56 protein-coding genes (1 of these 56 running past the window's edge) are annotated in these 56135 nt (G+C 60.9%); 40 read left to right on the forward strand and 16 right to left on the reverse strand.

Translation table 11 applies throughout. The features are described from left to right. The 7 genes from ubiB to FHT92_RS07020 form a co-directional block, all read left to right on the forward strand. Window positions 1-93, forward strand: the end of a protein-coding gene (ubiB, locus tag FHT92_RS06990; protein ID WP_183746079.1) for a 2-polyprenylphenol 6-hydroxylase. 1482 nt of this gene lie to the left of the window's left edge; 93 of the gene's 1575 nt are visible here — the last part of the coding sequence; its start codon lies off the left edge, out of view; its stop codon occupies window positions 91-93. A 92-nt stretch (window positions 94-185) separates the two neighbouring features. Next, window positions 186-1769 carry an aromatic amino acid lyase gene (locus FHT92_RS06995; protein ID WP_183823410.1) on the forward strand — a complete coding sequence of 528 codons (1584 nt, stop codon included), beginning with the start codon at window positions 186-188 and terminating at the stop codon, window positions 1767-1769. Between the two features lie 28 nt (window positions 1770-1797). Further along, window positions 1798-3165 (forward strand): dihydroorotase family protein, encoded by a 1368-nt coding sequence (locus tag FHT92_RS07000; RefSeq protein WP_183823412.1) that lies wholly within the window; start codon window positions 1798-1800, stop codon window positions 3163-3165. Beyond that, window positions 3162-4442, forward strand: a complete 1281-nt coding sequence (locus FHT92_RS07005) for a Zn-dependent hydrolase (RefSeq protein ID WP_183823414.1) — start codon at window positions 3162-3164, stop codon at window positions 4440-4442. Before FHT92_RS07000 ends, FHT92_RS07005 begins: the two co-directional genes overlap by 4 nt. Continuing rightward, a complete protein-coding gene (locus FHT92_RS07010) occupies window positions 4423-5520 on the forward strand; it encodes a DUF917 domain-containing protein (RefSeq protein ID WP_183823416.1) in 1098 nt (365 codons plus the stop codon). Before FHT92_RS07005 ends, FHT92_RS07010 begins: the two co-directional genes overlap by 20 nt. 3 nt (window positions 5521-5523) lie before the next feature. Then, a complete protein-coding gene (locus tag FHT92_RS07015; protein ID WP_183823418.1) occupies window positions 5524-5853 on the forward strand; it encodes a TfoX/Sxy family protein in 330 nt (109 codons plus the stop codon). A gap of 47 nt (window positions 5854-5900) precedes the next feature. Then, entirely contained in the window at window positions 5901-7562 is a 1662-nt protein-coding gene (locus FHT92_RS07020; protein ID WP_183823420.1) for a urocanate hydratase, read from the forward strand. Window positions 7563-7571: 9 nt separating this feature from the next. Here FHT92_RS07020 and FHT92_RS07025 read toward each other — a convergent pair whose 3' ends face one another. Both FHT92_RS07025 and FHT92_RS07030 read right to left on the reverse strand, forming a co-directional pair. Beyond that, complete coding sequence (locus FHT92_RS07025; RefSeq protein WP_183746065.1) at window positions 7572-7973, reverse strand: GFA family protein; 402 nt, start codon at window positions 7971-7973, stop codon at window positions 7572-7574. 57 nt (window positions 7974-8030) lie between these two features. After that, entirely contained in the window at window positions 8031-9284 is a 1254-nt protein-coding gene (locus tag FHT92_RS07030) for an MFS transporter (RefSeq protein WP_183823422.1), read from the reverse strand. Window positions 9285-9374: 90 nt separating this feature from the next. Here FHT92_RS07030 and FHT92_RS07035 point away from each other — a divergent pair, with 90 nt between their 5' ends. Continuing rightward, window positions 9375-10250, forward strand: a complete 876-nt coding sequence (locus tag FHT92_RS07035; RefSeq protein ID WP_183823424.1) for a LysR family transcriptional regulator — start codon at window positions 9375-9377, stop codon at window positions 10248-10250. Here FHT92_RS07035 and FHT92_RS07040 read toward each other — a convergent pair. Continuing rightward, window positions 10247-11152: a LysR family transcriptional regulator gene (locus FHT92_RS07040; protein ID WP_183823426.1), complete on the reverse strand. Its 906-nt coding sequence runs from the start codon at window positions 11150-11152 to the stop codon at window positions 10247-10249. The genes FHT92_RS07035 and FHT92_RS07040 overlap by 4 nt on opposite strands. A 126-nt stretch (window positions 11153-11278) precedes the next feature. Here FHT92_RS07040 and FHT92_RS07045 point away from each other — a divergent pair, with 126 nt between their 5' ends. Beyond that, window positions 11279-12043 (forward strand): SDR family oxidoreductase, encoded by a 765-nt coding sequence (locus FHT92_RS07045; protein WP_183746053.1) that lies wholly within the window; start codon window positions 11279-11281, stop codon window positions 12041-12043. Between the two features lie 52 nt (window positions 12044-12095). Here FHT92_RS07045 and FHT92_RS07050 read toward each other — a convergent pair whose 3' ends face one another. After that, entirely contained in the window at window positions 12096-12959 is an 864-nt protein-coding gene (locus FHT92_RS07050) for an NmrA family NAD(P)-binding protein (protein WP_183823427.1), read from the reverse strand. A gap of 370 nt (window positions 12960-13329) precedes the next feature. Here FHT92_RS07050 and coaBC point away from each other — a divergent pair, with 370 nt between their 5' ends. Then, window positions 13330-14541: a bifunctional phosphopantothenoylcysteine decarboxylase/phosphopantothenate--cysteine ligase CoaBC gene (gene coaBC, locus FHT92_RS07055; RefSeq protein ID WP_183823429.1), complete on the forward strand. Its 1212-nt coding sequence runs from the start codon at window positions 13330-13332 to the stop codon at window positions 14539-14541. Here coaBC and FHT92_RS07060 read toward each other — a convergent pair. Further along, window positions 14528-15340, reverse strand: a complete 813-nt coding sequence (locus FHT92_RS07060; protein ID WP_183746044.1) for a class II glutamine amidotransferase — start codon at window positions 15338-15340, stop codon at window positions 14528-14530. The two genes, coaBC and FHT92_RS07060, sit on opposite strands and share 14 nt — an antisense overlap. 546 nt (window positions 15341-15886) lie before the next feature. On the opposite strand from FHT92_RS07060, the gene FHT92_RS07065 reads away from it, so the two are divergent. From FHT92_RS07065 to otsA, 5 genes are all read left to right on the forward strand, one after another. Further along, the gene (locus FHT92_RS07065) at window positions 15887-16564 is read left to right on the forward strand and encodes a FadR/GntR family transcriptional regulator (RefSeq protein WP_183823431.1); all 678 of its coding nucleotides are present in this window, start codon (window positions 15887-15889) and stop codon (window positions 16562-16564) included. Next, complete coding sequence (locus FHT92_RS07070; protein WP_183823433.1) at window positions 16561-17853, forward strand: CynX/NimT family MFS transporter; 1293 nt, start codon at window positions 16561-16563, stop codon at window positions 17851-17853. Before FHT92_RS07065 ends, FHT92_RS07070 begins: the two co-directional genes overlap by 4 nt. Window positions 17854-17951: 98 nt before the next feature. After that, window positions 17952-19484, forward strand: coding sequence for a S10 family peptidase (locus FHT92_RS07075; RefSeq protein WP_183823435.1), 1533 nt, complete (start codon window positions 17952-17954; stop codon window positions 19482-19484). 48 nt (window positions 19485-19532) lie between these two features. After that, window positions 19533-20330 (forward strand): trehalose-phosphatase, encoded by a 798-nt coding sequence (gene otsB, locus FHT92_RS07080; protein ID WP_183746036.1) that lies wholly within the window; start codon window positions 19533-19535, stop codon window positions 20328-20330. A 39-nt stretch (window positions 20331-20369) separates the two neighbouring features. Beyond that, on the forward strand, window positions 20370-21743 hold the full coding sequence (gene otsA, locus FHT92_RS07085) for an alpha,alpha-trehalose-phosphate synthase (UDP-forming) (protein ID WP_183746023.1): 1374 nt from the start codon (window positions 20370-20372) through the stop codon (window positions 21741-21743). 78 nt (window positions 21744-21821) lie between these two features. On the opposite strand, the gene FHT92_RS07090 is transcribed toward otsA, so the two are convergent. Continuing rightward, a complete protein-coding gene (locus tag FHT92_RS07090; protein ID WP_183823437.1) occupies window positions 21822-22349 on the reverse strand; it encodes an Lrp/AsnC family transcriptional regulator in 528 nt (175 codons plus the stop codon). Window positions 22350-22430: 81 nt separating this feature from the next. Between FHT92_RS07090 and FHT92_RS07095 the strand changes: the two genes are divergently transcribed. Further along, a complete protein-coding gene (locus tag FHT92_RS07095) occupies window positions 22431-22817 on the forward strand; it encodes a RidA family protein (protein ID WP_183746016.1) in 387 nt (128 codons plus the stop codon). A 141-nt stretch (window positions 22818-22958) separates the two neighbouring features. Here FHT92_RS07095 and FHT92_RS07100 read toward each other — a convergent pair whose 3' ends face one another. Beyond that, a complete protein-coding gene (locus FHT92_RS07100; RefSeq protein WP_183746014.1) occupies window positions 22959-24542 on the reverse strand; it encodes a peptide chain release factor 3 in 1584 nt (527 codons plus the stop codon). Window positions 24543-24632: 90 nt separating this feature from the next. Here FHT92_RS07100 and dut point away from each other — a divergent pair, with 90 nt between their 5' ends. Beyond that, window positions 24633-25103: a dUTP diphosphatase gene (gene dut, locus FHT92_RS07105; RefSeq protein WP_183823438.1), complete on the forward strand. Its 471-nt coding sequence runs from the start codon at window positions 24633-24635 to the stop codon at window positions 25101-25103. Next, window positions 25100-25993 (forward strand): GNAT family N-acetyltransferase, encoded by an 894-nt coding sequence (locus FHT92_RS07110; protein WP_183823440.1) that lies wholly within the window; start codon window positions 25100-25102, stop codon window positions 25991-25993. The genes dut and FHT92_RS07110 overlap by 4 nt, the downstream gene beginning before the upstream one ends. A 2-nt stretch (window positions 25994-25995) precedes the next feature. Here FHT92_RS07110 and FHT92_RS07115 read toward each other — a convergent pair whose 3' ends face one another. Beyond that, window positions 25996-26463 (reverse strand): Lrp/AsnC family transcriptional regulator, encoded by a 468-nt coding sequence (locus FHT92_RS07115; protein ID WP_376776545.1) that lies wholly within the window; start codon window positions 26461-26463, stop codon window positions 25996-25998. 96 nt (window positions 26464-26559) lie between these two features. On the opposite strand from FHT92_RS07115, the gene FHT92_RS07120 reads away from it, so the two are divergent. Further along, window positions 26560-27468, forward strand: coding sequence for a DMT family transporter (locus FHT92_RS07120; RefSeq protein WP_409527135.1), 909 nt, complete (start codon window positions 26560-26562; stop codon window positions 27466-27468). A 21-nt stretch (window positions 27469-27489) separates the two neighbouring features. On the opposite strand, the gene FHT92_RS07125 is transcribed toward FHT92_RS07120, so the two are convergent. Beyond that, window positions 27490-28008, reverse strand: a complete 519-nt coding sequence (locus FHT92_RS07125; protein WP_183746002.1) for a Dps family protein — start codon at window positions 28006-28008, stop codon at window positions 27490-27492. A gap of 231 nt (window positions 28009-28239) precedes the next feature. Here FHT92_RS07125 and FHT92_RS07130 point away from each other — a divergent pair, with 231 nt between their 5' ends. Then, a complete protein-coding gene (locus FHT92_RS07130; protein ID WP_183823444.1) occupies window positions 28240-28857 on the forward strand; it encodes a LysE family translocator in 618 nt (205 codons plus the stop codon). A 142-nt stretch (window positions 28858-28999) separates the two neighbouring features. Further along, window positions 29000-29962: a cysteine synthase A gene (gene cysK, locus FHT92_RS07135; protein WP_183823446.1), complete on the forward strand. Its 963-nt coding sequence runs from the start codon at window positions 29000-29002 to the stop codon at window positions 29960-29962. 128 nt (window positions 29963-30090) lie between these two features. Here cysK and FHT92_RS07140 read toward each other — a convergent pair whose 3' ends face one another. From FHT92_RS07140 to rsmI, 5 genes are all read right to left on the reverse strand, one after another. Next, entirely contained in the window at window positions 30091-31623 is a 1533-nt protein-coding gene (locus FHT92_RS07140; RefSeq protein WP_183745992.1) for a YifB family Mg chelatase-like AAA ATPase, read from the reverse strand. Between the two features lie 198 nt (window positions 31624-31821). Continuing rightward, complete coding sequence (gene gshB, locus FHT92_RS07145) at window positions 31822-32769, reverse strand: glutathione synthase (protein WP_183823448.1); 948 nt, start codon at window positions 32767-32769, stop codon at window positions 31822-31824. A gap of 96 nt (window positions 32770-32865) precedes the next feature. Next, entirely contained in the window at window positions 32866-33369 is a 504-nt protein-coding gene (locus FHT92_RS07150) for a cupin domain-containing protein (RefSeq protein ID WP_183823449.1), read from the reverse strand. A 156-nt stretch (window positions 33370-33525) separates the two neighbouring features. Beyond that, entirely contained in the window at window positions 33526-33894 is a 369-nt protein-coding gene (locus FHT92_RS07155; RefSeq protein WP_183823451.1) for a YraN family protein, read from the reverse strand. Further along, window positions 33887-34801, reverse strand: coding sequence for a 16S rRNA (cytidine(1402)-2'-O)-methyltransferase (gene rsmI, locus FHT92_RS07160; RefSeq protein ID WP_183745980.1), 915 nt, complete (start codon window positions 34799-34801; stop codon window positions 33887-33889). The genes FHT92_RS07155 and rsmI overlap by 8 nt, the downstream gene beginning before the upstream one ends. Window positions 34802-35048: 247 nt before the next feature. Here rsmI and dnaN point away from each other — a divergent pair, with 247 nt between their 5' ends. The 7 genes from dnaN (at window position 35049) to FHT92_RS07195 (ending at window position 40005) form a co-directional block, all read left to right on the forward strand. Then, window positions 35049-36167 carry a DNA polymerase III subunit beta gene (dnaN, locus tag FHT92_RS07165; RefSeq protein ID WP_183823453.1) on the forward strand — a complete coding sequence of 373 codons (1119 nt, stop codon included), beginning with the start codon at window positions 35049-35051 and terminating at the stop codon, window positions 36165-36167. A 111-nt stretch (window positions 36168-36278) separates the two neighbouring features. Then, a complete protein-coding gene (pmtA, locus tag FHT92_RS07170; protein ID WP_183745975.1) occupies window positions 36279-36872 on the forward strand; it encodes a phospholipid N-methyltransferase PmtA in 594 nt (197 codons plus the stop codon). Next, window positions 36873-37454 (forward strand): histidine phosphatase family protein, encoded by a 582-nt coding sequence (locus FHT92_RS07175; RefSeq protein WP_183745973.1) that lies wholly within the window; start codon window positions 36873-36875, stop codon window positions 37452-37454. Window positions 37455-37460: 6 nt separating this feature from the next. Then, on the forward strand, window positions 37461-38168 hold the full coding sequence (pyrF, locus tag FHT92_RS07180) for an orotidine-5'-phosphate decarboxylase (RefSeq protein WP_183745970.1): 708 nt from the start codon (window positions 37461-37463) through the stop codon (window positions 38166-38168). A 26-nt stretch (window positions 38169-38194) separates the two neighbouring features. Then, window positions 38195-38482 carry a DUF1330 domain-containing protein gene (locus FHT92_RS07185; protein WP_183745967.1) on the forward strand — a complete coding sequence of 96 codons (288 nt, stop codon included), beginning with the start codon at window positions 38195-38197 and terminating at the stop codon, window positions 38480-38482. A 110-nt stretch (window positions 38483-38592) separates the two neighbouring features. Beyond that, the gene (locus tag FHT92_RS07190) at window positions 38593-39573 is read left to right on the forward strand and encodes a complex I NDUFA9 subunit family protein (protein WP_183745964.1); all 981 of its coding nucleotides are present in this window, start codon (window positions 38593-38595) and stop codon (window positions 39571-39573) included. 279 nt (window positions 39574-39852) lie between these two features. Next, on the forward strand, window positions 39853-40005 hold the full coding sequence (locus FHT92_RS07195) for a hypothetical protein (protein ID WP_165911864.1): 153 nt from the start codon (window positions 39853-39855) through the stop codon (window positions 40003-40005). Between the two features lie 79 nt (window positions 40006-40084). Here FHT92_RS07195 and FHT92_RS07200 read toward each other — a convergent pair whose 3' ends face one another. Next, window positions 40085-40882, reverse strand: coding sequence for an undecaprenyl-diphosphate phosphatase (locus tag FHT92_RS07200; RefSeq protein WP_183823455.1), 798 nt, complete (start codon window positions 40880-40882; stop codon window positions 40085-40087). Between the two features lie 276 nt (window positions 40883-41158). Here FHT92_RS07200 and FHT92_RS07205 point away from each other — a divergent pair, with 276 nt between their 5' ends. From FHT92_RS07205 to FHT92_RS07245, 9 genes are all read left to right on the forward strand, one after another. Continuing rightward, entirely contained in the window at window positions 41159-41851 is a 693-nt protein-coding gene (locus tag FHT92_RS07205; RefSeq protein WP_183823457.1) for a glutathione S-transferase family protein, read from the forward strand. A gap of 12 nt (window positions 41852-41863) precedes the next feature. Beyond that, complete coding sequence (gene queG, locus FHT92_RS07210; RefSeq protein ID WP_183823459.1) at window positions 41864-43024, forward strand: tRNA epoxyqueuosine(34) reductase QueG; 1161 nt, start codon at window positions 41864-41866, stop codon at window positions 43022-43024. Next, window positions 43024-43893 carry an SDR family oxidoreductase gene (locus FHT92_RS07215; protein ID WP_183745952.1) on the forward strand — a complete coding sequence of 290 codons (870 nt, stop codon included), beginning with the start codon at window positions 43024-43026 and terminating at the stop codon, window positions 43891-43893. Before queG ends, FHT92_RS07215 begins: the two co-directional genes overlap by 1 nt. Before the next feature lie 410 nt (window positions 43894-44303). Next, the gene (locus tag FHT92_RS07220) at window positions 44304-44666 is read left to right on the forward strand and encodes a septal ring lytic transglycosylase RlpA family protein (protein WP_183745948.1); all 363 of its coding nucleotides are present in this window, start codon (window positions 44304-44306) and stop codon (window positions 44664-44666) included. A gap of 168 nt (window positions 44667-44834) precedes the next feature. Further along, entirely contained in the window at window positions 44835-46124 is a 1290-nt protein-coding gene (locus FHT92_RS07225; RefSeq protein WP_183745945.1) for an RsmB/NOP family class I SAM-dependent RNA methyltransferase, read from the forward strand. Between the two features lie 220 nt (window positions 46125-46344). Then, window positions 46345-47622 carry an imelysin family protein gene (locus tag FHT92_RS07230; RefSeq protein ID WP_183823461.1) on the forward strand — a complete coding sequence of 426 codons (1278 nt, stop codon included), beginning with the start codon at window positions 46345-46347 and terminating at the stop codon, window positions 47620-47622. A 47-nt stretch (window positions 47623-47669) separates the two neighbouring features. Next, window positions 47670-49208, forward strand: coding sequence for a di-heme oxidoredictase family protein (locus FHT92_RS07235; protein ID WP_183823463.1), 1539 nt, complete (start codon window positions 47670-47672; stop codon window positions 49206-49208). Further along, a complete protein-coding gene (locus FHT92_RS07240; protein WP_183823465.1) occupies window positions 49208-50311 on the forward strand; it encodes an imelysin family protein in 1104 nt (367 codons plus the stop codon). The genes FHT92_RS07235 and FHT92_RS07240 overlap by 1 nt, the downstream gene beginning before the upstream one ends. A gap of 4 nt (window positions 50312-50315) precedes the next feature. Then, complete coding sequence (locus FHT92_RS07245) at window positions 50316-51416, forward strand: DUF1513 domain-containing protein (RefSeq protein WP_183823467.1); 1101 nt, start codon at window positions 50316-50318, stop codon at window positions 51414-51416. On the opposite strand, the gene FHT92_RS07250 is transcribed toward FHT92_RS07245, so the two are convergent. Continuing rightward, window positions 51395-52474, reverse strand: a complete 1080-nt coding sequence (locus FHT92_RS07250; protein WP_183823848.1) for a DUF2252 family protein — start codon at window positions 52472-52474, stop codon at window positions 51395-51397. The genes FHT92_RS07245 and FHT92_RS07250 overlap by 22 nt on opposite strands. Window positions 52475-52885: 411 nt before the next feature. Between FHT92_RS07250 and FHT92_RS07255 the strand changes: the two genes are divergently transcribed. From FHT92_RS07255 to guaA, 3 genes are all read left to right on the forward strand, one after another. After that, on the forward strand, window positions 52886-53335 hold the full coding sequence (locus FHT92_RS07255; protein WP_183746505.1) for a PaaI family thioesterase: 450 nt from the start codon (window positions 52886-52888) through the stop codon (window positions 53333-53335). Then, the gene (locus tag FHT92_RS07260) at window positions 53332-53970 is read left to right on the forward strand and encodes a 5'-methylthioadenosine/S-adenosylhomocysteine nucleosidase (RefSeq protein ID WP_183823469.1); all 639 of its coding nucleotides are present in this window, start codon (window positions 53332-53334) and stop codon (window positions 53968-53970) included. The genes FHT92_RS07255 and FHT92_RS07260 overlap by 4 nt, the downstream gene beginning before the upstream one ends. A 193-nt stretch (window positions 53971-54163) precedes the next feature. Next, window positions 54164-55726: a glutamine-hydrolyzing GMP synthase gene (gene guaA / locus FHT92_RS07265; RefSeq protein ID WP_183745928.1), complete on the forward strand. Its 1563-nt coding sequence runs from the start codon at window positions 54164-54166 to the stop codon at window positions 55724-55726. The last annotated feature ends 409 nt before the right edge of the window (window positions 55727-56135 follow it).

Genomic DNA, 56135 nt, shown 5'->3' on the forward strand with positions numbered 1-56135 from the left:
GGCAAGGCGGAAGCACGCCATAACCGCTCTGCGAAAGTGGCACTCTGGATCATTGCGCTCACGCTTCTCTATATTGCCTGGATACTGAGTTGATGGGACGCCAACAAAAGCATGATGTGTTCGGCATTTGGGATATCCCGTCAGGCATGAGGCTCGCTTAGTCTCGCCTCTATGGAGATGAGCACATGAAGCACGAACGGCCGGGAATAGAACTGAGCGGCCAGCCATTCAGCTTTGCCGAGATGGTGCGGATCGGGTCCGGCAAGGTTGCGCTTTCAGCCTCTGATATCGGCATGCAGCGCGTGAAGATCGCGCGCACGATTGTCGAGGATGCCATCGAATCCGGTATGCCGGTCTACGGGGCGACGACAGGCGTCGGCGCCATGAAGGATGTCGAATGGTCACCGGAAGATCTTGACGCTTTCAACCTCGGTCTCGTGCGCGCCCACCACTTCGGAACCGGCACACCTTTTTCCTGCAATGTCGTGCGCAATGCGATGGCGATGCGCGTCAACACGGCGCTGACGGGCCAGGTCGGCTGCACCCCTGACCTCATCGACGCGTATATGCGGATGCTGAAGGCGGACATCATTCCAGTCGTGCGCCGCACTGGCTCGATTGGCTGCGCCGATATCGGACTGATGGGCCAGATCGGCGCGGTGCTGACGGGCGTCGGCGAGGCGATCTATCGCGGCAACCGTATGCAGGCGGCCGAAGCCTTCCAGGCCGCCGGCATGGAGCCAGTGAAGATGGCGCCACGCGACAGCCTCGCCTCGCTCAGTGTCAATGCCGTCAGTTTTGCCGCTGCCGCCGAGACGACGCGCAATGCCGCGGCCTCCATCCGCATTCTGCTTGCCACAGGCATGATGGCGTCTGGCGCGCTTGGCGCTTCGCGCGATCCCTGGCGGGCCGTGCGTCATGTCGGCACGGCACGGGAAGCGCTGATCGGCGCCTGGCTGTGCAATGCCTCGGACGAATGGGAATGGCCGGTCGCAACGCATGTGCAGGATGCGCTCAGCCTGCGCATGATCGCCCAGGTATTCGGTGCCGTTATCGAAAACCTGCTTTCGACGGGCCACAAGATCCTCGCCGCGACGGGTCGTTCCGACGACAATCCCGTCGTCGTCGAGGGACGGGTGATGACATCGGGAGGCTCCCTGCCGCTCGACGTGACCATTCTGCTGGAATCGGCGGCACTCTGCATGGCACATGCGGCGCGAAACGCCTTCAACCGTTGTGTCCTGCTCGGCAACGGACAGCGGCGCGGCCTGCCGGTCAATCTTGTGCCTCCCGGCCGCATCGCGACCGGCTTCGGACCGATCATCAAGCTTGCAGGCGAAATCTTCTCGCGCGTACTCTCCATGTCGAACCCGGTTTCGGCGCAATCGCTCGTCGTTGCGGCCGGTCTCGAGGACGAGGCAGCCTTTCTGCCGCTGGTCATCGAACGTTTCGACCGGCAGATGCGGGCGCTGAAGCGTCTCGCCGCATTGGAAGCCCTGCTTTCGGCACAGGCGATCGATATTATCGGCGACACACCGAAGGGCGTTGCCGGCATGCTCTATGAGATCGTGCGTAAACATGCGGACTTCTATACGGTCGATCGGCCGCTTTCGGCCGAGGTCGAGGCGATCGAAGAGGAACTCGGCTCGGACGCGTTCCTCTCCAAGCTGATCGAGCAGGTGCCGATCGCCTCCTTTGACGATTTCTTCGCGCTCGGGTCGCTCGAGCGCATCGAGGAGCGACTGACGCAGGAAACCGTCACCATCTGAATTTCGAACCCACCGAGGGAGACGCGGCATGGATTTCGATCTCGTTCTGCAGGGCACATTGGTGCTGCCGGAGCGTATTGTCGAGGGCGGCTATGTCGCCGTTTACGACGGAAAGATCGCTGAAGTCGGTATCGGCGTGCCGCCGACGGCCAAAGAACGGCACCTGCTCGGCAAGGCACTGATCCTGCCGGGCGCTATCGATGCGCAGGTCCACTCGCTTTCCCAGAAGGACCAGGAGGATTTCATCTGGTCGACGCGCTCGGCCGCTGCCGGCGGCGTCACCACCATCGTCGACATGCCTTATGACGAAGGCAATCTCGTCTGCTCAGCTGAAGCGGTGAAGAAGAAGCTCGATCATGCTGGTCCGCAGGCGCGCGTCGATTTTGCCCTCTACGGCACGGTCGATCCCGCGGAAGGCGCTGCCCGCATCGCCGAGATGGTGGCAGCAGGCGTTGCCGCCTTCAAGTTTTCTACCTTCGGCACCGATCCCAAACGTTTTCCGCGCATTCCTCCCGCCCTTCTCGAAGCCTGCTTTGCGGCCATCGCCCCAACTGGGCTGACGGCCGGTGTGCACAACGAGGATGACGAGGCGGTCCGCACCTATATGGAGCAGGTGAAGGCAAGCGGCATTACCGACTGGCGCGCCCATGGCCTGTCGCGCCCGCCGATCACCGAGCTGCTTGCCATGCACACGATCTTCGAGACCGGCGCCAATACCGGCTGCCCGTCCCATGTCGTGCATTGCTCGCTCGGACGCGGTTACGACATCGCGCGGGCCTATCGCCGCGACGCGTTCGAAGCGACGGTGGAATGTTGCATTCATTACCTGACGCTCGATGAAGAAAACGACGTGAAGCGGCTTGGCGGCAAGGCGAAGATCAATCCGCCGGTGCGACCGCGCGTCGAAGTCGAGACGCTCTGGCGCAAGGTCGCCGAGGGCAATGTCTGGCTGGTTTCCACCGATCACGTGAGCTGGTCGGAAAATCGCAAGACCAATCCCGACATGCTTGCGAATGCGTCTGGCGTCCCTGGACTCGAGGTTATGGTACCGCTCTTCGTCAAGGGCGCCTTGGAGCGAGGCATTCCCCTGAGCTGGGCGGCAAAGCTGATGGCCGAAAATCCGGCTAAACATTTTCGTCTCGACCATATCAAGGGCGCGCTCACACCTGGCAAGGATGCCGATATCGTCGTGCTGGAGCCGAAGGAAGCCGTCTACGACGCCTCGTCCAGCGGCAACAATGTCGTCGGCTGGAGCCCTTATAACGGTATCCGCCTGCCGTGGACGGTTTCGGCAGCCTGGCTGCGCGGTGAAAAGATCACCGAAGGATCGAAGGTTCTGGCGAAACCCGGCTCCGGTCGTTTCGTGCGCCCGCTTCCACGACAGGTGCTGGCATGAGCCGCAACCTGCCCGTCAATCCCGGCCGGATTTCCGCCGATATCGAAGCTCTTTCCGCCATCACCGAGCCGGGGCATCCGTGGACGCGACGGGCATTTTCACCGCTTTTCCTCGAAGGCCGCGCCTATCTTGAGGGGCGCATGCGGGCGATCGGCCTCGATACCCGCATCGACGCATCAGGCAATCTCATCGGCCGGCGCGAAGGCGCAAAGCCTGGCTCCGGCATTATCATGCTCGGCTCCCATTCCGACACTGTGCCCGATGGTGGGCGCTTCGACGGCATTGCCGGCATTGCTGCGGCGCTCGAAGTTGCGCGGGCGCTGCGTGAACAGGAGATCCATCTCGACCATGATCTGGAGATTGTCGATTTTCTGGCCGAGGAAGTCAGCATCTTCGGCGTTTCCTGCATCGGCAGCCGCGGGATGACCGGGCAATTGCCACAGGCATGGCTGTCTCGCAGCGTCGATGGCCGGGAGCTTGGAGAGGCGATAGCCGAGGTCGGGGGATCGCCAGGCGTCCTGACCCATGAGAACAAGCCGGATATTGCCGGTTTCCTCGAACTGCATATCGAGCAGGGTCCTGTTCTCGAAAACGAGCGCAAGGATATCGGTATCGTCACCGCGATCTCGGGCATCACCCGCATTGAAATCACCGTCGAGGGTCGCGCCGATCACGCCGGCACGACGCCGATGGATTCGCGTGCCGATGCGCTGGTTGCCGCTGCGCAGATCGTGCTCGACATCCGCAATGCCGCAAGCGAGCTTGCCAAGACGCCCGGCCATTTTGCAGCGACCGTCGGCGAGTTTCGCATCGAGCCGAATGCCGCCAATGTCGTGCCGTCGCGTGTTGTATTGCTGATCGACGGGCGCGCCGAAATCCGCGCGGACATGGAGGCCTTCTGCCGCTGGCTGGACGGCCATACGGAAAAACTCGCTTTGGCCTTTGGTGTGACGATCGCACCGCCCAACCGCATCTCCGACAATTTCCCCACACCGAGCGATGGGGGCCTGCTCTCGATTTTGGAACGGGCCTGCGAGACCGTCGGTGCCAAACACCGCTTCATGGCCTCGGGTGCGGGCCACGACACCGCCTGGATCGCCCGCGTTGCGCCAGCTGCGATGATCTTCGTACCTTGCAGGGAAGGCCGCAGCCATTCGCCGGATGAATGGGCTGAAAATGACGATATAGCGCTCGGCGCCGCCGTGCTTTTCGAGGCGGTGCGCGAGATGGACAGGACACTTACGACGGAGAAGGATAATGGGACGCATACTGGTTGAGAAGGACGTGGAGGCCGCCGTCAAGGGCGGTTCCGTCTATGCGGCCGGCGGCGGCGGCTGGGCCGATCACGGCCGCATGCTCGGTTATGCTGCCGTCAATGTCGGCAAGCCGGAACTCGTCTCCATCGAGGAACTCGGCGACGACGAGTGGATCGCCACAGCGGCGGCGATCGGCGCACCGGCGTCCACCACGCCCTGGGAAATGCAAGGCATAGACTATGTGAAGGCCGTGCAGCTTCTCCAGGAGGCGCTCGGCGAAAAGCTGTCAGGCCTCATCATCGGCCAGAACGGCAAGTCCTCGACGCTGAACGGCTGGCTGCCTTCGGCGATCCTCGGCACCAAGGTCATTGATGCGGTCGGCGACATCCGCGCCCATCCGACAGGCGATATGGGATCGATCGGCATGGCGGGTTCGCCGGAACAGATGATCCAGACGGCAGTCGGCGGCAATCGTTCGGAAAACCGTTACATCGAACTCGTCGTCAAAGGCGCGACGGCGAAGATTTCGCCGGTGCTGCGGGCGGCGGCGGACCAGTCCGGCGGCTTCATCGCCAGCTGCCGCAATCCGCTGCGCGCCTCATATGTTCGCAGGAATGCCGCACTCGGCGGCATCTCCATGGCGCTGAAGCTCGGCGAGGCGATCATCGAAGCGGAAAAGCGCGGCGGTTCGGCGATAATCGATGCGATCTGCAAGACGACAGGCGGCCATATCCTCGCCGAGGGTACGATCACCAGGAAGGATGTCGTCTACACCAAGGAAGCCTTCGACATCGGCACGATCACGGTCGGCGCCGGCGACAAGGCCGTGACGCTGCATGTGATGAACGAATATATGGCTGTCGACGATGCCGACGGCAGGCGCGTCGCAACCTTCCCGGCCGTCATAACCACGCTCTCCGAGGAGGGCGAACCGCTCTCCGTGGGGCAGCTCAAGGGCGGCATGCATGTCTTTATCCTGCACGTGCCGAAGGACATCATTCCGCTGTCGGCCAGCGTGCTCGATCCGACCGTCTATCCGCCTGTCGAAAAGGCGATGGGTATCGAGATAGCACGCTATGCACTGGAGACGAGGGCTTGAGCCATGGCACGCGATCTCGGCCTGGAAGAACTGATGCGCGAGGAACTCGGCGATCGGCCGGGGCTGACCGAAAAATCCATGTTCGGCGGCTGGGCCTTCATGCTCAACGGCAACCTGCTCTGCTGCGCGCGCCAGGATGGCATGTTGCTGCGTCTCGGCAAGGGTAATGATGGCTGGGCACTGGCTCTGCCTGGCGTGATTCAGATGCTGTCAGGCGAGCGGATCATGCATGGCTGGGTGCGGGCCAATGCCGATGTCTATGGCGACGATGCCATGCGGCGACGTCTCATCGACGCGGCGCTTGCCTATGTGGAACCGATGCCTGCCAAATGAACCAGTGCCCGTCAAGGCGCCGCTGACGAAACGACGAGGAACCCAAGATGCCGAAGGCCAATCCACGCCATCCGAAATTTCCGATCCCCGGCGGACCGGAGCTGCGCGCCAAGGGCTGGCGGCAGGAAGCGCTGCTGCGGCTTCTGGAAAATGTGCTCTCGGTCGGCGAAGACCCCGACAACCTGGTAGTCTATGCCGCTCTCGGAAAGGCGGCGCGCAACTGGGCGGCGCATCGGGGCATCGTCAAGGCGCTGATCGAGATGGAGGAGGACCAGACGCTGCTCATTCAGTCCGGCAAGCCGATCGGGCTGGTGAAGACGCATGCCAAGGCGCCGCTCGTCATCATGGCAAATTGCAACATCGTCGGCCAGTGGGCGAAGGCCGAGGTCTTTTACGAGCTGCAGCGCAAGGGGCTGATCTGCTGGGGTGGGCTGACGGCCGGCGCCTGGCAATATATCGGCAGCCAGGGGGTCATTCAGGGCACCTACGAGATTTTCATGCGCATCGCCGAACGCCGATTCGGCGGCGATCTCCATGGGCGCTTCGTGCTGACGGCAGGGCTTGGCGGCATGGGTGGGGCGCAGCCCCTGGCGGGCCGCATGGCCGGCGCTGCCATCCTCTGCGTCGACATCGATCCGGAACGCGCCCGCAAGCGCCAGCAGATCGGTTATCTGCAGGAGATCGCGCCCGATCTCGACAGCGCGCTCGCGATGATCGATGCCGCGGTCAAGGATAAGCGGGCGCTTTCCGTCGGGCTCGTTGGCAACGCCGCTGAGATCTATCCGGAAATTGCCCGGCGCGGCATCGTGCCCGATGTCGTCACCGACCAGACCTCGGCGCATGACCTTGTCTATGGCTATGTACCGAAGGGCATGAGCATCGATCAGGTGAAGGGACTGCGCGACGATGGCCAGGGCCAGCTGATGGCTGCGAGCCGCGCCTCAATCGTCGAGCACGTCACCGCAATGCTGGAATTCCAGAAGCGGGGTGCGGAAGTCTTCGACAATGGCAATCTCATCCGCACGCAGGCCCGCGAGGGTGGCGTTGCCAATGCTTTCGACATCCCGATCTTTACCGAAGCCTATCTCCGCCCCCTCTTTGCCCGCGCCATCGGCCCGTTCCGTTGGATGGCCCTTTCCGGTGAGGAGAGCGATATCGCCCGCATCGACGACCTGCTCCTGGAGATGTTTCCCGACAACAAGATCATCACCAACTGGATCCGCCTGGCGCGAGAACATATTCCCTTCGAGGGGCTGCCGGCGCGTATTGCCTGGCTCGGCTATGGCGAGCGCACGGCGCTCGCGCGCCGCGTCAACGAACTGGTCGCCAGTGGCGAGCTCAAGGGGCCGGTCGCCTTCTCGCGCGACCATCTCGATGCCGGCGCAATGGCGCATCCGAACATCATGACCGAGCGTATGAAGGACGGCTCAGACGCCATTGCTGACTGGCCGCTCCTCGACGCAATGATGCTCTGCTCGTCGATGGCCGACCTTGTCGTCGTCCACTCCGGCGGCGGCGGCTATGCCGGTTATATGACGAGCTGCGGCGTCACCGTCGTGGCCGATGGCTCCGAAGCCGCCGACGAACGCCTCGATCATGCGCTCACCAACGATACGGCACTCGGCGTCATGCGTTATGCCGATGCCGGTTATGACGAGGCGCTCGACGAGGTGGCGAAGAAGGACGTGCCCTATATCCGGCTTGGCTGAAAGCCATTGTCATAGAAGCCGCTTTTCCGCAGGCTCGGCGTCGTAGCGGTCATGCAGGCCATCGAAATATGCAACCGGTGCCGCGGCAAGTTCTTCGGTGCTGGCATCGTCAAGGCAACTGACGGCGACGACAACTAAGGGGCCGATTGTTTCATTGTCGTTGCGGGCAAAGGAAGCGACGCCGCAGTTTTCGCAGAAGAGATGCTGGATCGAGCCGGAAGCGAACTGATATTTGCGCAGCCGATCCTCGCCCGAGACCAGCCGGAAGTCATCGGGCTGCACGACAGCTAGCCAGCTGCGCTTCTTGCGGCAGATCGAACAATTGCACTTGAAGGTGCCCGCTGAAAGGTCAAGCCCGGCTTCATAGGCAACGGCGCCACAATGGCAGCTTCCATGATAGATTTTCTTCAACGTGGTTCTCCGACTTGTATTTAACCTTTCAGTTAATTAGTCGTCGCACGCCAGAAGTCAAGGGAGGAGACGGGCGAGACGGCGCGCGGTCAGCGCGGACAGAAACGCGAGCGCCATCATCGTCAGCGTGAAAATCACGATCGCAGACCATCCCTCCACAGCCCAGAACCATCCGCCGGCAGAGCCCATGACGCTCGAGCCGATGTAATAGGCGAGCATGTAGAGCGAGGAGGCGTGACCCTTGGTGCCGGCAGCAAGTTTGCCCACCAGGCCGCTTGCCACCGAATGCGTCATGAAGAAGCCGCTTGTCAGCACGATGATGCCGGTGATGATCAGCGGCAGAGAGGCCGAAAGGGTCAGAGCACAGCCTGCTGCGGTGATGACGATACCCGCCAGCAGCACCGTAAAATGGCCGAGCCTGTCGCCAAGGATGCCGCCGACCGAGGACGCGCCGATACCGAAGAGGTAAACCGTGAAGATCAAGCCGAGTTCGGTCTGGTTGAGATCATAGGGAGGTGCCACGAGCCGGAAACCGGCATAGTTGTAGATCGTTACGAAGGAACCCATCGCGAAAAAGGCAATCGTGAAGATGAAGGGTAGCGCCGGGTTGCTGAGGTGTCCGGACCACGCCTTCAGATGAAATTGCGGATCGAAGCCGGCGCGGCGCACGAAATTGCGCGAGGGCGGCAGTAGCGCAATGAAGCCGATCGCGGCGGCCAGGCCGATGGCGCCGATCAGGAATAGGGCCGGTCGCCAGGAAAGATATTCGGCGAAGATACCCGTCAGCACCCGGCCCGACATGCCGCCGAAGGCCGTGCCGCCGACATAGAGACCCATGGAGGCGCCGAGACCGCGCGGGTCGATCTCCTCCGCGAGATAGGCCATGGCAACGGCCGGAACCCCGCCCAGAACGAAGCCCTGCAGCGCGCGGATAATCAGCATCAGATGCCAGTTCGGTGCAAAGGCGGTAGCGATCGTCAGCACGGCGGCGCCAACCAGCGAAATCGACATGAGGCTGCGCCGGCCGAGCCCTTCGGAGACGGCAGCGGCGCAGACGATGGCGATCGCCAGGAAGCCCGTGGAGAGGGACAGCGACAGCGAACTTTCAGCCGGACTGACGGCAAATTCCTGCGAAAAGATCGGCAGGAGCGGCTGCACGCAGTAGAGCAGCGAGAAGGTGGCAAAACCCGAGAGGAAGAGCGCCAGGCTCGCGCGGCGATAAGCGCCGGTGCCACGCGTGAGATAGTGCTTCCGGTGGCTTTCTTCGGTCGTTTCAAGGCCGGCGACGTCTTGGATTGCAGAGTCGGACATATCAATTCCTTCCTGCCGTCGATCTAGTCAGATCGCCTCTATTTGTCCAATATATGAGACAGGCGTTCTTGATAGCTTTTGGAGATAGCTATGGAGTTGCGACATCTCAGGTATTTTCTGGCGGTCGCGGAGGAGGGCAATTTCACACGGGCAGCCGCACGCCTCGGCATCGGCCAGCCGCCGCTCAGCCAGCAGATCCGAGATCTCGAAACCGAAATCGGCGCCACGCTTTTCCATCGCGTGCCGCATGGGGCGGAATTGACCGCAGCCGGCGCCGCCTTCCTGCCGGAAGCGAAAGCGTCGCTCTCGGCAGCCGAGAAAGCACGGCTGGCGGCCCAGAGCGCCAATCGCGGCGAAACCGGCCGGTTGTCGCTCGGCTTTACCGCCTCCTCCGCCTTTAACCCCGTGGTCAGCACGACGATCCGCCGCTTTCAGGCCCGCTGGCCGGATGTGCAGCTTTCACTGACGGAGATGAATACGCTCGGCCTGATGCAGAAGCTCGAGCGCGGCGAAGTGGATGCGGCCTTTATGCGGCCGGGCCTCGACGATCCCGTTGGCGTCAGGCTGAAGCGCCTGCCGGACGAACCGATGGTCGTCGCCCTGCCAGCAAGCCATCCGCTGGCGAAGCGGAAGACGCTGGCGCTTGCCTTGCTGGCGAGAGAGCCTTTCATCCTCTTCCCGCGGCTGGTCGGGCTCAGCCTTTATGACGATGTGGTGCGCGCCTGCCACGAGGCGGGCTTCGAACTGACGGTGGCGCAGGAGGCGCCGCAAATTTCCTCGGTCGTCAATCTCGTCGCGGCCGATCTCGGCGTCTCCATCGTGCCGGCCTCGATTTCGCAGATCAAACTTGCCGGCGTCGCCTACCGGCCGATCGACGGACCGCCCGCTGTGGCACGGCTGGCGCTGGCCGTGCTGCGCAGCCAGCGCTCTCCCGTAACCGAAAATCTGATGAGCCTTCTGAATTAGAAATCCGGATCCCAATAGGGCGGATCACCGAAGGTCTTCTTCAAATGATCTGCGATGGCGCGCAGTTTGGCCGAGGGGTTTCGGCCTTCGGGATGGGCCATGTAGATGAATTCCGGTTCGGGCTTGGCGCCGACATCGATCTCTATCAGCCGACCGTCCCGAATTGTCGGACCGGCGATAAAGGTTGGCAACAGCGCAATGCCGAGGCCTTCGATCGCGGCATCATGCAGCATGTCACCATTGTTGATGCCGAGACCGAGCGTGGCGCGGATGACGACCGCGCCCTCCTCCGTCTGGAAGCGCCAATCGGCGGCACCGCGGTTGGTATAGAAGACACCGCGATGATCATTGAGATCGGACAGCGAGCCGGGCTTGCCGTGACGCTCGATATAATCGGGTGAGGCGACGAGCAGCCGGCGGCTACGGGCGAGCTTCCAGGCGACCAGCCTCGTATCGGCGATAGCGCCGTGGCGGATGATGGAATCATAGCCATCCGAGGCCGGATCCACGCGCCTGTCATCCATATCGAGCGTCAGTGCGATCTGCGGATGCGCCTTCAAAAACGGATAGAGGGCCGGGCCGAGATGCAGGCGGCCAAAGCTGACGGGGGCCGCGATGCGCAGTGGCCCAGAAAGCGTGCCTCGGCGCTCGGCCATATCGGCCGCGGCGTCTTCCATCTCGCGAACGATGCGCCCGGCGCGCTCCAGAAACGCTGCTCCATCTTCCGTCAGTGTCAGTTTGCGCGTGGTGCGGTGGACGAGCATGGCGCCCAGTGTCTTCTCCAGTTCCGCCAGTCTTTCGCTGACAACCGACTTGGACAAACGCAGCCGCCGGGCGGCCTCGCTGACCGATCCGGCCTCCACCACGGCGACAAAAGTCGCAATCCCTTCAATCTTCATCATCGTTCGGCTTTCCCGAATTCGAGCTCCGCATTTGGGAGACTAATCCGAACGAAGGAAAAGTGCCATCTTCCAGCCATCGAAACGGGACGGCAATGCCGATCCAACCCAAAGTCAGGAGATGGAACAATGAATCGTTTGATCGACAAAGTCGCAATCGTCACCGGCGCAAGCTCGGGTATCGGTCGCGTAACCGCCAAGCTTTTCGCCGCCGAAGGCGCCAAGGTCGTCGTTGGTGCGCGTCGCCAGGCCGAGCTTGAAAACCTGGTTGCAGAAATCAAGGCTGCCGGCGGCGATGCTGTGGCCATTGCCGGCGATGTCCGCTCGGAAGACTATCACAAGGCGCTGGTCACAGCCGCCGTCAAAAATTACGGCAAGCTCGATATCGCCTTCAACAATGCCGGAACGATCGGCGAAGCGGGTCCGAGCACCGAAGTTTCAGAAGCAGGCTTTGCCGAAACGCTGGCAATCAACCTGACGGCCTCCTTCCTCGCTGCCAAGCATCAGATCGCCGAAATGATCAAGCATGGCAGCGGCTCGGTGATCTTCACCTCGACCTTTGTCGGCTACAGCTTCTCCTTCCCGGGCGTGGCAGCCTATGCCGCCAGCAAGTCTGGCCTCATCGGGCTCACGCAGGCGCTCGCTGCCGAATACGGTCCGCAGAATATCCGCGTCAATGCCATCCTGCCTGGTGCTGTCGATACGGATATGTATCGCGAAATGAACGACACTTCGGACAAGCAGTCCTTCATTACAAACCTGCATGCGCTGAAGCGCGTCGCAGCGCCGGAAGAGCTTGCCCGCTCGGTGCTTTATCTCGCCTCCGACGACGCGAGTTTCGTCACGGGTACGGCTTCGCTGGTCGATGGCGGTGTATCGATCACTCGCACCTGAGCATGATGCATAACATGCAAAAGCCGCGGCTCCTCTCATCGCGGCTTTTCGTTCATGCGCCGGCAACGAGGCGGCGGATCGCGGTTTCGATGTTGGTCGCACCCTTCAACGATTTTTCGCGGCCGCCTTCAAAGTCGATCCAGCCATCGTTGAAGCCCTCGAGCATGCGTATGCGCGGTTCCGGGTTCTTCATACCCTGGGCGCGGAACAGCTCCTCCCAGCTTTCCCGCGGCACGACTTCCGCCGTCACCGGCTTGCCGAGCGCCTTGGCGAAGGCGGCTGCGATCATGATCGGGCTGACACGTTCCTGCGCTTCCAGTTCCGCGACACGTACGCCCTGCCAGTCCTCGCGAAGCATCTTCGCACCAAGCAGGCCAATATCATCGACAGCAATCATCGGTACAGCATGATCGAGCGGCTGAAGGAAGCTCGAAATGACGCCGCTTTCGCGGGCCGGCGCCACATCCCACGCGGCATTTTCCATGAACCACGCAGCGCGCAGGAAAGCGACCGGAATGGAGAGTGTCGAAAGCTCCTTCTCGACAATGCCGAGCTGGCTCAACAGGTTCGGCTGTGTGGCCTGCGCGCCGACCGTCGACAGGCAGATGAGCTTTCCGGGCCTTGCCGCCTCAAGCGCTGTCTTCAGCGTTGCCAGCATACCTTTCACCTCCGGGAAACCCGATGCGGGATCGAAAAGCGGAGGGATGACGAGAAAAACGGCTTCCGCGCCTCCGAACGCCAACGTCAGCGCTATAGCGTCGCTCATGTCGGCGACAGCCAGCTCGCAGCCGCGTTCTTTCCAGCCTGCAGCCTTTTCTGGATTTCTCACGACGGCGCGGACCTTTGCGCCATCCTTCAGCAGATGATCGGCAACAGCGGCGCCGACCTTGCCAGTCATTCCGGTTACAGCAAACATAGAGCAACTCCTTTATAGGTTGGCCCCACTATGCCGCCAGGCGATATGTGATTTAAGTGCGCTTATGTCACATTATCAGTGACTTCTGCGCAGCAATTGCTGCGACTTGCCAAATCGACCTTCGTCGTGATGCAGGCAGGTTCTTGTTCCGGCACGCGATAGGACATATCGGCTCAGCAACATCCCTTTGCGACCGCTGCTCGTCCTTTTCATGCCCGGCCCGACGTCTTTGGAGTTTCACATGCGATCGGCGTCGGCATGGCGATTGCGATCGTTGCGCCGAAGCAGACCAAAGCCTGCGCGCTGCGATTGCATGTTTTCCGCCAAAGGCTTAGGGTTTGTTCGGTCAAAGAAGCGACGGGAAAAGACCATGGCTCTCAGCGGCAAACGCATCCTCCTCATCATCTCGGGCGGCATCGCGGCCTACAAGAGCCTCGATCTCATCCGTCGCCTGCGCGAACGCGGCGCCTCCGTGCGGCCGATCATGACGAAGGGTGCGCAGGAATTCGTGACCTCGCTTGCCGTCGGCGCGCTTGCTGCAGACCATGTCTTTACCGATCTCTTTTCCCGACAGGACGAGCAGGATGTCGGCCATATCCGGCTGGCGCGCGATTGCGATCTGGTGCTGGTCGCGCCCGCAACAGCCGATCTCATGGCGAAGATGGCTAGCGGGCTTGCTGATGACCTCGCCACCACGGTGCTGCTCGCCAGCGATCGGCCGGTTCTCGTAGCACCCGCGATGAACCCGAAGATGTGGGCGCATCCGGCGACGAAACGCAATATCGAGACATTGCGGCGCGATGGCATCCGTTTCATCGGCCCTGCTGCCGGCGAGATGGCGGAAAGCCGAGAGACCGGCACGGGCCGCATGGCCGAGCCGCTGGACATCGTGGCCGCCGCCGAGGCCCTGCTCGATGATGGTCCGAAGCCGCTTGCCGGCAAAAAAGCAATCGTCACTTCAGGCCCGACGCACGAGCCGATCGATCCGGTGCGCTACATCGCCAATCGCTCCTCCGGCCGGCAAGGCCATGCCATTGCCGCGGCGCTTGCGCGGCTCGGGGCGGATGTGACGCTGGTGTCCGGTCCGGTCACCATTCCCGATCCCGTCGGCGTCCGAATGGTGCATGTCGAGCGGGCCGAAGAGATGCGCGATGCCGTTCTCGCTGCCCTTCCCGCCGATGTCGCAGTGATGGTGGCTGCGGTTGCCGACTGGCGCGTCGCGTCAGCTGCCGACCAGAAGCTCAAGAAGCATCCGGGCGAATCCATTCCGACGCTGGCGCTGACGGAGAACCCGGACATTCTCAAGACCGTCGGTCATCACACGACGCGGCCGAAGCTGGTGATCGGGTTTGCTGCAGAGACACAGGATGTCGAAGCCAATGCCAGGCTGAAGCTGGAGCGCAAAGGCGCGGACCTGATCGTCGCCAATGACGTCTCGCCGTCGACCGGCATCATGGGGGGGACGCGCAACAGCGTAAAACTCATCCGCCGCGACGGTATCGAGCAATGGCCGGATCTATCCAAGGACGAGGTGGCGGAACGGCTGGCCGCGTTGATCGCCGAACAGCTTATGCAGAGATAGAAAGAGGTTCCAGCCGTTTGGCCGCAGGCTTTTCCGGCTGGAAAGCCGTAATCTGGAGACCATCGGCACCGACGATCACCGCACTCCCGTTAGGGATTTCCTGCCAGGCATCACCATCGTCATTCAGAGGCTCGGACACGAGGCAGTGGCCATTGGCAAGGGGCGCGGCATAGAGCGTCGGCGCCTTGCAGTCGCTGGCATAGCGCACCGCATAAAGAGACTTCCCGTCCGAGAAGGCCGCTGTGAAGCGCAACAGAACGGAGCCAAGGATATTTTCCGCCAGGCCTTCGACGAAGGCGATGGTCTGGGCCACAGCGGCGACCGGCGCATCCCGGAGACCGAATTGCAGAGCGAGCAGGAACAGGAGCTCGGAATCCGTTGTGCCGCTGCGGGCATTAAAGAGCTCGTCGTCGAGCATGGTTTCCATCGGCCGACGCAGGCGCTCGAAACCGGAAATCTGCCCATTATGCATGAACGACCAGGTTTCATACGTGAAGGGATGGCAGTTGTCGCGCCGTGTGCCGCCGCCGGTCGCGGCCCTCACATGGGCGAGGAACAGCGGCGAGCGGATCTGCCGCGCTAGGCTCTTCAGATTGCAGTCGGACCATGCCGGCAGAATATCGCGATAGCGGCCAGGTTCAGGCCGGTCACCATACCAGGCGATGCCGAAACCATCGCCATTCGTCGCCGTTTTGGCGCGGGTGGCGCAATGGGATTGCTCGATCAGGGAATGGGCGGGCGAGGATACCAGTTCCTCCAGATAGAGGGGGTCTCCACGATAGGCTGCCCAGCGACACATGCTCTTGCTCCGTCCCGCCGCTGCTACGGCAGGAATGCTGAAAACGCCTTGGATTGTCCGACGCTATGGCTAATAAGGACTTAACAGGCACCTGATTTGCAAGGCAAAGATGACAAATTCCTGACGCTGTCGGAGATCACTTTCCGCAAAAACGATGTGAAATTGCGTGATTGCGGCGGTGGAAGATCAGGCAGTTGAACGACATAACCAGACGCCGGCTAAAAAACAGCCATGCATTTTCCTCTTGCATCGCGAAGGAATCAGCCTACTTTTAGATCATTATCAACGTAACGAAAGGAAGGTGATCCAATGTCTAATGAGTTTTCGGACCTCGTAACAGGCATGGAAGTGGTGATGAAAGCGAGGCAGCCCTCGCTCTAAACCCCACCTTCCTGGGGCCGCATCAGACGGTCCGGGCCGGTTACAGGCCAAACCTCATGGAAAGGGTCGCGAAAGCGGCCCTTTTTATTGTCTTCATTGTGCGTTGACGCTCAAGCGGAGTGGCTTTATTCATATAGTTATCAGATGACTTTACGAATAAAGCGCATGCAACCTCTCAACAAAACCAACCTTGCCGACACCGCCACTGAAGCGATCCGCAACGAGATACTCGCCAAACGCTGGGCTGTCGGCGAGAAACTGCCGAACGAGAGTTCACTTTCGGCCATGCTTTCGGTCAGTCGCGGCACAGTGCGCGAGGCCGTGCGTGTCCTCGTGTCGCAGGGCCTTTTGGAAACACGGCAGGGTTCCGGCACTTATGTGCTTTCGACCACCGATAACAGCCGAGCGCTTAGCATGGCCCGGCGCGCCAGTCTGCGCGACCAATTCGAGGCGCGCTGCGCACTTGATGTCGAAGGCGCACGGCTCGTCGCCATCCGCAAGACACCCGGCATCATCGCCGGACTTCGCGCATTGCTTGCCGAACGCGGCAATTATGAAGGCGGCGATCCGGCAGGCTTCATCGAACGCGACCTTGCCTTTCACAAGGCCGTCATTGCCGCATCCAACAACCGGGCGATGATCGAGATCTATGATTTCTTCTCCCTCTCGATCGCCGAGACGATTGCCGCGACACTCGACAAGGCGATTCCAGAGCCTGACATGCAGTCACACCAGTTGATTGTCGACGCCATCGAAACCGGCAGTCCCGACAAGGCCGATGCAGCCGTGCGCGATTTCATGGCACCCATCCTTTCCGCCCTCGATCGAATGCTTCTTTCATGACAATGCCCATACAGAATGCCACATCCTCGTTCGACGCAGTCGACGAGGCGATGATCGATGCCGAAATCGACAGCGTGCCTTCACCGCTGCCGCCGCAGAAGCAGAGCATGACGGCGCGCTTCCTGCTCGGTGCCAGCCTTGTGTTGATCGCCTTCAATCTGCGGCCGGTGTTTTCCAGCGCTTCCGCCCTGCTGCCGGAAATCCGCACCGAACTCGGCCTGTCGCCTCTGGGGACCAGTCTGCTGACGACCTTGCCCGTCGTTTGCCTCGGCGCCTTCTCGCCGCTGGCGCCGCGGCTTGCCCAGCGCATCGGCTCGGAGCGGACACTGCTCGGTGTGCTCCTGCTGCTGACGCTCGGTACGGCGCTGCGCGGTCTTTCCTCCGTCCCCCTGCTCTTTTTCGGCACCGCGCTTGCCGGTGCTGCGATCGCCATCGGCAACGTGCTGCTGCCCGGGCTTGTGAAACGCGACTTCGCCGCGAATACGGCTCTGATGACCGGCCTCTATACGATGGCGCTCTGCGCGGGCGCCGCCGGTGCGGCCGGCCTGACGCTACCGATCGAACACGCGCTCGGCGGCTCGCTGCAAGGCGCGCTCTCTGTCTGGGCGCTGCCTGCGCTCTTTGTCGGGCTCATATGGCTGCCGCAGGTCTTTGCGAGCAGCCGACAGGCTCGGCGCAGCGGTTTTCGCGTTGAAGGTCTATGGCGGGACAAGCTTGCCTGGCAGGTCACGCTTTTCATGGGGCTCCAATCGGCGCTTGCCTATTGCGTCTTCGGCTGGCTGGTGCCGATCCTGCGCGAACGCGGTCTTGACGGTGTTGTGGCCGGCGGCATCGTCTCGATTTCCGTCATGGTCCAAGCCGCCGCCTGTCTCGTCGTGCCGCACATCGCGGTACGAGGCAGGGATCAGCGCCTCATCAACGTGACGCTCTGCGCCTTCGCCGTCGTCGCACTTCTCGGCCTGCTCTTTGCGCCGCTTTCCACCGTCTGGGTCTGGGCCGTGCTGCAGGGCATCGGTCAGGGCGGGCTGATCGCCGCGGCGATGACAGCCATCGTGCTGCGTTCGCGCGATCCGCATGTCGCCGCTCACCTTTCCGGCATGGCGCAATGTGTGGGTTACCTGCTTGCCGCCATCGGCCCGTTCATTGTCGGTCTGATCCGCGGCTGGACTGGAAATTTCGCTTGGTGTGCGGTGCTTTTCATCGCACTCGGCCTTGGCGCCGCCTTCAATGGGTGGCGGGCCGGCCGGGCGCTGCATGTGAATGCGCGCACAATCGAGAAGGTCGAATAGGCCGGGCTCACCTTCTTATCACCATCTCTTGATCTCCATCGAAGGAATACGGCTGCTACCCTATCTCAGCTGCATTCTGACCCACCGGAGGAAAATCTTTGCGCTTCCGATCCGTGCTTCTGTTCGCCGCGCTGGCTGTTGCGCTCGCGCCCGCCTTCTCGTTTGCGCAGGAGGCTGGCGAACGACGCGCTCCTGCAGCACAGGGCTCTCCACGCGAAGGTGTCCTCAAGCTGCTGCCTGGCGATTCCGTTACCGAGCACGAGCTCACGACGGCCGATGGGCGCAAGACAGCCTATACGGCCACGGCAGGCACACTTGATCTCTTCGGCCAGGATGGCGGACAGAACGCTGCAATCTTCTATACCGCTTATGTAGCCAAGGATGCCGGGCCGGACCGGCCGCTCACCTTTGCCTTCAACGGAGGCCCGGGCGCGGCTTCCGCCTTCCTGCATCTTGGACTTGTCGGCCCGCGTATACTTGATTTTGGGCCTGACGGCCGTGACGGCGCAAATGCGAAGCTCGTCGACAACCCGCATAGCTGGCTCGATTTCACCGATCTTGTGCTGATCGACCCCATCGGTACCGGATGGAGCCGTACGGTAAAGGCGGACGACGCCTCGAACTACTATAATGTCGGCACCGACGCGCAGACGATGGCGAAGGTGATCGCCCTCTACGTCGCGCACAATAACCGCGGCAATTCTCCGAAATATCTGCTCGGCGAAAGCTATGGCGGCTTCCGCGCCGCCAAGGTTGCGTCGGCCCTGCAGCAGAGCCAGGGCATCATCATCGCCGGCACCGTCATGCTTTCGCCGCTGCTCGAAGGTCAGCTGATGTTCGACGCCGACCAGTTCGCGCTGGGTGCTGCGCTGGAATTCCCCTCACTGGCAGCCGCCGAAGCCGACCGGCGCAAGAGCTTCAGCGAATCCGGCCAGCGTGATGCCGAGAGTTTCGCGCTTGGAGACTACCTCACCACGCTCGCCGGCGCTGCACCGACAGGTGACGCGGCAACAAGCTTCTACAAGAGGGTCTCCGATCTTACGGGCATTCCGCTTGAAGTTGTCACCCGCAATCGCGGCTTTCTCGGCGATGCCTACGCGAAGCACTCCGGCAAGCAGCCGGGCGAGGTCATGAGCCCATACGATGCTGCCTTTGCAACACCCGACCCCTATCCCGAATCCGATTACGACCGAGGCGACGATGCGATCCTCGACGGCTTTACCAGGGCCTATGGGGGAGCCTTTGCCGACTATGCCCGCAACGAACTCGGCTTCAAGACCGAGATGACCTACACGCTGCTCGAAAATGACATCAGCCGACGCTGGGAGTGGGGCAGCGGCCGCGGTTCACGTTTGCAGGCGAGCGCCACCGACGACATCAGGCAGATGCTCGCTTCCAACCCATCCTTCCACCTGCTGATCGCCCATGGCTACAGCGATCTCGTGACGCCTTACGGCGTCAGCCGCTATGTGGTGGATCACTTGCCGCCGTCCCTTGCGGAAAATCGTATATCGCTGAAACTCTATCGCGGAGGGCATATGTTCTACACGACCGCCGGCCAGCGCGCCGCATTCACGGCGGATGCAAAGGCCTTTTATGCCGCGCATCCCGCCAGCCCGCCGGCAGATTGAAGACCATCGAGGGTTGCCGGAGGGCCTTGCTGACCTAATTTCCCCGGCATGGCAAACAGCAATCAGTTATCAGAAGCTCGGCCATCCGGCAGCGCTTCCCGGCAGGAAGAAACCCTCTCCACACTCTCTTCTTATCTTCAAAACGGCGCACTCTTCCTCGATATCGACGGCACGCTCCTCGATCTTGCGCCGACGCCGGATGAGATATTCGTGCCGCCGGCACTTCCTGCGCAGCTCGACGTGCTGTCGCAGAGGCTGGGCAGGGCGCTGGCTCTGGTGACGGGGCGAGGTCTTACCTATGCCGACCGCCTCTTCGCTCCATACCAGTTTCCCACCGCCGGACTGCATGGAGCAGAGCGCCGCAGCCCTGACGGCAGCATCTTCAAGGTGGAGCCGACAGGCGAGTTCGAGAGATTGAAGATCGAGCTTCGTGCAGAAACGGCGGGCTGGACCGGCATCGTCATCGAGGATAAGGGCGCGGCTGTCGCTGCACATTTCCGCCTTGCGCCGGCGCGGCAGGCGGAACTGACGGAACTGATGCAGCGTTTCGTGAACCGTGCAGGACCGGATTGGACCCTGCAGCATGGCAAGATGGTTCTCGAAATCCGGCCAGCCAGAGCCAACAAGGGCGATGCGTTGGAGAGTTTTCTCGCAACTCCAGCCTTCCGCGGTCGTCATCCGATCGCCATCGGTGACGATGTCACCGACGAGGCGATGTTCAGCATGGCGAACCGGCTCGGCGGTTACTCCATCCGCGTCGGCCCGCCGTCTGCCGAGACCGCCGCTCGCGGCACTCTGCCTTCCGCGGAAGCGGTCCGCGAGATCGTCGCGCGTTTTGCCGGCTGATTGCATTTTTGCAGTTATTTCTAATGAAAGGAATTTTTCATGAGCCGACTTGTCGTCGTTTCCAACCGCGTCCCCGTCCAGGAAAAAAAGGGGGCCGCGTCCGCCGGCGGGCTTGCCGTGGCGCTGGAAGCCGCCCTCGAAAAGCGCGGCGGCATCTGGATGGGTTGGTCGGGAAGGATCAACGAAGAAGGCGAACCCGGCCCGCTTTCGATCGAGCAGCGGGGCAACATCACCTATGCACTGACCGACCTGACATCCAAGGATGTCGACGAATATTACTTCGGTTTCGCCAACCGCATGCTCTGGCCGATCTGTCATTACCGGCTGGATCTCGCAGAATATGGGCGCACGGAAATGGCCGGCTATTTCCGTGTCAACCGCTTCTTTGCCCATCGGCTGGCGCCTCTGATCAAGCCTGACGACATCATCTGGGTCCACGATTATCATCTGATCCCGCTCGCTGCCGAGCTGCGGCAGATGGGCATCAAGAACAAGATCGGCTTCTTCCTGCACATCCCCTGGCCACCGGCCGACGTACTCTTCGCCATGCCCGTCCATGAGGAAATCATGCGGGGGCTTGCCGCCTACGATCTCGTCGGCTTCCAGACCGATCATGACCTCGAAAACTTCGCGGGCTGCCTGCGCCGCGAGGAGATGGGTGACATGATCGACGAAGGGCGTTTCATCGCCGGCGAGCGCATGTTCCGCGGCGGCGCCTATCCGATCGCCATCGAGACGGCCGCGTTCGCTGAATTTGCCAGGAGGGCCGGCAGTCACAGCATGGTCTTGAAGGCACAGCAGAGCATCGAAGACCGCAGTCTCATCATCGGCGTCGACCGGCTGGATTATTCCAAGGGTATCACCCAGCGCATCGACGCATTCGAACATTTCGTCACCAACAACCCGGCGCATCAGCGCAAGGTGACCTATCTGCAGATTACGCCGAAATCCCGTTCGGAAGTGCCTGAATACGAAGCGATGCAGCGGATGGTCGCCGAACAGGCCGGCCGCGTGAACGGCGCACTCGGCACGGTCGATTGGGTGCCGATCCGCTATATCAACCGCTCCGTGAGCCGACCGGTGCTTGCCGGCCTTTATCGGCTCGCCAAAGTCGGCCTCGTTACGCCATTACGCGACGGCATGAACCTCGTCGCCAAGGAATATGTTGCCGCGCAGGATCCAGATGATCCGGGCGTGCTGGTCCTCTCTCGTTTTGCCGGTGCGGCACGCGAATTGAATGGCGCTCTGCTTGTCAATCCCTACGACATCGTCGGTACATCCAATGCGCTGGCGCGCGGCCTCAATATGCCGCTCGACGAGCGCCGCGACCGCTGGCGGCGAATGATGGATCATCTGCTGGAGCACGATGTCTCGCGCTGGTGCGATAACTTCCTGGGCGACCTCGCCGCCTGAACAGTTTGCCGGGGCGGCACCATAAGTCGCCCCTCTGCAAGAACAGTACTATGAGTTGGAATGTAGCGCTGCGCCACTTCAGGCCGGCAGCGGGTTTTCCGGCCAGTCCGCGGTCATGTTCGCCTGGACTGGCCGCTCGAGATAGGTGGAAAGCACCACATAGCTTTTGGTGGCCGTCACGCCGGGAACAGCATGAATTTGCGAGAGAAAGGCTTCAAGCGCGCGCGGGCTTTCGGTGCGCACTTTGAAAATGACACTGGCGTCGCCTGCAACCGAATGCATCTCCTCCACCTCGGGAAAGCGGCAAAGCTGCATCAGCCTTTCGCTTTTGCCCCAACCCGCAGCCTCGACATGCACGAAGGCCAGCAACGGCTTGCCGAGCGCCGTGCCATCGAGCGCAGCGTGCGCCCCTTTCATGACGCCGGACCGGCGCAGCCGCTTGACGCGCTCATGCACGGCAGGCGGCGACAGATTGACGGCTTTGCCAAGGGTAGTATAGCTCTGCAGGGCATCCTCTGTAAGCGCGCCTAATATCTTTCGGTCGAAAAGGTCCAGTTGTTCGGGCTCTCGCCTGCTACGTCGAATACCATTCGGTTCTTTTGTCATTCGGAAAATCTGCCTTATCGCCGAAAAATATTCGGCAATAATAGAGCCAAGCTTTCAGATATTCGAGGGAGGAACTCTCAAATGGAACTGGTGAAGCACAATCCGAGCCGCGGCATCTATGCGGCAACATCCGATTATATTCACGCGATTGAGGTCAGGCATCCTGTCCGCTTTCTGTTCGTGAGCGGCACAATGGGGCTCGACGCGGAATGCGTGCCGGGCAGAGATCTCTCGGTCCAACTAGACCTCATCTGGTCGAACCTGCGGGCGATTCTTGCGGATGCCGATATGGACGTCAGCAACATTGTGCGGTTGACCAGCTATCTGCGGGACCCCGACTATGCCGAAGCAAACCAGAATGCGCGGCTGGCCGCACTCGGCGATCATATCGTACCGACCACCGCCATCGTCGTTCGAACGCTTCAGAAAGACTGGCTGGTGGAAATCGAAATTATCGCTGCCGCGTGAAATGCCGCCCTGTCTGGACAAGGCGGCACCATGGGATGTTCAAGCAGCCTGGCGCAGCAGGCGGAGGGCTTCTTCCAGATCGGGCAATTGCCGTCCATGCGCGCGGTCGTCGAGTTCCTTGTCGAACGGCTGGCAAGGTAATCAGGCGGCCTTGGCCGCGTGATATTCCTTGATTGCCACCATCTTGATCGCCGGATAGCGTTCCGCCTCGTAGCGCAGCGAGAAACCATCCTGCGCCAGGAAGACCGGGTCGCCGTCGAGATCACGGGCGATATCGCCGCGCTTGACGGTGAGGAACTTGTCGAGTTCAGCAGGCTGGTCAGACGAAATCCAGCGGCAGACGGAGAAGCGCGACATTTCGAAGGAGACGGGCAGGCCATATTCCGCCATCAGGCGCTCCTTCAGGACATCGAGCTGCAGCGCGCCCACGACGCCGACGATGGCCGGCGAGCCATCTTCCGGCTGGAAGAGCTGGACGACGCCTTCTTCGGCCATCTGCTGCAGGGCTTCCTTCAGCTTCTTGGCCTTCATGGCGTCTTCCAGGCGGACGCGGCGCAGGATTTCAGGCGAGAAGTTCGGCACACCCTGGAATACCAGGCTTTCACCTTCCGTCAGCGTGTCGCCGATGCGCAGCGTGCCGTGGTTCGGGATGCCGACGACATCGCCGGCGAAAGCCGTATCGGCGAGCTGGCGCTGCGAGGCGAAGAAGAACTGCGGCGCGGTGAGGCCAAGCTGCTTGCCGGTGCGTGCCAGGCGGGCCTTCATGCCGCGCTCCAGCTTGCCGGAGCAGATACGGGCAAAGGCGATACGGTCACGATGGTTCGGGTCCATGTTCGCCTGAATCTTGAAGACGAAAGCCGTCATTCTGTCTTCGGCGGCATGCACGGTTCTGACATCGGCGACCTGGTCACGCGGCGGCGGAGCGAAGTCGCCAAGCGCATTGATGAGATCGCGAACACCGAAGTTGCGCAGGGCGGAGCCGAAGAAAACCGGCGTCATATGACCTTCGAGGAAGGATTCCCGATCGAAGGGGCGGCAGGCTTCGATCGCCAGTTCCACCTCCTCGATGAAGGCATCGCGTTCATTTTCCGGCAGCCGGTCGGCAACGCTCTGCGGTCCGTTGACGGCAGTAACGTCGACTTCCGTATCGGAGCCGCGCACCGTGTTTTCCTTGAGATGATAGGAACCGCAGAAGGTCTTGGAGCGGCCGATCGGCCAGGTGACCGGGGCCGTGTCCAGCGCCAACTTCTCCTCGACCTCATCCAGGATCTCGAAGGGATCGCGGCTCTCACGGTCCATCTTATTGATGAAGGTGATGATCGGAATGTCGCGCATGCGGCAGACTTCGAACAGCTTCAGCGTACGCGGCTCGATACCCTTGGCTGCATCGATGACCATGACGGCGGCGTCGACTGCCGTCAGCGTGCGGTAGGTATCGTCAGCAAAGTCTTCGTGACCGGGCGTGTCGAGAATGTTGAAGACATTGCCTTCATATTCGAAGGTCATGACTGAGGTGACAACCGAGATGCCGCGCTCGCGCTCGATCTTCATCCAGTCCGAGCGGGTCTGCATGCGATCCTTCTTCGCCTTCACTTCACCGGCGAGCTGGATAGCGCCGCCGAAAAGCAGCAGCTTTTCCGTGAGCGTCGTCTTACCCGCATCCGGGTGAGCGATAATAGCGAATGTGCGGCGGCGGGAGACCGCCTCGGCGAGACTTTCGGCCATGATGTGAATCCTGTGGAATTGCGGCGTATCTAGCGATTAAAGCGCGCCATTGCAATTGACCTTGCGGCACGAGGCACGAAGTAATGCCGCATGACCATTCACACAGACACCCGCCCTACCCTCAAACTGATCCGCCTGCCGAACGGCCATGGCTTGGATCTGCCCGCCTATGAAACGCGCGGTGCAGCCGGCATGGACCTGCGCGCGGCCATCGACGAGGACAAGCCGCTGGTGCTGGCGCCCGGCAAACACGCGCTCATTCCGACGGGTTTCGTCTTCGAAATCCCCGAGGGTTTCGAGGGCCAGGTGCGCCCGCGTTCCGGTCTTGCAGCCAAGAACGGTGTCACCTGCCTCAATGCGCCCGGTACCGTCGACTGCGATTATCGCGGCGAAGTGAAGGTCATTCTCGTCAATCATGGCGAGGAGGAATTCACCATCACGCGCGGCATGCGCATCGCGCAGATGGTGATTGCACCATTCGTCCAGACCCGCATTGCCGAAGTCTCAGAGACGACCGAAACCGCACGCGGCGCCGGCGGCTTCGGTTCGACCGGAGTATGAGCGTCGTCGATTCCGGCGGGCTTACCTTCCGACAGGATTATTTCCGCGATCCCGCGGCCTGGAGCTCTCTCGTCTCCCTTCTCGATGATACATTCGGCATCGATATCGATCCGCTGCGCGAACTTGGCGGCCCGGACCCGACCAGCATGCCGTTTGGCTGGTTTACGAATGAAGGCTTGCTCGCCGCCAATCTCTCCGTCTTCGCCATGCCCTTCGTCCTCAACGGCAGGCTCGTCAACGCCGCCGCCTTTCAGTCCGGCGCGGTTCGCCCGCCATGGCGCGGCCACGGCCTTTATCGCGATGTGACGGGCAAGGCGCTTGCCTGGTGTGAGGCGCGGGACTTCGAGGCCATCATCCTCTACACGGACAAGCCGGCGCTTTACGAGCCCTACGGTTTCCGCTCACTTCCGCTTCACAAGTATGCCGGCGCGGCACCAAAGTCTGAAGGTGCCGCCGCATCACGACCTCTTCAGCCGCGCGATGCCGATGATCTCGCTCTGCTTCAGGGCCGGCTGAGGAACCGCAAGCCAGTTTCGGAGACGCTCGCCGTCGCCAGCAGCGCTGCGATGTTCCTCATCAACACGCAGCTCGATCCCGATGTTCGCCTGAGCTATCTGGAAGAGAGCAAGGCCGTCATTGCATGGAAGATGCCGGCACCAGACCACGTCGCTCTTCTCGACGTGGTCGCGGCGGAGATCCCCTCACTCGCCACAATCCTTTCCGGTCTCGGCATCCAGGCAACGATAGTCGAAACGCTGTTCCGGCCGGACAGGCTCGGATGGTCCGGAGAGGCGATGCCTTATGGAGGCGGAACACGGCTGATGCTGCGCGGACTGGAGGAGATGAGCCTCGATCATCCCGCCATGCTGTCGCCAATGGCGGATTTCTGAGGCTATTTTTTTCGTATCAGGGGCGGCAGGCGCCGCTTGACCGGCGAGGATTTGATCATCGAGGTATTGGTTTCCGCGCGCTCGGCGACCTTATCGAGAATGCTGTCGAGCTCGCCCATCGAACGGACGACGAGGCGGGCGATGAAACAATCGTCTCCGGTCACTTTGTCGCATTCGATGAATTCGGGCGTGTCCTGGATAATACGTTCGACGATGTGGAGCTGGCCGGGCAGCGGGCGCACCCGCACGATCGCCTGGAGAGGATAGCCAATCGCCGCCGGATCGAGATCGATGGTGAAGAGCGTCACCACGCCGCGATCCTCGAGCCGACGCAGACGCTCCGCCGCGCTCGGCGAAGAAAGTCCTACAGCCTGGGCGAGCTCCTTTAGGGAAATACGCGAGTTTCCTGCCAGCGCCTCTATCATTGCGCGGTCAATATCGTCGACTGCCTGCATCTCGTTAGCCAACATGGCAAAAACTCCTAACAAGATTAGGTTTATCCAGCCTTTCCCTTTTTCAGCTTATAGAAAATGCTGCGATGCCGCAATACAATTTCCCGCTAACGAATGGAGATGGCGATGCAGGGCGATATCAGAAGAGGCACAGCAGAGATGACGGCAGCGATGCTGATCTCGGGAACGATCGGGTGGTTCGTCGTCATGTCGGGTCAGCCCGTCAGCGGCGTGGTCTTCTGGCGCTGCTTCTTCGGCGCGCTGACCCTGCTGGTGGTCTGCACTGCTTTCGGCCTGCTGAGGCCTGGTATCATCAGCCTGCGGTCGCTCGGCATCGCTGTCTTCGGCGGTATCGCCATCGTCTCCAACTGGCTGCTGTTGTTCGCCTCCTATTCGCACGCGTCGATCTCGATCGCGACGACTGTCTACAACACTCAGCCTTTCATGCTGCTTGCGCTCGGCGCACTCTTTCTCGGGGAGAAGATCACAGGCACCAAGCTCTTCTGGCTCGGGCTTTCCTTTGCCGGCATGGCTGCTATCGTCGAGGCGAAACCAAATAGCGATGCCGTCTCCGGCAGCTACGGTCTCGGCATCCTAATGGCGCTGGGTGCCGCCTTCTTCTATGCTCTTGCCGCGCTTGCCGCCAAATGGCTGCGCGGCACGCCGCCGCATCTAATCGCGCTGATCCAGGTTTCGACCGGTATCGTCATGCTGGCGCCGATGACCGATTTTTCGAACCTCCCCGCCGATACCAGTTCCTGGATGATCCTGACCGCGGTCGGCGTCGTCCACACCGGTCTCATGTACGTACTGCTCTATGGCGCGATCCAGAAACTGCCGACGCATCTGACCGGCGCCTTGTCTTTCATCTATCCGGTCGCTGCCATCCTGGTCGACCGCTTCGCTTTCGGCCATGCATTGCAGCCGATGCAGATTGCCGGGGCGGCAGTTATTCTGCTCGCCGCCGCCGGCATGAATCTGGGCTGGTCGCCGGCGAGACTTATTCGCCTGCCGGCAGCCTGACGCTGAGGTTCGGCTTACGTGTTACTTCGCTTGGCGCGTCGTTTCGAACAGGAACCAGGTGCGGCGTTCGCTCTGGTCTATCCAGTTCTCGATCAGGCTCGCGGTCGCAACGTCGTTGTGCTCGTCGCAGACTTCATGCACTTCGCGCAGGATTGAGACGAGGTGAAGATTGTCTTCACGCAGCTCGGAGAGCATGTCCTCGGGGGTGACATAGTCAGCATCATTGTCCGGAATGCGCTGCTGGCGGGCGATCTGACCGATCGAGCGCAGCGTCGTGCCGCCGATCTTTCGGGCACGTTCGGCAACCTCGTCCGTCATATCGAAGATCTGTTCCGCCTGCTCGTCGAGCATCAGGTGGTAATCACGGAAATGCGGGCCGGACATGTGCCAGTGGAAGTTTTTGGTCTTCACATAGAGCGTGAAGACATCGGCGAGCAGCGCGGTCAACGCGGCCGAAATATCGGTGATAGCGTTGGTCGGCAGGTCGGACGGGGTCTTGAGCGGCGAACGTCCGCGGGCTTCGGCTGAGGTAGGCGACATGTATTCTCTCCTTGATGATGAAAACCGTCTGCGCCGGCAGCCTTGGGAAGCCGCGGCGGGCCGTGTCAGCGGCCGCTTGCGACAGGAAAAATAGCAAGGCGCAGTCGGTTTCCAAGTAGATCATGGTTCAGCCGACCTATTCTTTATGGTTATGGACAGATCAGCGCCAGACGCTTGATGAGGCCTGCCTCACCCGCCTATAGAAGGGTCCGCAAGTCAGTGGATATGAAGATGAGCCTTACCGTCCTGATCGCCTATGCCGGAGCCCTATTCATCGCCGCCGCCATTCCCGGCCCAGGGATCACGGCGATCGTGGCGCGTGCCCTAGGCTCGAATTTCCGCGAGACCTTCTTCATGGGCCTCGGCCTGGTGCTCGGAGACATGACTTACCTCACGGCCGTCATCCTCGGCCTCGCCTTCGTGGCGCAGACTTTCACCGAGATATTCCTCATCATCAAGATCGCCGGAGCCCTATATCTCGGCCACATCGCTTGGAAGCTCTGGACTGCCGGCCTGCTGCCTCAGGATATCGCCGCGAAGAAATCGAGCAGTGCGGGCATGTCGTTCCTGTCCGGCCTGCTGGTGACGCTCGGAAACCCGAAGACGATGCTCTTCTATGTGGCGCTGGTGCCGACGTTGATCGATTTGAACAGCATCGGCATGCGCGAGTATCTCATCCTGCTCGCCGTCACCTTCGTGGTGCTGATGATCGTGCTCGTTCCCTATATGCTGCTTGCGTCGCGCGCCCGCACGATGCTGAAACAGCCACGCGCATTGCAGGTGCTGAATCGCGTCGCCGCCAGCATCCTGGCGGGCACGGCAGCCTTCATCGCCACGCGTGCTGCCTGAAATAAACATTCGGCAACGGACGGTTTTCAAAGGATTTTTTCTCTGGCTTGCGTGGGTGGCGGATGAAGCCACTCTGGTCTCACCGCCACTTTGACCCTATTCTCTCCTCAGATTTCAGAATGGATTTCAAAGGGAGAGCACCATGTCGCACAAACCGGGCCGCGGCCGCATCTATTCCTCGATAACGGATACGATCGGCGATACGCCGCTCGTTCGCCTCGACAAACTCGCCAAAGAAAAGGGCGTAGTGGCCAGCATTCTCGCCAAGCTGGAATTCTTCAATCCGATCGCCTCGGTGAAGGACCGTATCGGCGTTGCCATGATCGAGAGCCTGGAAACGCAGGGCAAGATTTCTCCCGGCAAGACGGTGCTGATCGAACCGACCTCGGGCAATACCGGCATCGCGCTTGCCTTTGCGGCCGCCGCCAAAGGTTATCGGCTGATCCTCACCATGCCGGAGACGATGTCCGTCGAACGCCGCAAGATGCTGGCGCTGCTCGGCGCCGAACTGGTGCTGACCGAAGGGCCGAAGGGCATGAAGGGGGCTATCGCCAAGGCCGAGGAACTCGCCGCTTCGCTCCCCGACGCCGTCATTCCGCAGCAATTCGAAAACCCGGCCAACCCCGAAATTCACCGCAAGACGACCGCCGAGGAAATCTGGAACGACACCGACGGCACGGTCGATATCTTCGTTGCCGGCATCGGCACCGGCGGCACGATCACCGGCGTCGGCCAGGTGTTGAAGAGCCGCAAACCGGATATCCGGATCGTGGCCGTCGAACCGGCGGATTCGCCCGTACTGTCAGGCGGTACGCCCGGCCCGCACAAGATCCAGGGCATCGGTGCAGGCTTCGCGCCGAAGATCCTCGATACCAGCATCTATGACGAGGTCGTCACCGTCAGCAATGACGATGCATTCCAGCAGGCACGGCTCGTCGCCAGGCTCGAAGGCGTGCCTGTCGGCATCTCCTCTGGTGCGGCGCTGACGGCGGCAATCGAGGTCGGCCGCCGTCCGGAAAATGCTGGCAAGAACATTGTCGTCATCATCCCGTCCTTTGCCGAGCGCTATCTTTCGACGACGTTGTTTGAAGGCCTCGGAAGCTGAAGGAAATTAGTGGGTAGCGAGTAGTGAGTAGTGACTGAGGCTGCTTTCGGTGCCTGCCGCAAATCGCTTTGGTTTGCCGATTATTGTGAGCCGCTACTCACTTATCACTGCTCACCAGTCACTCAACCTTATGCCGCTGCCGTTAGCCGCGCACCGGCAACGCGGTAGGAAATCGCCTCCGCGAGGTGAATACGTCCGACCATTTCATTGCCGTCGAGATCGGCAAGCGTGCGGGCGACCTTCAGGACGCGGTGGTAACCGCGCGCCGAAAACTTCATCTTGTCCGCGGCATCTCGCAACAACTGCAATCCCGCAGCATCCGGCTCGGCGAACTTCTCGATCATTGCCGTCGAGCATCCTGCATTGGTGGAAATGCCCACAGCGCCTGCAGCAGCATAACGTTCGCGCTGAATGTCGCGCGCACGCGCAACGCGCCGGGCAACATCGGCACTCGCTTCGGCGACCGTCGGCCGGATGAGGTCGGCGGCGGAAACGGCCGGCACGTCGATGCGGATATCGATGCGGTCCATCAGCGGGCCGGAAATGCGGGCTTGATAATCGGTCATGCAGCGCGGCCCTCGGGCACAGGTGTGGCCGGGCTCGCCCGCCATGCCACAGCGGCAGGGATTCATGGCGGCAATGAGCTGGATCCGCGCCGGATAGGAGACGCGGTGATTGGCGCGCGCGATGACGCATTCGCCGCTTTCCAGCGGCTGGCGCAAGGCGTCGAGCACCTGCGGTGCGAATTCCGGAAACTCGTCGAGGAAAAGCACGCCGTGATGGGCAAGCGAAGCCTCGCCTGGCCTGGCGCGCAGGCCGCCGCCGATGAGGGCGGCCATCGTCGCCGAATGGTGCGGCGTGCGGTAGGGCCTGCGGTCGGAAAGCTTGCCGCCGGAGAGCTGACCGGCGATGGAATGGATCATCGAGACTTCAAGCAATTCGGCGGCCGAGAGCGGCGGCAGGATGGATGGCAGTCTCGAAGCCAGCATCGACTTGCCGGAGCCCGGCGGCCCAACCATCAATAGGTTATGGCCGCCGGCGGCGGCCACTTCCAGCGCCCGCTTGGCGCTTTCCTGTCCCTTGATCTCGGCGAGATCGGGCAGATTGGCGGCGTTCGGGCGAATGGACGGTTCCGGGCGCGAAAGGATCTGTGTGCCGCGGAAATGATTGGCGAGTGCTATCAGGCTCCGCGGCGCCAGAATGTCGACGTCTGACCCGGCCCAGGCGGCCTCGGATCCGCTTTCGGCCGGACAGATCAGGCCTTTCCCACTCGCGTTGGCACCGATTGCCGCCGGCAGAGCGCCAGCGATTGCTGCAATCGTACCATCGAGATTGAGTTCGCCGACGACGACATAGTCGGACAAGGCATCCGCCGGGATGGCGCCGAGAGCTGCCATCAAGCCGAGCGCGATCGGAAGGTCGAAGTGACTGCCTTCTTTGGGAAGATCCGCGGGCGCAAGGTTGACGGTCACGCGCTTGGATGGCAGCGCCAGACCGGAAGCGTGCAGGGCGGCCTGCACCCGCTCTCGGCTTTCCGCAACCGCTTTATCCGGAAGCCCGACGATCTGGATCCCCATTTTCCCGGGAGCGACCATGACCTGGACCTCGACCGGAACACCTTCAATGCCCTGAAATGCAACCGTACTGACGCGCGCGACCATGCCCTGCCTCGTGACCCTGAACCCCAACCTATGAAGCCGGTCACAATCTGGCATGGAAGCCGGAATAAAACAAGAACGATAAGCGAACGAATTCAGCTATCCGCTGCAATCAAATTGCGGCGGGTTGTAATCCTGGAACGGAAGGGATCAAAGGCGGAACGACAAGAACAATTTTTGTGGTCTGTTCTTGGCTTTGCTTTAGCCGCGCTTGCGCTCGATCGCATCCCACAACAGGCTTGCGATATCGGCGCCGCCGAACTTCTTCACTTCGCGGATGCCGGTCGGCGAGGTCACGTTGATCTCGGTCATATAATCGCCGATCACGTCGATGCCGACGAGCAGGAAGCCGCGTTCGCGCAGAGCCGGGCCGATGCGCTCGCAGATTTCCTTTTCGCGTGCCGTCAGTTCGGTCGGCTCGGCACGACCGCCGACATGCATGTTGGAGCGGCTATCGTGTTCCGCCGGGACGCGATTTATGGCGCCGGCAAATTCACCGTCGACGAGGATGATGCGCTTGTCGCCCCTACGCACGTCAGGCAGGTACTGCTGAGCGATGAAAGGCTCGCGGAAGAGTTGGCCGAACATTTCGAGCAGCGAGGACAGGTTGCGATCGTCCTTGGTGGAATGGAAAACGCCGGCGCCGCCATTGCCGTAGAGCGGCTTCAGGATGATGTCGCCCATCTCGTCGCGGAATCGGCGGATCTCGCCCGGATCCTTGGTGATCAGCGTCTTCGGCATCAGGTCGGAAAATTCAGTGACGAAGATCTTTTCCGGAGAGTTGCGCACCCAGGCGGGATCATTGACGACGAGCGTCTTCGGATGGATGCGCTCCAGCAGATGCGTCGAGGTGATGTAGGACATGTCGAAAGGCGGGTCCTGGCGCAGCAGGACGACATCCATGGTCGACAGGTCGATGCGCTCAGGCGCTCCGAGTTCATAATGATCGCCCTTGACGTCGCGCAGTACCATCGGCTCGACGGTGGCATAGAGCTTGTCATCGCGCAAACTCAGGCGGTCGGGCGTGTAATGGAAGAGCTTGTAGCCACGCGCCTGCGCCTCAAGGCTCATGGCGAAGGTGGAATCGCCCGCTATATTGATGCCGGAGACATGGTCCATCTGGACCGCTACGTTCTTGATCTTGGCCATTTCCGTCCCTTGCGCTGATGCCGCCCAGATGTAGGTCGGTCAGGCATCAAACGCAACGGCAATCAATGGCTTCTGGCGCCTCCGCCGGCGCAATTTTCAGGCCGCTATGCCGGTGCCGCCACCGTTGCGCAAGAGGTTGCGCAGGCGATAGGCAATGGCGAGCGGCTTTGGGAAAGGCTTGCGCAGGAAGGCGACCTTGCGAACGTAATTGTCCACCCGCCAGTTCGCCCAGGTGCCGCCGGCAAAGAAAGCGACATCGCCCGTCTGCAGTGTGCGCTCCACGCCGTCTCCAGTGGTGACGTGCACCTCGCCTTCAAGGATCATGACCGTCTCGTCCCAACCGAAACGCCAGCGGAATTCGCCTGATGTGCAATCCCAGATCGCCGTCAGCGATGCCTCGTCATGGCCACGGGAATGTTCTGCCGTGCGCGCCTGCGGATTGCCGCTGATGATCCAGTCCGGATTGATCGGCGTTGATTTCAGGACCATGCCGTCGCTTGCCTGCGCAACGAAAGACCTGCCTGATGACTTCAACGTGGCGTAAGGCACGGACCGCGCAGCCATGGCGACGGCGGTTGCAAGCATCATCTTCAAGGCCATGACTTACCCCCAGTTTGCTACCCCTAGCTGAGCCGTGGATAACAGAAGAGTCGTAAAAGCCCGTTCAAGCAGACGCTAAAATTTTAACGAAAGCTTATTGGTCGCCGACGACTGCGTGGCACCACCACACCGCCGCAAGTGCGACGCGGCAAAATCCTAGAAAGCATCAGGGAAATGGCGAGGCAGCCTCCCCGGCAATATCGCGACAATATCGTAGCGTTGCGAAAGCCGAGCATAATCGCGCTGACGGGCGAGCCAGAGATCGCTCGCAGCCCGGATGCGTTTTTGCGACGCGTAGGACACAGCATCCACCGCGCCCGTTTCGTCGGCGCGCGCCTTGACCTCGACAAAGACGGCCAGATCCCCCTTGCGGGCGATAATATCGATCTCGCCGAGCTTCGTCCGGTGCCGCAGGGCGAGAATGCGATAACCTTTCAGCATCAGGAAAATGGCGGCGATATATTCCGCCGCCGCGCCGCGGCGCAGCGCATTTCTCCTGCGGAGCGTTGCTTCGCCGTCAGCCATTCGCCGCCTTCATGTCGAGAAGCTTCTGGTAGAGCACCTTGCGCGGCAGGCCCGTCAGGCGGGCGGCCTCGGTCGCGGCCTTGGCCGTCGGTAGGGATTTTGCGAGATCGGCGAGAACCGCGTCGATATCGGCTTCGGTGGCGGGCTGTTCGTTCGAGGGGCCGATCACCAGCACGATTTCGCCCTTCACATTGTCATGCTCTTCATAATGGGCCGCGAGTTCGGCAAGCGTGCCGCGGCGGAATTCCTCATAGGTTTTCGTCAGTTCGCGGCAGACGGACGCCTCGCGTTCAGCGCCGAGCACATCAGCGGCGGCCAGCAGGGTCGCGCCAATGCGATGGGGTGATTCAAAGAAGATCAATGTGGCCGGTGCGTTCGCGAATTCCGCGAGCCGGTCGCGGCGCGCCTTGTCCTTGGTCGGGAGGAAACCGGCAAAGAGAAAGGCGTCGTTCGGCAGGCCCGATCCGACGAGGGCGGCAAGCGGCGCGGAAGCGCCGGGAATTGGAATGATGCGGTAACCTACCTCGATCGCCTGCTGGGCCAGGCGATAGCCGGGATCGGATACCAACGGCGTTCCCGCATCGGAAACGAGTGCCACCGACTTGCCGGCTTCGAGTGCCTGCAGGAGCCGCGGTCCGGCCTCGTTAGCATTGTGCTCATGATAGGGGAAGGGGCGGTTCTGGATACCATACCGATCGAGCAGGACGCGGGTGACGCGTGTATCCTCGCAGGCCAGGACGTCGGCACCAGCAAGCGTTTCCAGCGCCCGCAGCGTAATGTCGCCGAGATTGCCGATCGGCGTTGCGACGAGATAGAGAGCCGGTTCGAGCGGGCGCGCCGGCACCGCAATATTATGGAGACGAAAACCGCGCCGGGCGCCAGTTTCCGCTGTCGTCTCTTCCGTCATGCCATTCGCCTTCGTTCCGCCAGCCTCTTCCCTTTATGGGCGAGCAGTGTGGCTTCGACAAGGGCCGCAATTTCTGTGAGCATTGCACTGCAAAACGGCATTTGGGGGCCTGCGGGCAACCATGCCTCTTGCAATCGCCGGCAAAGTTCTGCCATTTTGCCCGTCCACTCCCCTCTCCCAAAGGGGAAAGCAGTGACGCGGCGCTTCCGGGCGCCCGGACAATAAAGGTCGAAAGCGGTAGCATCCCATGCGTATTACTATTGAGCGGTCAAACCTTTTGAAGTCGCTGAACCACGTGCATCGCGTGGTCGAACGCCGCAACACGATCCCGATCCTGTCCAACGTGCTCCTGAAGGCCGACGGGCAAAACCTCGACATGAAGGCGACTGACCTCGATCTCGAAATCACCGAAGCCACGCCTGCCAATGTCGAGCAGGCCGGCGCCACTACCGTTCCAGCGCATCTTCTTTACGACATCGTGCGCAAGCTTGCCGATGGCGCGGAAGTGCTTCTTGCCACTTCCCAGGATGGCGGCTCGATGACCGTTCAATCCGGCCGCTCGAAGTTCTCGCTGCAGTGCCTGCCGGAATCCGACTTCCCCGATCTGACCGCCGGCACCTTCACGCATTCCTTCAAGCTGAAGGCAAGCGATCTGAAGATGTTGATCGATCGCACGCAGTTTGCGATTTCGACGGAAGAAACCCGCTATTATCTGAACGGCATCTTCTTCCATACGATCGAAAGCGAGGGCAGCCTGAAGCTGCGCGCCGTTGCGACCGACGGCCACCGTCTGGCCCGTGCCGATGTGGATGCGCCCTCTGGCTCCGAAGGCATGCCAGGCATCATCATTCCGCGCAAGACGGTCGGTGAATTGCAGAAGCTCGTCGATACCCCGGATGCGATCGTCACCGTCGAAGTCTCCGATGCCAAAATCCGCCTTACCATCGGCTCCATCGTCATGACTTCGAAGCTGATCGACGGCACCTTCCCGGATTATCAGCGCGTCATCCCCACCAATAATGACAAGGAAATGCGCGTCGATTGCACGAGCTTTGCCCAGGCCGTCGACCGCGTTTCCACCATTTCGTCCGAGCGCGGCCGCGCCGTGAAGCTCGCGCTTTCCGACGGCCAGCTGCTGCTCACCGTCAACAACCCGGATTCCGGCAGTGCTACGGAAGAAGTCGCCGTCGGCTATGATACGGATCCGATGGAAATCGGCTTCAATGCCAAGTACCTGCTCGACATCACTGCGCAGCTTTCCGGCGACGAGGCGATCTTCCTTCTGGCCGATGCCGGTTCGCCGACACTCGTGCGTGACACCGCCGGCGACGATGCTCTCTACGTGCTAATGCCGATGCGCGTGTAAACGCGCGTCGCCTTCCTGTCTTAAACCTTCCTGATTGCGACATCGCCTCTTGTTTTTGCTTCACCCTCCTGCAATTAAGGGCGGGACGAACAGCAGGCATGGGAGGACGGCATGGCATTGCGACTCAAGGAACGGCTCGGCAGGAAATTCGACGAGGAGATCCGCTTCTTCAAGGGCATGATGCAGGGGCCGAAAACTGTCGGCTCCATTGTGCCGACCTCTTCAATCACCGCCCGTAAGATGGCGAGTGTCGCAAATCCGCATTCGGATCTGCCTGTACTCGAACTTGGCCCCGGCACCGGCGCCATCACCAAGGCGATTCTCGCTCATGGCGTGAAACCGGAAAAACTTGTCGCCATCGAATATTCGACGGATTTCTACCAACATCTCGTGCAGCTTTATCCTGATGTGACCTTCATCAACGGCGATGCCTTCGATCTCGACAAAACGCTCGGCTCTCTCAAGGATCAGAAATTCGATTCCGTTATCTCAGGCATACCGCTGCTGAATTTCCCGATGCAGGCGCGCATCGCGCTCCTGGAAAGCCTGCTCGATCGCATGCCGGCTGGCCGGCCGATGGTGCAGATCTCCTATGGCGCAGTTTCGCCGATCGTCGCCAATGCCGATCGCTACAGCATTCATCATTTTGATTTCATCGTGCGCAATATTCCTCCGGCTCAACTCTGGATTTATCGGCGCGGATAAATGTTCGGACTTTATATCACCCACCCTCAGGTCAAGATCGATCCTGCGGTTCCCGTTCCCCAATGGGGTCTCTCCGATATCGGCGCGGAGCGCGCCCGCAAGGCCGCCTCGAGCGATTGGGCGAAGCGGCTGACCCGCATTGTCTCCAGCGATGAGACCAAGGCGATCGAGACAGCGGAAATCCTTGCTGCGGCCTCAGGCGGGAAAATCGAGATCGTGCATGGCATGCACGAGAACGATCGCTCCGCCACCGGTTTCCTGCCGCCCGACAAATTCGAAGAGGCGGCCAACTGGTTCTTCGCTCACCCGCAAGAGAGCTTCAGGGGCTGGGAGCGGGCCGCCGACGCGCAGAACCGCATCGTCTCCGCCGTCGAGACCATCTTGTCTTCGCATGATGCGAATGCGCCGATCGCCTTTGTCGGCCATGGCGGCGTCGGAACGCTGCTCAAATGCCATCTGATGGGTTTGCCGATTGCGCGTGATCGCGACCAGCCAGGCGGTGGCGGTAATCTCTACGCTTTCGGCCTTGCGGATCGGCGCTTATCATGCGACTGGACACCCATCGAAGACTGGCGGGGATGATTTGAGATGGGCGCACGCGAGCGGTTGATCGTCGGGCTGGATGTTCCAACGATTGGCGAAGCGGAAAAAATTGTTTCCACGCTCGGCGACGACATTCTCTTCTACAAGATCGGCTATCAGCTTGTCTTTGCCGGCGGGCTGGAATTTGCCCGCGACCTTGCCGCCAGCGGCAAAAAGATTTTCCTCGACATGAAACTCCTCGACATCGACAACACGGTCGCATCCGGTGTCGAGAACATCGCCAAGATGGGCATGTCGATGCTGACGCTGCATGCCTATCCGAAAGCGATGAAGGCGGCCGTCGAGGCGGCGAAAGGCTCCAGCCTATGCCTGCTTGGCGTTACCGTGCTGACCTCGATGGACGCCGATGATCTCGTCGAGGCAGGTTATCAATATGATCCGAAGACGCTTGTCGCGCGTCGTGCCGAACAGGCGCGTGCTGCCGGCATGGGCGGCATCGTCTGCTCAGCCGAGGAATCCGCTGCTGTCAGCGAGATCGTCGGGCCTGATATGGCGATCGTGACACCCGGCATCCGCCCGACGGGTGCCGAGAAGGGCGACCAGAAGCGGGTGATGACGCCTAAGGATGCACTGAAGGCAGGGTCCACCCATCTCGTCGTCGCCCGCCCGATCGTCAAGGCACCGGAGCCGCGGGAAGCGGCGCGTGCAATCCTCAATGAAATGGTTGCCGCGCTTTGGCCGGCGAACCGCTGACACGTCCGCCGAACGAGGAGACAAAAATGCCCAAGGGATACTGGATCGCCCGCGTCGATGTGCGCGACCTCGAGCGCTACAAGGATTACGTCGCGACAGCAAAGCCTGCCTTCGAGAAATACGGCGCGAACTTCCTCGCCCGCGGCGGTGCAATGACCGAGCTTGAAGGCAAGGCGCGCGCCCGCAACGTCGTCATCGAGTTTCCCTCGATGCAGCATGCCGTCGACTGCTATAATTCGCCCGAATACCAGGCTGCTGCAAAAATCCGCCATGAGGTGGCCGACGCGGAAATGGTCGTAGTCGAGGGCGTCTGAGCCAGTTTCGAACGGGTAGAAACTGCGGCGCGATGGCCCTTTTCGTCGCGTCGGTATTCGGCTAAGACGAAAGCAATCACAGCATTTCAAAGCCTTTCGAGGAGCCTGCCATGACCCTTGCCAACCTGCCGCCACTCGTCACCGTGTTCGGAGGGTCCGGCTTCATCGGCAGACATATCGTGCGCGTGCTGGCCAAACGCGGCTATCGCATCCGCGTTGCCGTGCGCCGCCCCGACCTTGCCGGTTTCCTGCAGCCGCTCGGCAATGTCGGCCAGATCTCCTTCGTCCAGGCCAACTTGCGCTACCGCAACTCGATCGACCGAGCTGTCGAAGGCGCCGACCATGTCATCAACTGTGTCGGCATCCTTTTCGAGAGCGGCCGCAACACATTCGATGCCGTGCAGGAATTCGGTGGCCGCGCCGTGGCGGAAGCCGCCCGCAACGCCGGTGCAACGTTGACGCACATTTCCGCCATCGGCGCCAACGCCGGTTCGAACTCAAACTACGGCCGCACCAAAGGCCGTGCCGAAGCCGCTATCCTGTCGATCAAGCCGGATGCGGTAATCTTTCGCCCATCTGTCGTCTTCGGTCCGGAAGACAGCTTCTTCAACAAGTTCGCCGACATGGCGCGCATGTTCCCTGTCCTGCCACTCGTCGGCGGCGGCAAGACGAAGTTCCAACCCGTTTACGTCGAGGATGTCGCCGAGGCCGTTGCCCGTGCCGTCGACGGTAAGGTCGAAACCGGCAAGATTTATGAACTTGGCGGTCCTGAGGTCCTGACCTTCCGCGACTGTCTCGAAACCATACTCAAGGTCACAGTTCGCAAGAATCCGCTCGTTTCCCTGCCCTTCAGCATCGCATCGCTGATCGGCAGCATCGCCTCGCTGGTGCCATTCATCGCGCCGCCGATCACGCCGGACCAGGTCAAGCTTCTCAAGCATGACAACGTCGTTTCGAAAGAAGCCGAAGCCGAGGGCCGCACGCTGAGGGGCCTTGGCATCACGCCGACGATGGCGACTTCGGTGCTCGATTCCTACCTCGTGCAGTATCGCCCGCACGGCCAGTACACAGGCTCCGGCAAGGCTGCCTGATCAATCCGACCCGGCAATTCAAGCGCCGTTCGCGAGCTTTCGCGGGCGGCGTTTCCATTTTGGCGAGGCGCCATCCGGCGCAAGCCTTGCGTGTTAAGATGCATCTCATGTTGTGTGACGTTGCATAAAAGACGCATAGGAAATTTAGTGGAATTAACACCAAATTTAGCAGGAACATTTATTGCTATTTGCTATTCCACTGACTAAACACCCCCGCGCGTCTCCAGACAGACTCAAGCGCCTCGCAGGCGTGCGGCATCACGTGAAAGGCTATTTCTGATGGGTAAGTCAATCGCGCTTCTTTTTGCGTGTGCGGCACTGGTAATCCTCGCAGGCTCCTTCATTGCGCCGGGCTCCGTCGCGGCGGTGAAGGGCGGTTGCTCGCCGGCTTACGGCGTCGATCCCTGCTCGACGGCCTCCATTACCCACTAATAAAAAGCCGGTCCTTTCGAACCGGCTTTAATTTTTGTCCCGGCGCGCGCGACGCATATTCGCTCGCCTGCGTGATGACTCAGCTGATCATGCCTGCCATCGCCATGGCGAGCAGCACAACACCCAGAATGATGCGATAGATCGCAAAGACCGTGAAGCGGTTACTTCTGATATAGGCCAGCAGCCATTTGACGGCGACGAAGGCGACGACGGTCGAAACGACGAAGGCGATGCCGAGCGCGGTCCAGTCCTCGTTTGCCGCACCGCCATCCTTGACGGTTTTCAGCAGCGAAAAGGCACTTGCAGCATACATGGTCGGAATGCCGACGAGGAAGGCAAATTCGGTTGCAGCCGCGCGGTTAGCCGTGCCGGCCAGCATGGCGACGAAAATCGTGGCGCCGGAGCGGGACGTCCCGGGGAAGACGCCGGCAACGACCTGCGCGATACCAACTAGGATGGCCACGAGCCAGGTGATGTGGGAGCTCGGCGGGCGGCGGGCGGCGGCCCATTCGGCGAAGATCATCCAGATACCGCCGATGATAAGCGCCCAGGCAACCGGGGTTGCGTTCTCAGGCAGTTCGAAGCCAAGCTTCTTGACCAACAGTCCGAGGACGGCGGTGATCAGAAAGGCGCCGATCAGTTTAAAAGCGTAGTCACGGTTTTGCGGATCGCGCCAGCCGAGCAGCAGATCGAGCAGGCGGCGCCAATAGATGATCGTGACGGCAAGGATCGCTCCTGCCTGAATGACGATGTTGAATGTCTCGCTGCGTGCACCAAGCCACTGTTCCGCAATGATCAGATGGCCAGTGCTGGAAATCGGCAGGAACTCTGTGATCCCTTCTATAATGCCCAGAATTATAGAGTTTATGTAGTCCATAAAGTGTCTCCGGTTTGGGGTTCGGTCGGACTGGAATGGTGGCCAGGCTATATTGCACTGCACAATCATCGTCCGCCAGAGCGGGAGGCAAGAAAGACGAGCGGGGAGTTGCGATCGTTCAGGCAGCCATGTTTTGTCCCTTGTCAGGCGGTCTAGCCCGATTCGCTTGTATTGGAGGGGCCAAACTCCTATAGCTTCAACTAATGAGTCATGACTAGGGCGGTATAATCGGCGCGCCCCTGAGCCCATGCACCACAATCAAAAGTCCGAGTATCGATGCCCACGCTTTATCATCATCCCATGTCGTCCGCATCCCGCTTCGTCAGGCTCATTCTGGCGGAATATGGCTATCAGGCGGAACTGATCGAAGAACAGACGTGGGAGAAACGCCGCGACTTCTTGGCGCTCAACCCAGCCGGGACGCTGCCCGTTTATGTCGATGACAGCATGCGCGCGCTCTGTGGCGCAACCGTCATCTCGGAATATCTCGACGAGACGCATGGCGTGCTGAAACGCGACCGCCGGTTGCTCGCCGAGGACCCGTTCCAGCGCGCGGAAATCCGCCGTTTGACGGAATGGTTCATGCAAAAAATGGAAAACGACGTCACCAAGCCGCTGGCACGCGAGCGCGTCTACAAGCTGCAGATGACGGCCGACCAGGGCGGTGGCGCCCCGGATTCCAAGGTGTTGCGCACGGCACGCGCCAATATCCGCCAACATATGCGTTATCTCACCTGGCTAGCCGGCTCGCGCCAATGGCTTGCCGGCGAGCGAATGAGTTATGCCGACCTTGCCGCCGCAGCCTCGATCTCCATTCTCGATTATCTCGGCGAGATCGACTGGTCGGAATCGCCCCTCGCCAAGGACTGGTACCAGCGGCTGAAATCGCGCCCGTCTTTTCGCCCGCTTCTGACCGAGCGCGTACGCGGCTTGACGCCGGTTTCCCATTACGCCGACCTGGATTTCTAACGAGGGCGTTCGATGCCCGAACCGAAAGCCGAAGATATCAAGGAGCGCAAGCGCCGCGACAATTTGACCGCCTTCCTGAAGGCGGAAGCGGTCACTCTCGGCTTCGATCTCTGCCGCGTGACCCGCCCGGATTCGATCCCTGAAGCAAAAGAGCGGCTCGGCCAATTCATCGATGCCGGCCGGCATGGGACGATGGAATGGATGGCGGAAACGCGCGAACGCCGCAGCGATCCACGCACGCTTTGGAGCGATGTGCGCTCGGTCGCCGTCTTCGGGCTCAATTATGGGCCGGACGAGGATCCGCGTGGCATTCTCGGAGAGAAAGATAAGGCGGCAATCTCCGTCTACGCCCGCAACCGCGACTATCATGACGTCATCAAGGGCCGACTGAAGGAGATCGCCACGCGCTTCGCGGCCAAGGCTGGCGCGGATGTGAAGGTCTTCGTCGATACTGCCCCGGTCATGGAAAAGCCGCTGGCTGCGGCCGCCGGTCTCGGCTGGCAGGGCAAACACACCAATCTCGTCAGCCGCGAGCACGGTTCCTGGCTTTTCCTTGGATCGATGTTTACGACCGCCGATCTCAATACAGATACCTTGGAGACCGATCATTGCGGCTCCTGCCGCGCCTGCCTCGATGTCTGCCCAACCGCTGCCTTTCCGGCGCCCTACCAGATCGATGCGCGCCGCTGCATCTCGTATCTGACGATCGAGCATAAGGGGCCGATCGATCCCGAGTTCAGGCCTCTGATCGGCAACCGCATTTACGGCTGCGACGATTGCCTTGCCGCATGCCCTTGGAACAAGTTCGCAAACGAAGCATCGGAAATGAAGCTGAAGGCGCGTGAGGATCTGAAGGGACCTTCGATCGTGTTCCTTCTGGCGCTCGACGATCCGACCTTTCGCACCTTCTTCAGCGGCTCGCCGGTCAAGCGCATCGGCCGTGACCGCTTTATTCGTAACGTGTTGATCGCCGCCGGCAATTCCGGCGAGCGCAGCTTGATCGAGCGATGTCGTGCGCTCGCCACTGATGCCTCGCCGGTCGTGCGCGGCATGGCGATTTGGGCACTGTCGCGGCTCATGGAGGCTGGCGAATTCAAAGCCTTTGCCGCACAAAAGGAAAATGAGTCGGATGAAGATGTCCTCAACGAATGGCGATTGGCAGGGGTGAGCTGATGCATGTTATGATCTTTGGCTGCGGTTATTCCGGCACGGCTATCGCCAAGGCGTTTGGCGATAGCGGCATTCGCGTCTCCGGTACGACCCGTTCGGAAGAGAAAGCCGAAGAGTTGCGCAAGATTGGCATCGAAGCCTTCATCTTCAACGGAGAGGCCTTGAGCGACGACCTGCGTGCGGCGATGGCCACCGTCACGCATCTCGTTCAGTCGATCGCTCCGCGCGATGCCGACCCGCTGCTTGCATTACTTGGGAAGGACAGCACGGTGCTTCTGCCTGACCTGCAGTGGATCGGCTATCTCTCCACGGTCGGCGTCTATGGTGACCACAAGGGTTCCTGGGTGACTGAAGAAACGCCATGTATACCAGTCTCGGGCCGCTCCAAGGAACGTCTCGACGCCGAGGATGCCTGGCTTGCGCTCGGCCGTTCCCGCGAAACGCCGGCCGCCATATTGCGGCTTTCCGGCATCTATGGACCGGGACGCAACGCCTTCGTCAATCTGGACCGTGGCACAGCGCGCCGCATCATCAAAAAGGACCAGGTGTTCAATCGCATCCGCGTGGAGGACATCGGCGCTTCCACCCGGTTTCTGGCAGAGCATGCGCTCGGCGGCATCTACAATGTCACCGACGACCAACCTGGTCCGCCGCAGGATGTGATAGTCGAGGCCGCCCGCCTGATGGGCATCACCCCGCCGCCGGAGCAGCCATTCGAGACCGCCGAGATGACGCCGATGGCCCGTTCCTTCTATGGAGAGAACAAGCGCGTTTCCAATGCCAAGTTGAAGGCTGCAGGCTTCCGGTTTGCCTTCCCGAACTATCCGATGTCGCTCGCCCAGCTATTGCAAAATGACGGTTGGCGCGGCTGACCAAACCCCTCTCATTCGGGTGATAGGGTTATAATCCATAAATAGTAGAAATTTCCTACTTTCTGATTTTTACGAACTGAATTTCGCTCCGTATTATGGTTAACGGCCTCTAAATTTGCGCAAATGTGGCAGCGAATATGGCACCCTGAGAAAAAAAATTTTGTGATTTCCAACGGCCATCAAATGTTTAGCGTTTATACGAAAAAATCGTTCGGATTTTAGCTGATTTCATTAGGCTTTTTCCAAGAATTGCCAAAGCGGTGTCCTGCTACCGCAATGTTAGTGGAATCACAAATGTTACAGACTGTAACGTTCCGTGATCAGAAGCGGCACTTTTTCGCCACTTTTCCCCGGATTGAAGCCCCACCGCCTGCGAAGGCGCAAGTTCAACAGTTGAGGGACAATCCGTTTTGAAGAAAATCTGCCGTTCTCTAATCACTACCGCAGCGATTGCAGCCTGTTCCTTCGCCCTTCCGGCAGAAGGATTTGCTGGTAACGGATGTGGCGGTGCTTCGTGGTACGCACTTCGCTCCAAAACTGCTTCCGGGGAACGCATGAACCCGGCCATCTACACCGCCGCACATCGTTCTCTGGCATTCGGCACCAAGGTGAAGGTCACCAACCGCAACAACGGCCGCAGCGTCGTCGTTCGCATCAATGATCGTGGCCCGTTCATCCGCGGTCGCGTGCTCGATCTATCGCGCGCTGCCGCACAGAATATCGGCATGGTCTCCTCGGGCACCGCGAAGGTCTGCTACCAGGTCATCAGCTGAGGCCAAGCCCTCCGCACAATCCCTGCGCCGGATGCGGCGCTTGCTCTTGCCGCCAATCGCGAGTAACCACGCGATTGGGACTTGTGAACAATCCGCCCTGCCTATCAGGTTTGTTGCGGACTCTCTTGTGCGGATCGTTCACCAGCCAAGGCAACAGGAGAAGTTTGAATGCGTTTGGGCGGCCGCCTCGAAGGGGCGATTTCGGTTCTGGCTGATATCGATGCCCGCAAAAGGCCTGTCGCCGATGCACTGAAGGACTGGGGCCTCGCCCACCGTTTCGCCGGCTCCGGCGACCGGGCGGCGATCGGCAACATCGTCTACGACGCGCTGCGCATGCGATTGTCCCATGCCTATCTGATGGACGATGACAGTGCCGTTGCCATCGCGCACGCCGTCATGTTCCGCCAGTGGGGTTTTACGCCGGAAACACTGGCTGCGGAACTTGCAGATGACAAGTTCGCGCCGACGCCGCTTTCCGCAGAAGCGCTCGCAGCGTTTGCGAGCCGTTCTCTTTCCGATGCTTCCCCACATGTGCAGGGCGATATTCCGGAATGGGTACAGCCCTCCTTCGAACAGGCTTTCGGCGGCGAATGGCTTTCCGAGGCGCAGGCGCTTGCCGGGCGCCCGACGCTTGATCTGCGCGCCAATATCCTGAAGGCCACCCGTGAGAAGGCCGTGAAGGCGCTGGAACGGGCCGGCGCGAATGAGGCGAAGATCGCACGCTACGGCATCCGGATTCCCGCCGGCGAAGGCGCCTCACGTCTCCCTAACGTCACGGCCGAGCTTTCGTTCCAGAAGGGCTGGTTCGAGGTTCAGGACGAGGGATCGCAGATCGTCGCCGATCTCGTCCTGCCTGGGGATGGCGAGCAGGTGCTGGATTATTGCGCCGGTGGCGGTGGTAAGACGCTCGCCATGGCTGCTGCCATGCATAATAAGGGTCAGATCCACGCCTATGATGCCGACCGCAAGCGGCTTGCGCCGATCATCGAGCGGCTGAAGCGCGCCGGAACGCGCAATGTCCAAGTCCACGACGATGTCAGGGGCCTGTCCAGCCTGCGTGGCCGCTGCGACAAGGTGCTGGTCGATGCGCCCTGCACCGGCACGGGTACGTGGCGCCGCCGCCCGGATACGAAATGGCGGCTGACAGCCAAGAATCTCGACGAACGCACCGCCCAGCAGCAGGATGCGCTGACGCAGGCGAGCAGCTTCGTGCGCCCAGGCGGCGAACTGATCTACGTCACCTGCTCGGTGCTGCCGCAGGAGAACGAAGAGCAGGTCCGGCGCTTTGCTGCCGAGAACGGCGATTTCAAGATTGACAGCGCGCTGCCCGCCTGGGACAGCCTGTTCGGCAAGGACAGCGCACGCCCACGATCTTCCGACGGCAAGACGATCACGCTGACGCCAGCGTCGACGGATACGGATGGCTTCTTCTTCTGCCGCCTGAGAAGGGATGGCTGAGAAGCGCTCTCAACGGAAATCACGTGACGCAATAGGCAGAAGGCGCGATCCGTTTGTGCAGGTGATCCTAAAATCTGCGGTCAGATACTCTTCAAACGACCAGTTAAATACAGGCATCCGTCCTTAAAACCATTCCAAACTAGAGTGTTTGACACCAGTTTGCTTTTGCGCGAAGAGACGATTGCCGGATTCAGACGGAAATCCGTCACAGGAGAGGATTATGAAGCTCAACCGCACATTCCGCGCAGCCGCGCTGGCGATCGCCCCCGCCGCCCTGCTCGCCCTTCCCGCACATGCGGCGCCCGATGCTGCTGCAGTCGTGAAGCATTACGCCGAGGTCGCGCATGCCAAGTATGAAGACTCGCTGACGACAGCCAAGGCGCTCGACGCGGCCATCGACGCGTTTTTGAAGACGCCTAATGATACGACGCTGAAGGCGGCCAAGGATGCCTGGATCAAGGCGCGCGTCCCCTATCAGCAGACGGAAGTCTACCGTTTCGGCAACCCGATCGTTGACGACTGGGAAGGCAAGGTCAACGCATGGCCGCTCGACGAAGGCCTTATCGATTACGTCGATCCTTCCTACGGCACGGAAAGCGACGAGAACTCCCTCTATGTCGCCAATGTCATCGCCAACAAGACGATCAAGATCGACGGCAAGGATGTGGACGCCTCCAAGCTGACGCCGGAGTTCCTCTCCGGCACGCTTGCCGAGGCGGGTGGTATCGAGGCCAATGTCGCGACCGGCTATCACGCCATCGAATTCTTGCTCTGGGGCCAGGATCTGCATGGCACGGGACCGGGTGCCGGCGAGCGCCCGGCAAGCGACTATGACCTGAAGAATTGCACGCATGGCAATTGTGACCGCCGCGCCGAATATCTGAAGTCCGCCTCTATCCTGCTCGTTTCAGACCTGCAGGAAATGACCGACAACTGGGCGCCTGGTGGCGAAGCCACCAAGCATGTCGAAGCCGATCCGAAGGCCGGTCTCGTCGCCATCCTGACAGGCATGGGTTCGCTCTCTTATGGTGAACTCGCCGGCGAGCGCATGAAGCTCGGCCTGCTGTTGCACGATCCGGAAGAAGAGCACGATTGTTTCTCCGACAACACTTACAACTCGCATCTGAACGACGCGATCGGCATCGCAGCCGCCTATTCGGGCGAATACACCCGCGTCGACGGTACCAAGATGACCGGCCCGTCGCTGCACGATCTCGTCGCCGCCAAGGATAAGGCGCTCGATGCCGAGATGAGCGGCAAGCTCAACAAAACGCTGAATGCCATGCACGCCATGGCCAAGCGCGGCGAGACGGTCGAGAAATACGACCAGATGATCGGTGAGGGCAACAAGGAAGGCAACGCCGTCGTCCAGGCCGCGATCGACGGTCTTATCGACCAGACCAAATCGGTCCAGCGCGTTATTGCCGCACTTGACCTCGGCACCGTCGAGCTTGAAGGTTCCGACAGCCTGGATAATCCTAACGCTGTCTTCAAATAAGCAAAAAGGCGGGCCGCTCTGAAAGCGGAGCGGTCCGGACCCTTGAAATGTTGCATAACCCGGCCCGACGTCTTTCTGTCAGCGCAGCTTTCTGTGCTCTGCTCGCCGGGCTTCCCGTTGCCATTGCCGGTACCTTCGATCTTCCGACTGGACGTACCGATCTTTCCGACGCGGACCTGAAGCGCGTCGCCGATATCACGCGGCCGACCGGCGATTTCAGCAAGGCCGAACCCTACGAGGCGATGCAGGCGGGTGCGGCGACCTCCATCGATCCAATCACCGAAGACAGTTTTTCGCATATCTCGGCCAATATCCCTTTCGAGGAAGAGCAGAATTTCCGGCTCGGCAACGCGCTCTTCCGCAAGCTCTGGGTTTCCGCGCCCTCCTCGACGCAGGCATCTGATGGGCTTGGTCCGCTCTTCAACGCCCGCTCCTGCATGAGTTGTCACGCCAATGACGGCCGCGGCAAACCGCCCGAGGGCGGTCCGAGCGCTAGCTCGATGGTCCTGCGCGTGGCCCGCGCGGCAAAGACACCAGAGGAAGAAAGAGCGATCGCCGGCGCCGATGTCGTCAATTTCCCTGATCCGGTCTACGGTCACCAGCTTCAGGATCTCGCCGTTCCAGGACTTGCCGCCGAGGGCAAGGTCGCGGTTACCTACACCGAAGAGACGATCACGCTTGCCGGCGGCGAGACGGTGAACCTGCGTAAGCCGGCCTATTCCGTCAAAAATCTCGCCTACGGCCCGCTCGACCCGGCGACCACGATCTCGGCACGCGTCGCCCCGCCGATGATCGGCCTCGGGCTGATCGAAGCAATTCCCGAGGCCGATATTCTGGCCCATGCCGATCCTGATGATCTTGATCATGATGGCATTTCCGGTAAGGCCGCGATCGTGCGCGACCACCGCACGGCCCGGATCACGCTCGGCCGTTTCGGCTGGAAGGCGCAGAATGCTACAGTGCGCGATCAGAGTGCGGATGCCTTCTCCACCGATATCGGCATTTCGACGCCAGACGCGCCGAACGCTGATGGCGACTGCACCGCAGCCGAGACAAAGTGCCTCGCCATGCCTGATGGCGTGCAGAAACGCCTCGGCAATGAGGAGGCGCCAGGCCCGGTGCTCGATCTCGTTACCTTCTATTCCGAGAACCTCGCCGTGCCGGCGCGCCGAAAGGCGAGTTTTGCCGGGACCCTGCGCGGCAAGCAGCTTTTCTACGAATCCGGCTGCATTTCCTGCCACGTGCCGAAATTCGTTACCAGCCGTGATACGGCTGAGAAGGCCCAATCCTTCCAGCTCATCTGGCCTTATTCCGATTTCCTGCTGCACGACATGGGCGACGGTCTGGCCGACGGACAGCAAGTAGGATTGGCCGGCGGACGTGAATGGCGCACGCCGCCGCTATGGGGTATAGGACTGACCCGGACTGTGAGCGGACACAGCTTCTTCCTGCATGACGGCCGCGCCAGAAATCTCACCGAAGCAATTCTCTGGCATGGCGGCGAAGCTGAAAAAGCCCGTAACGCATTCTCCTCGCTATCAAAAGACGATAGAGAGGTCCTGATTACATTCCTGGAGTCACTCTGATGCGCCCCTGGCACACCCTGTTTTGCCTCGCTTTGACCGGCCTTGCCGCATCGGCTGCCGCCCAAAGCGCCGCACCGCCCACTTCGGGCCTCAACGAGGATGCTGTGCCTTCAGTCATGGAGCGCGCTGTCGACGAGGTTATCCGCCCCGGCTATCGCAATATGCAGCAATCATCCGCGCGCCTGACGACAGCCATGAACGATCTCTGTGCCTCAGGTACGCAGCAGACGCTCGATCGCGCCAAGTCAGCATTCGACGATGCGATCCGCTACTGGTCGACGATCGAGATCGTGCAGACCGGCCCTGTTATCCAGGACAATCTCTTTGAGCACATCCTCTTCTATCCCGACCGCAAGGGCGTCGGCCTCAAGCAGGTTCAGGCGCTGCTCGCCAAGGCCGATCCGAAGGACGCGACCGTCGATGCCATTGCCGGCAAGAGCGTGGCGCTGCAGGGCCTGACCGCACTCGAATATGTCCTCTATGGCAACGGCTCCGATGACCTCCTCAAGCAGAAGGGTGGCTTCCGCTGCCTCTACGGCCAGGCGGTCGCCGGCAATATCCAGCGTGAAGCCGGCGAGGTGGTCGCCGCTTGGGAGAAGCCTGACGGCGTGCAGGCGAGCTGGAAGCACCCCGGCCCGCAGAGCGACGATTTCATGGACAACAAGGAGGCCGTCACCGCCCTCCTCGGCATCCTCGTCCATGCTGCGGAAAACGTTCGCGACCAGCGGCTGGAGCAGTTCTACAAGGGCAAGGATACGCCCGCCCGCCCGCGCATGGCGATCTACTGGCGTTCGAAGAATACATGGAAGTCGATGGCCGCCAATCTCGAGGGCATCCGCACACTCTGGCAGAAGGCCGGAATGGCGGAACTGCTGCCGCCGGAGAAGAAGGCGGTTGCCGATTCGATCGACACCAAGCTGAAGACGATCATCGACAGCGTCTCGAAGCTGAACCCGGATATCGAAGTCGCGGTCAGCGATGCGGAGAAGGCCAAGCTCGATACGCTGCTGACCGAAAGCCGCGACCTCATCACCACGATCAGCGATCAGTATGGAGCCGCAATCGGCCTTTCGGCCGGCTTCTCCTTCTCGGACGGGGATTGAGCCGATGTGGCGTAGCGCCGCCATCGACCGGCGCGGCTTCATCAAGGCCGCCGGTATCGGTTTTCTGGCGGTGCTGAAGCCGCAAGCACTGCTGGCGCTTGACCGCGCCGAGGCCGTCTATGCGTCCGGTATCCGCGCCGCCAATGGCTCCTTTGCCGTGGCGACAGTCACCGAACGCGGAGAGATTGTCGATCAGGTGACGCTGCCCGCCCGTGCCCATGGTATGGCCCATAGCATTGCCACCGGCCGCACCGTCGCCTTCGCCCGCCGGCCGGGCACCTTCGCGATGATCTTCGATCCCTGGAACAAGGGAGAACCCGCCGTCATCACCTCGCCGGAGGGTCGGCATTTCTACGGCCACGGCGCATTTTCGCCGGATGGGCGGCTGCTCTATGCCAGCGAGAACGACTTCGACAATAACAGGGGCATGATCGGTCTTTACGATGCAACGAACCGCTTTGTGCGGATCGGCGAATATGAGACCTATGGCGTCGGCCCGCATGACATGACGGTCTCCGATGACGGCCGCATGCTTGTTGTTGCCAATGGCGGCATCGAGACACATCCGGATTTCGGCCGCACAAAGCTCAATCTTGGTAATATGCAGCCGTCACTGGCGCTCATCGATGCGGCAACCGGCGCGCTGATCGAAAAACATATCCTGCCGCCGCAATGGTCGTCCGTCTCGACACGCCATGTCGACGTCGACGCTGGTGGCCGTATCTGGTTCGCCTGCCAATATGAAGGCCATCGGAAGGACCTGCCGCCGCTTGTCGGTCATTTCGCCAAGGGCGAGGATCTTGTTTTCATCGACTTGCCCGAGGAGACGACGCGACGACTTGCCAATTATGTCGGGGCGATTGCAGTCAACCGAAAGGAAGGTCTGATCGGCATCACCTCGCCGATCGGCGGCGCGTCCGTCACCATTGACGCGAAAACGGGCAAGGTGCTGCGCGAGAACAGGGTTCGCGACGCCGCGGGAATCGCGCCTGCTCCCGGCGGCTTTGCCGTTTCCTCCTATGATGGCGATTTCCTGTCGGCTCATAGCGATGTCGCCTGGGATCAGCATATCGTGCGCATCACTCAGCCGGCGCGGATGCGGTAGTCTTTCCATTCCTTTTGAACGGCTTCGGCGGCTGAGCGCGCCGCCTCGTAGAGCCAGTCCTTACCGCGCGGGCGCAGATCATTGCGAATTGCCGCAGCACCTGCCGGGTCATCTGAATGGCAGTTGGCGATCTCAAAACCCATCAGCTCAAGCATCGAGCCGTTCAACAGGGTCTTCGCATCAGTCTTGATCTCGATCTTGCGGCTGTTCGGCGAAAGTCTTCGAACGAGAATGCGGCCCGACACGACAAAATGAGGATCGGGGCTGCGCATCCTTCCGGCGGCAATGACGCCGGTTCTGATGACGTGATCTCCTGATCTTGCCAGGGACCAGGCCGAGGGCACAAGCGCCTTGGCTTCACGCAGCACGGGTCCACCGCGCCACTCGTTCACATAGGCAACGAAACGCGGCCGGCCGAGACTTCCCGTCCCCTTCGTCACCGGTAGGGGTGTGGCGCTTGCCGCGCCCTTCGGCAAAGCATTTTTCAAGGCCTCGACAAAACGGCTGGAGGCTGGTCTTTTGGCAGGCTTACGCGTGTCCCATTTCTTCCAGAATTCCTTCCGCTCATCTTCCGAAAGCAGCAGCTTGTCGCGGAGCCAAGGATGATCGCGCTCCAGTACGATGGGGTTTGCATGCTCAAGGCCGCGCACGTATCCAGCGAGAATGAGCTCGGCGATCGCCCTGCCGGAAATCCCGGCATCCGGCTGCGCCAGAATGGCGCTAGCCACCAGCCGCACGAGATCCAGCCCGTAGGGCATGATCGCCGCGTCGTCGAAATCATTGGCGCCCCATACGAGCCGCCCCTCGATATCCCGCCATGTGCCGAAATTCTCCAAATGCGTATCGCCGATCGACAGCACTTGCGGCATGTCAGCAAGCTCCGGTCTGACCTCGTAGATGATCTCCGCCCAGCGCCAGTAGGTAGCGCGCAGAAAGGCGAAAGCTTCACCGCACATCTTCCGGTGTTTCTCGTCAATATCCTCCTGCACAAGCTCGCCCTGCAGCTCGTATGCCAGCCACGCCTCGTAATCGCTCAGAGATTGAGAAAGGGTCTTCATCGGCTCGCCCTCAGGTTTGATCAATCATAATCCTGCGGGGCTTTATTCAGAAGAGGTTTCGGCATGATCCCAAAATAGATGCGACGCAGCTCACCGTGCTGAGATGAACCGCGCCGACCTATCTGATCTTACGGGAAGCGGAGCTTCGGCGTTTACGAGATCCGCCTTGCGAAGCTCCGCCGGAGATCACCTGGGACCACCTCGTCGAGTGCGGCCGGTACTGCAGGAGTTGATCATGCCGGCGACAAGCGCCTGCAATTCATCGGCCTGCCCGGCCGGACCCGCAAGCGACACAGCTCGGGGCTGCGTGATCGAAACTCGTATCGAAAAGACAAAACCGTCGTGAGCCGGTTTGAAACCTTGTCGAATCCGGCCGGCCATGCCACTTTCGCGATCGCAAGAGGAACCATGATGAACGATACCGACAGGGGCGATTTCCGCGAACGGATCCGCCAGAGTTTTTCCCGTCAGGCGGCCATGCACACCATCGGCGCGGAGTTGACGCGTGTCGAGCACGGCGTGGTGGAAATCGAGCTTCCCTTCGACGTCAAACTGACGCAGCAGCACGGCATTTTGCACGCGGGTGTCATTTCCGCAGCGCTCGATTCGGCCTGCGGTTTTGCAGCCTACAGCGTTATCGATGCCGAAGCCTCGATCCTGACGATCGAGTTCAAGGTCAACCTCATGTCGCCGGGGCGTGGCGAACGCTTCCTCTTCAGGGGCGAGATCACCAAGCCCGGCTCCAACATCATCGTTGCCGACGGGCGAGGTTATGCGATCAGCGACGGGCCTGCCAAGCTCATCGCGTCCATGACCGGGACGATGATGGTCATTCGCGGAAGAGAGGGAATTACGGGATGAAATTCGAACTGAAGTCGGTTGCAGGCAAGTCCATCCTGTTCGTCATGGCCGCCGAGGCCGAATACGGGCCGTTCCTGCGCTCGCGCATCGAACCGCTGATGACAGGCGTCGGCCCTGTCGAGGCGGCGATCGCGATCTCCAAATCGCTCTCCCGTCTCGATGCTTCCGACGATCTGCCCGATCTCGTGGTTTCGCTCGGCTCGGCCGGTTCGGCGCGCCTGCAGCAGACCGAAGTCTATCAGGTCACGTCCGTTTCCTATCGTGACATGGATGCCTCGCCGCTCGGCTTCGAAAAAGGCAAGACTCCCTTTCTCGACCTGCCGGCCGATCTCGACCTGCCGCTGCGCATTCCCGGCATTCCCGAGGCCACCCTTTCAACCGGCGGCAACGTCGTTTCCGGTGCCGCCTATGCCAATATCGCAGCCGACATGGTCGACATGGAGACCTATGCGGTGCTGCGCGCTTGCCAGGGCTACAAACTGCCGCTGATCGGCCTTCGCGGCATTTCGGATGGCGCAGTCGAGCTGCAGCATATTTCCGGCTGGACCGAATATCTGCATATCGTCGACCGCAAGCTTTCTTATGCCGTCGATAGTCTGTTTACTGCTCTGGAAGATGGCGTTTTCTGGTTCTAAAGCATGTCGCGCAAAAGTGTGCAGCGGTTTTGCAATAACGACATGCGAAGACAAAAGCTTGAACCGTGGCAGCGAATATGAAGGATCGCGACACGCTGCAAGCGCTGAAAACAGGGACAATCGGGACAATAAAACCCCGATACGGCCGAATTCCCGGATTGCAAGCAGAGGCGCTTTTCATTAAAGGCTCGCCATGACCCAGACAGCACATCCCGACAGCGTTCTCATCGTCGATTTCGGCAGCCAGGTGACCCAGCTCATCGCACGTCGTGTGCGTGAAGCCGGCGTCTATTGCGAGATCGTTCCCTTCCAGTCTGCCGAAGAAGGCTTCAAGCGCCTTCAGCCGAAAGCGGTGATCCTGTCCGGCAGCCCGGCCTCGACGGTCGATGAGGGATCGCCCCGGGCGCCGCAGATCATCTTCGACAGCGGTCTTCCAGTGTTCGGCATCTGCTACGGACAGCAGACGATGTGCATGCAGCTCGGCGGTATGGTGGAAAGCGGCCATCACCGCGAATTCGGCCGTGCCTTCCTGGAAGTCGACGAGGAATGCGCCCTCTTCGAAGGTCTTTGGTCCAAGGGCTCGCGTCATCAGGTCTGGATGAGCCACGGCGACCGCGTGACGAAACTGCCCGAAGGTTTCGAGGTCGTCGCCACTTCGTCCAACGCGCCTTACGCCTTTATCGCCGACGAGAAGCGCAAATATTACGGCGTGCAGTTCCATCCTGAGGTCGTGCATACACCTGATGGCGCCAAGCTGATCGCGAACTTCATCCACAACATCGCTGGCATCCAAGGCGACTGGACCATGTCCGCCTACCGCCAAAAGGCTGTCGAAGACATCCGCCGCCAAGTCGGCGACAAGCGCGTCATCTGCGCGCTTTCCGGTGGCGTGGATTCGTCGGTCGCAGCCCTTCTCATCCACGAAGCTGTCGGCGACCAGCTGACCTGCATCCTCGTCGACCACGGCCTGATGCGCAAGGACGAGGCCGCAGGCGTCGTTGCCATGTTCCGCGAGCACTACAATCTGCACCTGATCCATGTCGACGCTTCCGATCGCTTCATCGGCGAGCTCGAAGGCGTTTCCGACCCGGAAACGAAGCGCAAGATCATCGGCCGCCTGTTCATCGAGACCTTCGAGGACGAAGCCAAGAAGCTTGGCGGCGCGGATTTCCTCGGCCAGGGCACGCTTTATCCAGATGTGATCGAGTCCGTTTCCTTCACCGGCGGCCCTTCCGTCACCATCAAGTCGCACCACAATGTCGGAGGCCTGCCGGAGCGCATGAAGATGCAGCTCGTCGAGCCGTTGCGCGAACTCTTCAAGGACGAGGTTCGCGTGCTTGGCAAGGAACTCGGCCTGCCAGACAGCTTCATCGGCCGCCATCCCTTCCCGGGTCCGGGCCTCGCCATCCGCTGCCCAGGCGGCATCACGCGCGAGAAGCTTGATATCCTGCGCGAAGCCGATGCGATCTATCTCGATGAGATCCGAAAGGCCGGCCTCTATGACGCGATCTGGCAGGCTTTCGCCGTGCTGTTGCCCGTCCAGACCGTCGGCGTCATGGGCGACGGCCGCACCTACGAATTCGTCTGCGCGCTGCGCGCCGTCACCTCGGTCGACGGCATGACGGCGGATTTCTATCACTACGATATGGAATTCCTGGGCCGCGCCGCGACCCGCATCATCAACGAAGTCCGTGGTATCAACCGCGTGGTTTACGATGTGACCAGTAAGCCGCCGGGCACGATCGAGTGGGAATGAAGATCTGGGAAACCCGGCACGGATTCCCGTTTTTGCCTCGTCTTCCAGAGAATTTCTGATAATACGCCAAGCACCGATGACATTCTTCGTCTCGTGCGGCCGAAGGCAGCGCGCACCAAGTCTGCCAAGAAAGTGTCTGCGGCGGTCAAGGACGCCGCCTGAGGCACTCATTCACTGTTCAATTCGACATCGGCAAACGGCCGCCGCTCGGCAGCCGTTTTTGTCTCCAATATAGTTTCACCTTCATTGTTCTTGTTTTGTTCTTGACGAAAAGAGCACCTCTGATAAGCTCCTCCTTGTAAAACAAGGAGGCGGACGATGTAGTCCGTAGTTCAGATGCCTCATTTTCCGCTCGACCCGAATGGCTCCGACCCCCGGAAGAAAGCCGGCTACAGCGGGGGACGTCACC

The organism is Rhizobium sp. BK377 (genome assembly GCF_014193935.1).
GTDB lineage: Bacteria > Pseudomonadota > Alphaproteobacteria > Rhizobiales > Rhizobiaceae > Rhizobium.

Bases quoted from the DNA above. Each gene is read 5' to 3' on its own strand.
- FHT92_RS06995 (WP_183823410.1), top strand. From the start codon at position 186: ATGAAGCACGAACGGCCGGGAATAGAACTGAGCGGCCAGCCATTCAGC.
- FHT92_RS07000 (WP_183823412.1), top strand. From the start codon at position 1,798: ATGGATTTCGATCTCGTTCTGCAGGGCACATTGGTGCTGCCGGAGCGT.
- FHT92_RS07005 (WP_183823414.1), top strand. From the start codon at position 3,162: ATGAGCCGCAACCTGCCCGTCAATCCCGGCCGGATTTCCGCCGATATC.
- FHT92_RS07010 (WP_183823416.1), top strand. From the start codon at position 4,423: ATGGGACGCATACTGGTTGAGAAGGACGTGGAGGCCGCCGTCAAGGGC.
- FHT92_RS07015 (WP_183823418.1), top strand. From the start codon at position 5,524: ATGGCACGCGATCTCGGCCTGGAAGAACTGATGCGCGAGGAACTCGGC.
- FHT92_RS07020 (WP_183823420.1), top strand. From the start codon at position 5,901: ATGCCGAAGGCCAATCCACGCCATCCGAAATTTCCGATCCCCGGCGGA.
- FHT92_RS07030 (WP_183823422.1), bottom strand. From the start codon at position 9,284: ATGTCCGACTCTGCAATCCAAGACGTCGCCGGCCTTGAAACGACCGAA.
- FHT92_RS07035 (WP_183823424.1), top strand. From the start codon at position 9,375: ATGGAGTTGCGACATCTCAGGTATTTTCTGGCGGTCGCGGAGGAGGGC.
- FHT92_RS07040 (WP_183823426.1), bottom strand. From the start codon at position 11,152: ATGATGAAGATTGAAGGGATTGCGACTTTTGTCGCCGTGGTGGAGGCC.
- FHT92_RS07045 (WP_183746053.1), top strand. From the start codon at position 11,279: ATGAATCGTTTGATCGACAAAGTCGCAATCGTCACCGGCGCAAGCTCG.
- FHT92_RS07050 (WP_183823427.1), bottom strand. From the start codon at position 12,959: ATGTTTGCTGTAACCGGAATGACTGGCAAGGTCGGCGCCGCTGTTGCC.
- coaBC (WP_183823429.1), top strand. From the start codon at position 13,330: ATGGCTCTCAGCGGCAAACGCATCCTCCTCATCATCTCGGGCGGCATC.
- FHT92_RS07060 (WP_183746044.1), bottom strand. From the start codon at position 15,340: ATGTGTCGCTGGGCAGCCTATCGTGGAGACCCCCTCTATCTGGAGGAA.
- FHT92_RS07065 (WP_183823431.1), top strand. From the start codon at position 15,887: ATGCAACCTCTCAACAAAACCAACCTTGCCGACACCGCCACTGAAGCG.
- FHT92_RS07070 (WP_183823433.1), top strand. From the start codon at position 16,561: ATGACAATGCCCATACAGAATGCCACATCCTCGTTCGACGCAGTCGAC.
- otsB (WP_183746036.1), top strand. From the start codon at position 19,533: ATGGCAAACAGCAATCAGTTATCAGAAGCTCGGCCATCCGGCAGCGCT.
- otsA (WP_183746023.1), top strand. From the start codon at position 20,370: ATGAGCCGACTTGTCGTCGTTTCCAACCGCGTCCCCGTCCAGGAAAAA.
- FHT92_RS07090 (WP_183823437.1), bottom strand. From the start codon at position 22,349: ATGACAAAAGAACCGAATGGTATTCGACGTAGCAGGCGAGAGCCCGAA.
- FHT92_RS07095 (WP_183746016.1), top strand. From the start codon at position 22,431: ATGGAACTGGTGAAGCACAATCCGAGCCGCGGCATCTATGCGGCAACA.
- FHT92_RS07100 (WP_183746014.1), bottom strand. From the start codon at position 24,542: ATGGCCGAAAGTCTCGCCGAGGCGGTCTCCCGCCGCCGCACATTCGCT.
- dut (WP_183823438.1), top strand. From the start codon at position 24,633: ATGACCATTCACACAGACACCCGCCCTACCCTCAAACTGATCCGCCTG.
- FHT92_RS07110 (WP_183823440.1), top strand. From the start codon at position 25,100: ATGAGCGTCGTCGATTCCGGCGGGCTTACCTTCCGACAGGATTATTTC.
- FHT92_RS07115 (WP_376776545.1), bottom strand. From the start codon at position 26,463: ATGTTGGCTAACGAGATGCAGGCAGTCGACGATATTGACCGCGCAATG.
- FHT92_RS07120 (WP_409527135.1), top strand. From the start codon at position 26,560: ATGGAGATGGCGATGCAGGGCGATATCAGAAGAGGCACAGCAGAGATG.
- FHT92_RS07125 (WP_183746002.1), bottom strand. From the start codon at position 28,008: ATGTCGCCTACCTCAGCCGAAGCCCGCGGACGTTCGCCGCTCAAGACC.
- FHT92_RS07130 (WP_183823444.1), top strand. From the start codon at position 28,240: ATGAGCCTTACCGTCCTGATCGCCTATGCCGGAGCCCTATTCATCGCC.
- cysK (WP_183823446.1), top strand. From the start codon at position 29,000: ATGTCGCACAAACCGGGCCGCGGCCGCATCTATTCCTCGATAACGGAT.
- FHT92_RS07140 (WP_183745992.1), bottom strand. From the start codon at position 31,623: ATGGTCGCGCGCGTCAGTACGGTTGCATTTCAGGGCATTGAAGGTGTT.
- gshB (WP_183823448.1), bottom strand. From the start codon at position 32,769: ATGGCCAAGATCAAGAACGTAGCGGTCCAGATGGACCATGTCTCCGGC.
- FHT92_RS07150 (WP_183823449.1), bottom strand. From the start codon at position 33,369: ATGGCCTTGAAGATGATGCTTGCAACCGCCGTCGCCATGGCTGCGCGG.
- FHT92_RS07155 (WP_183823451.1), bottom strand. From the start codon at position 33,894: ATGGCTGACGGCGAAGCAACGCTCCGCAGGAGAAATGCGCTGCGCCGC.
- rsmI (WP_183745980.1), bottom strand. From the start codon at position 34,801: ATGACGGAAGAGACGACAGCGGAAACTGGCGCCCGGCGCGGTTTTCGT.
- dnaN (WP_183823453.1), top strand. From the start codon at position 35,049: ATGCGTATTACTATTGAGCGGTCAAACCTTTTGAAGTCGCTGAACCAC.
- pmtA (WP_183745975.1), top strand. From the start codon at position 36,279: ATGGCATTGCGACTCAAGGAACGGCTCGGCAGGAAATTCGACGAGGAG.
- FHT92_RS07175 (WP_183745973.1), top strand. From the start codon at position 36,873: ATGTTCGGACTTTATATCACCCACCCTCAGGTCAAGATCGATCCTGCG.
- pyrF (WP_183745970.1), top strand. From the start codon at position 37,461: ATGGGCGCACGCGAGCGGTTGATCGTCGGGCTGGATGTTCCAACGATT.
- FHT92_RS07185 (WP_183745967.1), top strand. From the start codon at position 38,195: ATGCCCAAGGGATACTGGATCGCCCGCGTCGATGTGCGCGACCTCGAG.
- FHT92_RS07190 (WP_183745964.1), top strand. From the start codon at position 38,593: ATGACCCTTGCCAACCTGCCGCCACTCGTCACCGTGTTCGGAGGGTCC.
- FHT92_RS07195 (WP_165911864.1), top strand. From the start codon at position 39,853: ATGGGTAAGTCAATCGCGCTTCTTTTTGCGTGTGCGGCACTGGTAATC.
- FHT92_RS07200 (WP_183823455.1), bottom strand. From the start codon at position 40,882: ATGGACTACATAAACTCTATAATTCTGGGCATTATAGAAGGGATCACA.
- FHT92_RS07205 (WP_183823457.1), top strand. From the start codon at position 41,159: ATGCCCACGCTTTATCATCATCCCATGTCGTCCGCATCCCGCTTCGTC.
- queG (WP_183823459.1), top strand. From the start codon at position 41,864: ATGCCCGAACCGAAAGCCGAAGATATCAAGGAGCGCAAGCGCCGCGAC.
- FHT92_RS07215 (WP_183745952.1), top strand. From the start codon at position 43,024: ATGCATGTTATGATCTTTGGCTGCGGTTATTCCGGCACGGCTATCGCC.
- FHT92_RS07225 (WP_183745945.1), top strand. From the start codon at position 44,835: ATGCGTTTGGGCGGCCGCCTCGAAGGGGCGATTTCGGTTCTGGCTGAT.
- FHT92_RS07230 (WP_183823461.1), top strand. From the start codon at position 46,345: ATGAAGCTCAACCGCACATTCCGCGCAGCCGCGCTGGCGATCGCCCCC.
- FHT92_RS07235 (WP_183823463.1), top strand. From the start codon at position 47,670: ATGTTGCATAACCCGGCCCGACGTCTTTCTGTCAGCGCAGCTTTCTGT.
- FHT92_RS07240 (WP_183823465.1), top strand. From the start codon at position 49,208: ATGCGCCCCTGGCACACCCTGTTTTGCCTCGCTTTGACCGGCCTTGCC.
- FHT92_RS07245 (WP_183823467.1), top strand. From the start codon at position 50,316: ATGTGGCGTAGCGCCGCCATCGACCGGCGCGGCTTCATCAAGGCCGCC.
- FHT92_RS07250 (WP_183823848.1), bottom strand. From the start codon at position 52,474: ATGAAGACCCTTTCTCAATCTCTGAGCGATTACGAGGCGTGGCTGGCA.
- FHT92_RS07255 (WP_183746505.1), top strand. From the start codon at position 52,886: ATGAACGATACCGACAGGGGCGATTTCCGCGAACGGATCCGCCAGAGT.
- FHT92_RS07260 (WP_183823469.1), top strand. From the start codon at position 53,332: ATGAAATTCGAACTGAAGTCGGTTGCAGGCAAGTCCATCCTGTTCGTC.
- guaA (WP_183745928.1), top strand. From the start codon at position 54,164: ATGACCCAGACAGCACATCCCGACAGCGTTCTCATCGTCGATTTCGGC.